At 66.3% G+C, this 55136-nt stretch carries 58 protein-coding genes, 1 tRNA gene and 1 pseudogene (2 of these 60 cut by a window edge); 23 read left to right on the forward strand and 37 right to left on the reverse strand.

What is annotated here, in order from left to right; translation table 11 throughout:
- On the forward strand, positions 1-296 hold the 3' portion of the coding sequence (locus ABD022_RS08370) for a YnfA family protein (RefSeq protein WP_343820857.1). 22 nt of this gene lie to the left of the window's left edge; 296 of the gene's 318 nt are visible here — the last part of the coding sequence; its start codon lies beyond the left edge, outside the window; its stop codon occupies positions 294-296.
- 30 nt (positions 297-326) lie between these two features.
- On the opposite strand, the gene ABD022_RS08375 is transcribed toward ABD022_RS08370, so the two are convergent.
- On the reverse strand, positions 327-911 hold the full coding sequence (locus ABD022_RS08375) for a class I SAM-dependent methyltransferase (protein ID WP_343820934.1): 585 nt from the start codon (positions 909-911) through the stop codon (positions 327-329).
- A 321-nt stretch (positions 912-1232) separates the two neighbouring features.
- Between ABD022_RS08375 and ABD022_RS14830 the strand changes: the two are divergent.
- Positions 1233-1349: pseudogene (locus ABD022_RS14830) on the forward strand (type III secretion system chaperone); the annotation flags it as partial.
- Between the two features lie 279 nt (positions 1350-1628).
- On the opposite strand, the gene ABD022_RS08385 reads toward ABD022_RS14830, so the two are convergent.
- The 3 genes from ABD022_RS08385 to ABD022_RS08395 all read right to left on the reverse strand — a co-directional run bounded on the left by ABD022_RS08385 (position 1629) and on the right by ABD022_RS08395 (position 3688).
- Positions 1629-2624 (reverse strand): serine hydrolase, encoded by a 996-nt coding sequence (locus tag ABD022_RS08385; RefSeq protein ID WP_343820860.1) that lies wholly within the window; start codon positions 2622-2624, stop codon positions 1629-1631.
- Positions 2625-2690: 66 nt separating this feature from the next.
- The gene (locus ABD022_RS08390) at positions 2691-3404 is read right to left on the reverse strand and encodes a DUF899 domain-containing protein (protein ID WP_343820861.1); all 714 of its coding nucleotides are present in this window, start codon (positions 3402-3404) and stop codon (positions 2691-2693) included.
- Complete coding sequence (locus ABD022_RS08395) at positions 3401-3688, reverse strand: hypothetical protein (protein WP_343820862.1); 288 nt, start codon at positions 3686-3688, stop codon at positions 3401-3403. Before ABD022_RS08395 ends, ABD022_RS08390 begins: the two co-directional genes overlap by 4 nt.
- Positions 3689-4001: 313 nt before the next feature.
- Between ABD022_RS08395 and ABD022_RS08400 the strand changes: the two genes are divergently transcribed.
- The 4 genes from ABD022_RS08400 to ABD022_RS08415 all read left to right on the forward strand — a co-directional run bounded on the left by ABD022_RS08400 (position 4002) and on the right by ABD022_RS08415 (position 8463).
- Positions 4002-4343 (forward strand): DUF2946 domain-containing protein, encoded by a 342-nt coding sequence (locus ABD022_RS08400; RefSeq protein ID WP_343820864.1) that lies wholly within the window; start codon positions 4002-4004, stop codon positions 4341-4343.
- A gap of 94 nt (positions 4344-4437) precedes the next feature.
- Positions 4438-6753: a TonB-dependent receptor gene (locus ABD022_RS08405; RefSeq protein ID WP_343820865.1), complete on the forward strand. Its 2316-nt coding sequence runs from the start codon at positions 4438-4440 to the stop codon at positions 6751-6753.
- 31 nt (positions 6754-6784) lie between these two features.
- Entirely contained in the window at positions 6785-8002 is a 1218-nt protein-coding gene (locus tag ABD022_RS08410; RefSeq protein WP_343820866.1) for a sialidase family protein, read from the forward strand.
- Positions 7999-8463 (forward strand): TlpA family protein disulfide reductase, encoded by a 465-nt coding sequence (locus ABD022_RS08415; protein WP_343820867.1) that lies wholly within the window; start codon positions 7999-8001, stop codon positions 8461-8463. Before ABD022_RS08410 ends, ABD022_RS08415 begins: the two co-directional genes overlap by 4 nt.
- Before the next feature lie 43 nt (positions 8464-8506).
- Here ABD022_RS08415 and ABD022_RS08420 read toward each other — a convergent pair whose 3' ends face one another.
- From ABD022_RS08420 to ABD022_RS08450, 7 genes are all read right to left on the reverse strand, one after another.
- The gene (locus ABD022_RS08420) at positions 8507-9139 is read right to left on the reverse strand and encodes an aspartate/glutamate racemase family protein (RefSeq protein ID WP_343820869.1); all 633 of its coding nucleotides are present in this window, start codon (positions 9137-9139) and stop codon (positions 8507-8509) included.
- A 16-nt stretch (positions 9140-9155) separates the two neighbouring features.
- Entirely contained in the window at positions 9156-9845 is a 690-nt protein-coding gene (gene pepE, locus ABD022_RS08425; protein WP_343820871.1) for a dipeptidase PepE, read from the reverse strand.
- An 11-nt stretch (positions 9846-9856) separates the two neighbouring features.
- Positions 9857-10561: an AroM family protein gene (locus ABD022_RS08430; protein WP_343820873.1), complete on the reverse strand. Its 705-nt coding sequence runs from the start codon at positions 10559-10561 to the stop codon at positions 9857-9859.
- Positions 10562-10577: 16 nt separating this feature from the next.
- A complete protein-coding gene (locus ABD022_RS08435; RefSeq protein WP_343820874.1) occupies positions 10578-11510 on the reverse strand; it encodes a DUF1177 domain-containing protein in 933 nt (310 codons plus the stop codon).
- Between the two features lie 31 nt (positions 11511-11541).
- Positions 11542-13146, reverse strand: a complete 1605-nt coding sequence (locus tag ABD022_RS08440; RefSeq protein WP_343820876.1) for an OPT/YSL family transporter — start codon at positions 13144-13146, stop codon at positions 11542-11544.
- Positions 13147-13204: 58 nt separating this feature from the next.
- Complete coding sequence (locus ABD022_RS08445; RefSeq protein WP_343820878.1) at positions 13205-13999, reverse strand: IclR family transcriptional regulator; 795 nt, start codon at positions 13997-13999, stop codon at positions 13205-13207.
- 148 nt (positions 14000-14147) lie between these two features.
- Entirely contained in the window at positions 14148-15050 is a 903-nt protein-coding gene (locus tag ABD022_RS08450; RefSeq protein ID WP_343820879.1) for a LysR family transcriptional regulator, read from the reverse strand.
- 58 nt (positions 15051-15108) lie between these two features.
- Between ABD022_RS08450 and ABD022_RS08455 the strand changes: the two genes are divergently transcribed.
- The 5 genes from ABD022_RS08455 to ABD022_RS08475 all read left to right on the forward strand — a co-directional run bounded on the left by ABD022_RS08455 (position 15109) and on the right by ABD022_RS08475 (position 20755).
- Positions 15109-16209 (forward strand): 4-oxalomesaconate tautomerase, encoded by a 1101-nt coding sequence (locus ABD022_RS08455; protein ID WP_343820881.1) that lies wholly within the window; start codon positions 15109-15111, stop codon positions 16207-16209.
- Positions 16210-16358: 149 nt separating this feature from the next.
- Positions 16359-17474, forward strand: coding sequence for an ABC transporter ATP-binding protein (locus ABD022_RS08460; RefSeq protein ID WP_343820883.1), 1116 nt, complete (start codon positions 16359-16361; stop codon positions 17472-17474).
- Positions 17471-19219, forward strand: a complete 1749-nt coding sequence (locus ABD022_RS08465) for an ABC transporter permease (RefSeq protein WP_343820884.1) — start codon at positions 17471-17473, stop codon at positions 19217-19219. The genes ABD022_RS08460 and ABD022_RS08465 overlap by 4 nt, the downstream gene beginning before the upstream one ends.
- Before the next feature lie 22 nt (positions 19220-19241).
- Positions 19242-20342, forward strand: coding sequence for an ABC transporter substrate-binding protein (locus ABD022_RS08470; RefSeq protein WP_343820885.1), 1101 nt, complete (start codon positions 19242-19244; stop codon positions 20340-20342).
- Positions 20343-20434: 92 nt separating this feature from the next.
- Positions 20435-20755, forward strand: a complete 321-nt coding sequence (locus ABD022_RS08475; RefSeq protein WP_343820886.1) for a type II toxin-antitoxin system RelE/ParE family toxin — start codon at positions 20435-20437, stop codon at positions 20753-20755.
- Here ABD022_RS08475 and ABD022_RS08480 read toward each other — a convergent pair.
- Positions 20672-20986 (reverse strand): hypothetical protein, encoded by a 315-nt coding sequence (locus tag ABD022_RS08480; protein ID WP_343820940.1) that lies wholly within the window; start codon positions 20984-20986, stop codon positions 20672-20674. The genes ABD022_RS08475 and ABD022_RS08480 overlap by 84 nt on opposite strands.
- On the opposite strand from ABD022_RS08480, the gene ABD022_RS08485 reads away from it, so the two are divergent.
- The 6 genes from ABD022_RS08485 to ABD022_RS08510 all read left to right on the forward strand — a co-directional run bounded on the left by ABD022_RS08485 (position 20985) and on the right by ABD022_RS08510 (position 25503).
- Complete coding sequence (locus tag ABD022_RS08485; protein WP_343820888.1) at positions 20985-21545, forward strand: glutamine amidotransferase-related protein; 561 nt, start codon at positions 20985-20987, stop codon at positions 21543-21545. The two genes, ABD022_RS08480 and ABD022_RS08485, sit on opposite strands and share 2 nt — an antisense overlap.
- A gap of 252 nt (positions 21546-21797) precedes the next feature.
- A complete protein-coding gene (locus ABD022_RS08490; RefSeq protein ID WP_343820890.1) occupies positions 21798-22193 on the forward strand; it encodes a VOC family protein in 396 nt (131 codons plus the stop codon).
- 49 nt (positions 22194-22242) lie between these two features.
- A complete protein-coding gene (locus ABD022_RS08495; RefSeq protein WP_343820891.1) occupies positions 22243-22839 on the forward strand; it encodes a tat (twin-arginine translocation) pathway signal sequence in 597 nt (198 codons plus the stop codon).
- Between the two features lie 73 nt (positions 22840-22912).
- Complete coding sequence (locus ABD022_RS08500; protein WP_343820893.1) at positions 22913-24481, forward strand: GMC family oxidoreductase; 1569 nt, start codon at positions 22913-22915, stop codon at positions 24479-24481.
- A gap of 20 nt (positions 24482-24501) precedes the next feature.
- A complete protein-coding gene (locus ABD022_RS08505; protein ID WP_425545210.1) occupies positions 24502-24894 on the forward strand; it encodes a ribbon-helix-helix domain-containing protein in 393 nt (130 codons plus the stop codon).
- A gap of 30 nt (positions 24895-24924) precedes the next feature.
- On the forward strand, positions 24925-25503 hold the full coding sequence (locus ABD022_RS08510; RefSeq protein ID WP_343820938.1) for a DJ-1/PfpI family protein: 579 nt from the start codon (positions 24925-24927) through the stop codon (positions 25501-25503).
- 212 nt (positions 25504-25715) lie between these two features.
- On the opposite strand, the gene ABD022_RS08515 is transcribed toward ABD022_RS08510, so the two are convergent.
- Positions 25716-25792, reverse strand: a tRNA-Pro gene (locus tag ABD022_RS08515).
- 204 nt (positions 25793-25996) lie between these two features.
- On the opposite strand from ABD022_RS08515, the gene ABD022_RS08520 reads away from it, so the two are divergent.
- Complete coding sequence (locus ABD022_RS08520) at positions 25997-26497, forward strand: MarR family transcriptional regulator (protein WP_343820895.1); 501 nt, start codon at positions 25997-25999, stop codon at positions 26495-26497.
- Between the two features lie 79 nt (positions 26498-26576).
- The gene (locus tag ABD022_RS08525) at positions 26577-28142 is read left to right on the forward strand and encodes a DHA2 family efflux MFS transporter permease subunit (protein WP_343820896.1); all 1566 of its coding nucleotides are present in this window, start codon (positions 26577-26579) and stop codon (positions 28140-28142) included.
- Positions 28143-28172: 30 nt separating this feature from the next.
- Here ABD022_RS08525 and ABD022_RS08530 read toward each other — a convergent pair whose 3' ends face one another.
- From ABD022_RS08530 to ABD022_RS08570, 9 genes are all read right to left on the reverse strand, one after another.
- Complete coding sequence (locus ABD022_RS08530) at positions 28173-30029, reverse strand: GGDEF domain-containing protein (protein ID WP_343820898.1); 1857 nt, start codon at positions 30027-30029, stop codon at positions 28173-28175.
- Positions 30030-30189: 160 nt separating this feature from the next.
- The gene (sufT, locus tag ABD022_RS08535; protein ID WP_325123954.1) at positions 30190-30747 is read right to left on the reverse strand and encodes a putative Fe-S cluster assembly protein SufT; all 558 of its coding nucleotides are present in this window, start codon (positions 30745-30747) and stop codon (positions 30190-30192) included.
- Between the two features lie 23 nt (positions 30748-30770).
- A complete protein-coding gene (gene sufU / locus ABD022_RS08540) occupies positions 30771-31223 on the reverse strand; it encodes a Fe-S cluster assembly sulfur transfer protein SufU (RefSeq protein ID WP_325123955.1) in 453 nt (150 codons plus the stop codon).
- A gap of 3 nt (positions 31224-31226) precedes the next feature.
- Positions 31227-32504: a cysteine desulfurase gene (locus ABD022_RS08545; protein ID WP_325123956.1), complete on the reverse strand. Its 1278-nt coding sequence runs from the start codon at positions 32502-32504 to the stop codon at positions 31227-31229.
- Positions 32501-33814 carry a Fe-S cluster assembly protein SufD gene (gene sufD, locus ABD022_RS08550; protein WP_325123957.1) on the reverse strand — a complete coding sequence of 438 codons (1314 nt, stop codon included), beginning with the start codon at positions 33812-33814 and terminating at the stop codon, positions 32501-32503. Before sufD ends, ABD022_RS08545 begins: the two co-directional genes overlap by 4 nt.
- Entirely contained in the window at positions 33811-34593 is a 783-nt protein-coding gene (sufC, locus tag ABD022_RS08555; protein WP_343820901.1) for a Fe-S cluster assembly ATPase SufC, read from the reverse strand. The genes sufD and sufC overlap by 4 nt, the downstream gene beginning before the upstream one ends.
- Before the next feature lie 11 nt (positions 34594-34604).
- Entirely contained in the window at positions 34605-36053 is a 1449-nt protein-coding gene (sufB, locus tag ABD022_RS08560) for a Fe-S cluster assembly protein SufB (RefSeq protein ID WP_325123959.1), read from the reverse strand.
- Entirely contained in the window at positions 36050-36562 is a 513-nt protein-coding gene (locus ABD022_RS08565; protein ID WP_325123960.1) for an SUF system Fe-S cluster assembly regulator, read from the reverse strand. Before ABD022_RS08565 ends, sufB begins: the two co-directional genes overlap by 4 nt.
- Before the next feature lie 58 nt (positions 36563-36620).
- Positions 36621-38414 carry an ABCB family ABC transporter ATP-binding protein/permease gene (locus ABD022_RS08570; RefSeq protein ID WP_325123961.1) on the reverse strand — a complete coding sequence of 598 codons (1794 nt, stop codon included), beginning with the start codon at positions 38412-38414 and terminating at the stop codon, positions 36621-36623.
- Between the two features lie 132 nt (positions 38415-38546).
- Here ABD022_RS08570 and ABD022_RS08575 point away from each other — a divergent pair, with 132 nt between their 5' ends.
- Positions 38547-39074: a sigma factor gene (locus tag ABD022_RS08575; protein ID WP_325123962.1), complete on the forward strand. Its 528-nt coding sequence runs from the start codon at positions 38547-38549 to the stop codon at positions 39072-39074.
- On the forward strand, positions 39071-39544 hold the full coding sequence (locus ABD022_RS08580) for a hypothetical protein (protein WP_325123964.1): 474 nt from the start codon (positions 39071-39073) through the stop codon (positions 39542-39544). Before ABD022_RS08575 ends, ABD022_RS08580 begins: the two co-directional genes overlap by 4 nt.
- 99 nt (positions 39545-39643) lie before the next feature.
- On the opposite strand, the gene ABD022_RS08585 is transcribed toward ABD022_RS08580, so the two are convergent.
- From ABD022_RS08585 to ABD022_RS08625, 9 genes are all read right to left on the reverse strand, one after another.
- On the reverse strand, positions 39644-40066 hold the full coding sequence (locus ABD022_RS08585; RefSeq protein WP_325123965.1) for a MerR family transcriptional regulator: 423 nt from the start codon (positions 40064-40066) through the stop codon (positions 39644-39646).
- Entirely contained in the window at positions 40063-40371 is a 309-nt protein-coding gene (locus ABD022_RS08590; protein ID WP_325123966.1) for an integration host factor subunit alpha, read from the reverse strand. Before ABD022_RS08590 ends, ABD022_RS08585 begins: the two co-directional genes overlap by 4 nt.
- Positions 40372-40383: 12 nt before the next feature.
- Positions 40384-42789: a phenylalanine--tRNA ligase subunit beta gene (pheT, locus tag ABD022_RS08595; protein WP_343820902.1), complete on the reverse strand. Its 2406-nt coding sequence runs from the start codon at positions 42787-42789 to the stop codon at positions 40384-40386.
- Positions 42790-42811: 22 nt separating this feature from the next.
- On the reverse strand, positions 42812-43834 hold the full coding sequence (gene pheS / locus ABD022_RS08600) for a phenylalanine--tRNA ligase subunit alpha (protein ID WP_325123968.1): 1023 nt from the start codon (positions 43832-43834) through the stop codon (positions 42812-42814).
- Positions 43835-43912: 78 nt separating this feature from the next.
- On the reverse strand, positions 43913-44272 hold the full coding sequence (gene rplT / locus ABD022_RS08605; protein ID WP_043682169.1) for a 50S ribosomal protein L20: 360 nt from the start codon (positions 44270-44272) through the stop codon (positions 43913-43915).
- A gap of 13 nt (positions 44273-44285) precedes the next feature.
- Positions 44286-44483, reverse strand: a complete 198-nt coding sequence (gene rpmI / locus ABD022_RS08610) for a 50S ribosomal protein L35 (RefSeq protein WP_043682165.1) — start codon at positions 44481-44483, stop codon at positions 44286-44288.
- Between the two features lie 263 nt (positions 44484-44746).
- On the reverse strand, positions 44747-44986 hold the full coding sequence (locus ABD022_RS08615; RefSeq protein WP_343820905.1) for an accessory factor UbiK family protein: 240 nt from the start codon (positions 44984-44986) through the stop codon (positions 44747-44749).
- Between the two features lie 77 nt (positions 44987-45063).
- Entirely contained in the window at positions 45064-46581 is a 1518-nt protein-coding gene (locus ABD022_RS08620; RefSeq protein WP_325123970.1) for a YifB family Mg chelatase-like AAA ATPase, read from the reverse strand.
- A 144-nt stretch (positions 46582-46725) separates the two neighbouring features.
- The gene (locus ABD022_RS08625) at positions 46726-47127 is read right to left on the reverse strand and encodes a hypothetical protein (protein ID WP_325123971.1); all 402 of its coding nucleotides are present in this window, start codon (positions 47125-47127) and stop codon (positions 46726-46728) included.
- A gap of 400 nt (positions 47128-47527) precedes the next feature.
- On the opposite strand from ABD022_RS08625, the gene ABD022_RS08630 reads away from it, so the two are divergent.
- Together ABD022_RS08630 and ABD022_RS08635 are read left to right on the forward strand one after the other, a co-directional pair.
- Entirely contained in the window at positions 47528-47866 is a 339-nt protein-coding gene (locus ABD022_RS08630) for a P-II family nitrogen regulator (RefSeq protein ID WP_325123972.1), read from the forward strand.
- A 23-nt stretch (positions 47867-47889) separates the two neighbouring features.
- Entirely contained in the window at positions 47890-49119 is a 1230-nt protein-coding gene (locus ABD022_RS08635; protein WP_325123973.1) for an ammonium transporter, read from the forward strand.
- On the opposite strand, the gene ABD022_RS08640 is transcribed toward ABD022_RS08635, so the two are convergent.
- From ABD022_RS08640 to infC, 6 genes are all read right to left on the reverse strand, one after another.
- Positions 49107-51179: a diguanylate cyclase domain-containing protein gene (locus tag ABD022_RS08640; RefSeq protein WP_325123974.1), complete on the reverse strand. Its 2073-nt coding sequence runs from the start codon at positions 51177-51179 to the stop codon at positions 49107-49109. The genes ABD022_RS08635 and ABD022_RS08640 overlap by 13 nt on opposite strands.
- Positions 51180-51317: 138 nt before the next feature.
- Entirely contained in the window at positions 51318-53072 is a 1755-nt protein-coding gene (gene ptsP, locus ABD022_RS08645) for a phosphoenolpyruvate--protein phosphotransferase (RefSeq protein ID WP_325123975.1), read from the reverse strand.
- A gap of 14 nt (positions 53073-53086) precedes the next feature.
- Positions 53087-53356 (reverse strand): HPr family phosphocarrier protein, encoded by a 270-nt coding sequence (locus tag ABD022_RS08650; RefSeq protein WP_325123976.1) that lies wholly within the window; start codon positions 53354-53356, stop codon positions 53087-53089.
- Positions 53357-53368: 12 nt separating this feature from the next.
- Positions 53369-53785 carry a PTS sugar transporter subunit IIA gene (locus ABD022_RS08655; protein ID WP_325123977.1) on the reverse strand — a complete coding sequence of 139 codons (417 nt, stop codon included), beginning with the start codon at positions 53783-53785 and terminating at the stop codon, positions 53369-53371.
- Positions 53782-54801 carry a glutathione synthase gene (gene gshB, locus ABD022_RS08660; protein ID WP_325123978.1) on the reverse strand — a complete coding sequence of 340 codons (1020 nt, stop codon included), beginning with the start codon at positions 54799-54801 and terminating at the stop codon, positions 53782-53784. Before gshB ends, ABD022_RS08655 begins: the two co-directional genes overlap by 4 nt.
- 139 nt (positions 54802-54940) lie before the next feature.
- Positions 54941-55136 carry the final stretch of a translation initiation factor IF-3 gene (gene infC / locus ABD022_RS08665; RefSeq protein ID WP_325123987.1) on the reverse strand. It continues 347 nt past the right edge of the window, so the window shows 196 of its 543 coding nt (coding positions 348-543); its start codon lies off the right edge, out of view; the stop codon is at positions 54941-54943.

A 55136-nucleotide genomic window follows, 5' to 3' on the forward strand; every position in this document is an offset into this window, starting at 1 on the left:
TCGTCACGGCGTGCGCCGAGATCGCGGGCTGCTACCTGCCGTGGCTCTGGCTGCGCCAGGGAGGCTCGGCCTGGCTACTGGTTCCCGCCGCGCTCAGCCTGGCGGCGTTCGCCTGGCTGCTGACCCTGCACGAGGCCGCCTCCGGCCGGGTCTACGCCGCCTACGGCGGGGTCTACATCGGCGTCGCCATCCTCTGGCTCTGGCTGGTCGACGGCGTGCGCCCCACCGCATGGGACATCGGCGGCGCCGCCGTCACGCTGGCCGGCATGGGACTGATCGCGTTCCAGCCGCGCTAACGGGCCGCGCCCGGGTAGACCCGGGTGCGGCTAGTCAGTCCGTTCCAGCGCGATCACCCGGGCGGGCGGCAGATTGGCCCAGACGACCGGATCGTCCCGCACCATGAAGCCTTCCGACAGCCCGGCGACGGGCAGGCCACGCAGCGCATAGGTGAACTGCACCAGCGTACAGCCCGGGCGCAGGAGCGTCCGGCACTGGTCGAGCACGGCGGACACGACGGCCGGGTCCAGGGAACGCAGCGGCAGGCTGGAAACGATGGCGTCGACCGGCCGTCCCGCCGCGCTTTCGTCCAGCACGTCCGACAGCCGGGCCGCGTCGCCCCGCAGGATAATCACCCCCGGAAACCGCCGGCGCAGATGCCGCACGAACGCCGGGGAACATTCCACCACCCGCAGACGATCCGCCGGCACCCCCCGGTCGAGCAGCGCCCGGGTCACCACGCCGGTGCCGGCGCCCAGCTCCACCACCAGGCCATCGCCCCGGGGATCGATCCGGGCCGCCATGCCGCGCGCCAGGTGTTCCGAACTGGGCCAGACGGCCCCGACTCCGGCCGGCGCGTCCAGGAGTTCGCGCAGGAACAGCCCCATCGGCGCCGCCCGGATCGCTCCGGCCATCCGGCGGGAGCCGGCCGCATACCGTAACCCGACGGCCCCGGCGGCCCGCAGGCCTTCGATCAAGGGCAGCAGCGCGACACCCGCGTTTTTCAGCATGGAGACCTCTTCCAGTTCCCGAGCGATGCCGGATAAGTTATCAGATGCCGGGTCCGGCCGGAGTATGCGTTCGTGACAGGAAGGACGCGGGATACGGGTGCGCAGGGAACATATCGCCCACATCCGTTACTCATCGTGCATCCCGGTCTGGAACCGCACCGGCGTCCCTTCCCACCCCTCGACCGGAGGAAACCCGGATGTCCAAGCAAAACCTGCAAACGCGCCGTGCTGCAACAGATCGCGGACGCCAACTTCTACCGGGTCGGCGCCGGCGGTGGCACCCTGTCGACCAATTCGCGCGAGGGCATGGTGTACCTGCAATTCCGCGAACCAACCGCACGGATGGACCAGGCCCGGCTCCAGGACCTGCTGCAGGCGCTCGCCAACAACGCCGAACGCTGGAGCGCCCGCGACTTCGTCCGCGCCCTGCTCGACGAATGCCTGGGCTTCCAGGGCTTCACCCCCGAACAGATGCGCGCCCTGATGGAGGTCAACCGCGAAGCCGGCCAGTTCGCGCTGGACATCACCGAAGGCGATCCGGCCAGGACCGCCCAGCAATGCCCGGGCATGCAGCGCCAGATCCGCGACGGGCTGGAGATCCTGCGGGGCGGCCGCGCCGCCCTATTTCGCCGCCATCCGGCTGTCCAGGACGCGCCGCAGGCGCACCGCGTCGCCGAAGCGCGAACCGCTCATCCCCTGCGCGTTGAGCAGCACCATGGCGAGATTGCGGCCGCCGAGCCGGACCATCATCACCAGGCAATCGCCGGCCTCGCGGGTGGTGCCGGTCTTGGAAGCCAGGATGTCCCAGCGGGGCCGGCCCACCAGCATGTTGGTGTTGCGGAACGTCCGCCCGTCGATGCTGTACTTGGCATCCGTGGTGAATTCCCCGATCAGCGGCTGCCGGGACGCCGCATGCACCAGCCTGGCCAGGTCCCGGGCCGTGGACACGTTTTCATTGGACAGGCCGATGGGCTCCACGAACCGGGAGTCGCCCATGCCCAGCGCGGCCGCCCGCGCGTTCATCGCCTCGACGAAGGCCGTCATGCCGCCCGGGTAGGTGCGCCCCAGGGCGTGCGCCGCGCTGTTCTCGGACGAGGCCAGCGCCAGATGCAGCAGATCGGCGCGGCTCAGGCGCGCGCCGGCCGCCAGGCGCGAAGGCAGCTCGCTGGGCACGTCGACGTCGCTGGCGTCGATGACGATCGTCTCGTCCATGGGCAGGCCGGCCTCGACCACCACCAGCGCCGTCATGAGCTTGACGAGGGAGGCGATCGGCCGCACGACGTCCGCGTCGCGCGCGAACAGGACCTCGGACGTGTCCATGTCCTGCACGAACGCCGTGGTGGACTTGAGCTTTTCGATTTCCCCGGCCGGATCGCGCGTGACCAGCGGCGCCTTGGCCACGGCATCGGGATCGAGCGGTTCCGGCGTCGCCCCCCAGCGCTGCACGGCGATGCGTCGGCCGTAGCCGTGCAGGCAGATCGGCAGGGAGGGCTGGGCGTTGCAGGGGTGGAAATTGGCGACCTGGGCGGACACGGAGGGCGGCCAGCCCGCGCCGACGGCCATGGCGAGGGCCGCCGCCATGCAGAAGAAGATCGCCCGCGCCCGTCGCCATGCCATGACCCCTCCGATCCGTCGGCGCGGCGCGAAGCCGTGCGACGACAAGACACACATTGAAGGGTTATCTTACTCTCCGACGGCCGATCGGTACTCGTCGTGCAGCCGGATCCAGCTCATGGTCCCGCTGGTTTCGTTCCGGCCCTTGGGTGCGAGATCGAGCCAGTTGAAGGCCCCCATCAGCAGTTCGGTGCCCCGGTGATAGGTCGAATAGCTGTGGAAGACATCGCCCGCCTCGTCCCTGGCGAAAAGGCTGACGCCGAACATGTCCGGGCTGTTGCGGATGGTCGTCAGGCCGTAGTTGTAGGCCGCGCGGCCGGCGGCGCGGTCCTCCTCGGTGAACGACACGCCGAAGTCGTAGTTGAAGTCGCCCTCGCCGGAGGACACCCACGTGAAGGTCCAGCCCATGCGCTTCCTGGCCGCCTCGATCTGCCGGACCGACGCGCGGGACACCGCCGCGAACGACAGGTCGGCGTGCTCGAAATGCCGTCGGGCCGCGTCGACGTGATCCATGGTGTACGAGCAGCCGGGGCACAGGTGGTCCGAGCCCGGGGTCAGCATGAAATGATAGATCGCGAGCTGGCCGCGGCCTTCGAACAAATCCCCCAGCGAACATTCGCCGCCGGGTCCCTGGAAGACGTAAGGCTTCTCGACCCGCTCCCAGGGCAGGCCGCGGCGCTCCACGCGAAGCGCGTCGAGCGCGTGGGTCATGGCGCGCTCCTTGGCGAACAGCGCCTTGCGGGCGGCCAGCCACGCTTCGTGCGAAACAACGGAATGGTTCATGGCATTCTCCTTCGGTCATCGGTCGGTGCGCGCCCCGCTGCGCGAGCCAGCCTCAACCAGGGCGGCAGATGGAAGAGGCTCATCAACAGGTACATCGTGGTCATGCCATCGAGCGGCGAAGCCCCCGGATCCGGCGCGCAGAACATCGCCGGGGAAGCATCGCGCATCGCGGCCACCGCCATGACCGCGAAGACGGGCGCGGCCGCGCAGGCAAGCCCATCGGCCGCGATGCGCGCCCACCGCTTCCATGGCTGCCGCGAGGCGGCGACTGAAGACATCGTCATTCGTGTGCCCCTTTCCGGTTGGCATGTCCCGGTCTCGCCGGACCGTACGGAAATCGTAGGACGGCGCGCATCAGGGGCGGGAGTAACAAATGTGGCGGGATTCGGAGATCGGGGTTTCCGATGGCGCCATCGCGGCCGGCATCCCGTGGGACAAGCGGGCGGCCAATTCTTGGAATGATTCTCAGTCGTGTATGATGCACGAGGTTTCAATCACGGTTTTTTCGACCTCAGAACCCTCCCGGCTTCCGCGACCATGACATCCGGACCTCGCACACGCTCGACCCGTCTGGCCGCCTGATTCGGCCTGCTCGCGATGTGCCTGCTCGTCGCCGCGCCGACCATCAGCTGGCTGGTCGGGACATCGGCGCGGGACGTGGCCGTGCCCGTCTGCCTCTCCGCCGATCAGGCGGCCCCGTCCGCGGCGGACTACCGCATCCAGGTCGGAGGACATCACGACGGCCCGGCCGATGCGCTGGACGCATGTGGATACTGCGGCCTGCTGGCCCACGACGCCACGCTGCCCGCCACGCCACCCGCCGCGCCGGCCGTGCTGCTGCTGGCGCTCGTCCTCCTGGCGGCTCCCCGGTGGATCCGCCACGTGCCGCTGGGCACATTCCCCGCGGGCCGCCCGCGCGATCCCCCGCACCTTTCCTGACATCCCCGGCCTTCGTGCCGGCGACCCCGTCCGCGCCCAGGCCTTGCGACAAGGCCCGGCGCAGCCATTCCTCCATCGTCAGGAAGAACACATCATGCATCCAGCCTTCAAACGGGAGGCCGCGTACGGCCCACGGCCGTGCGCCGCGATCCTGTGCGCCCTCGCATCCCTCGCGCTCGCCTCCGGGCCGGCCGAAGCCGAGCCGGAGGCGCCCGCCGCCCTGCCCGCCATCACGGTCACGGGCACAGCCGAACGCCCCGCCACCGATCCCGACATGCCCGCCAGCGTCGAATCCGTCACGCGCGAACAGTTCCGGAACTGGAACGTGATCAACAGCGAAGACACCCTGAAGTACCTGCCCAACCTGGACGTGCGCAAGCGCTTCATCGGGGACCAGAATTCGATCATCGCGGTGCGCGGCACCAGCAACACGCAAAGCGCCCGGGGGCTGGTCTATGCCGACGGACTGCTGCTGAGCAACCTGCTGGGCAACAGCTACTCGTTCCCGCCCCGCTGGTCCATGGTGTTCCCGGACGACATCGAACGCGTGGACGTCGCGTACGGCCCCTTTTCCGCGCTCTACCCGGGCAACGCCATGGGATCGACGGTGCTGATCACCACCCGGATGCCCACGCGGTTCGAAGCCCGCGCCAACGCGAAGGCGTTCACGCAGCACTTCGACCTGTTCGGCGTCGATCGGGATTTCGACGGTCACGAGATTTCCGCCACGATTGGCGACAAGGTCGGCCGCCTGTCGTATCTGCTGGGCGTCAACCGCCTGAAAAGCACCAGCCAGCCGATGCAGTTCGCCACCCTGGCGCAATCGGACAAACCCGCGACGGCAGGCGCCACGCCGGTGTCGGGCGCATCTTTCTACGACAACCAGACGGGCCAGCGCACCGCGGTCCTGGGGATGAGCGGAGAAGGCATCAAGCACACGACGCAGGACCAGTTCAAGCTCAGGCTGCAATACGACCTGACATCCGAACTGCAGGCCGGCGCGTCCGTGGCCTACTGGCACGAACGCTACACGAGCGATACCTCGACCTTCCTGAGGGACGAGAACGGCGACCCCGTCTACGCCGGCAAGGTGGCCATCGACGGACGCGAGTACGACATCCCCGCGTCGGCATTGGCGGCGAGCCGGGGGGAAAGCGACAACTGGCTCTACGGCCTGTCGCTGCGGACCACCCGGGCGAGCGGCTGGAACGCGGAGGTGAACGCCTCGGCCTTCGACGTGACGCGCAGCGTGGGGCGGCAGGCCAATGCCGGCGGCTCCTTCGACGGTCCGGGCACCATCACCTATGGCGACGGCACGGGCTGGAAGACCTTCGATCTCAAGGCCGGCTACACGCCCTCCGCGCAGGCCGGCCCGCGGGCCCATCGGCTGGCGCTGGGCTACCACTTCGATCGCTACGCCACCCGGAACGGCACATTCAATACGACGAACTGGCAAGGCGGCGCGGCCGGCGCGCTGAAGAATGCGTTCGAGGGCAGGACCAGCACGCAGGCGCTCTACATTCAGGACGGATGGCGGTTCCTGCCGCGCTGGAAACTCGTCTACGGCCTGCGCTACGAGGACTGGCGGGCCTACGGCGGTTCGCAGGCGTCCGGGGCCGCCCGGCTGTCGTATCCCGGGGCGTCCCGGCGCCATGTGTCGCCCAAGGCCTCGCTGTCGTTCGACGTGTCCGACGACCTGACGCTGCGCGCCTCGATCGGCCGGGCCTACCGCTTTCCGACCGTCGGCGAACTGTTCCAGGGCCAGATCAGCGGTTCGTCCATCGTCAACAACAACCCCGACCTGCGGGCGGAAAACGACCTGGGCAAGGAACTGTCGGCCGAATGGTGGCACTGGAACGGCGTCTTCCGGCTCTCCCTGTTCCAGGACGACGTGCGCGACGCCATCTTCCGCCAGACGGACACCACGGTCATCCCGAACGTCACCAATTTCCAGAACATCGACGAGGTGCGCACGCGCGGTGCCGAACTGGGCTACCAGGGGCGGGACGTCGGAATGGCGGGCCTGGACATCACCGCGAGCGTGGCCTACACCCGATCGAAGATCCTCGCCAACGCGTCCAACCCCGAATCCGTCGGCAAGTATTTCTACCGGATCCCGCTGTGGCGCGCCAAGCTGCTGGGCACGTACCGGTTCGGAGAGCGGGCGTCGGCGAGCGCGGGCGTGCGGTATTCCGGCCGGCAGTACAACACGCTGACCAACACGGACACCAACCCCGACGTCTACGGCGGCACCAGCACCTACACCGTCGCCGACCTGAAATTCACCTACAGGCCCAACCGGTTCAGCGAGGTGAGCGTGGGCGTGGACAACCTGTTCGACAAGCGCTATTTCGTCTACCACCCCTACCCAGGACGCACGCTCTACGTCCAGGCGGCGGTGCGGATGTGAAACATGCCTCATTTCACTGCAAGGAATCGACATGAACATGAATAAGTTGCCGCGGTTGCTGCTGCTCTTCCTGCTCCTGGCCCTCCCCTGGCGGGCGTTCTCCCATGCGGCCTCCATGCGGATGGATCATCGCCCGGGCGCCCACATGGCGCCGGTCATGGCCACCAGCGCGGCGTTCGGGCCGAAGGACCGGCTCTGGACGGTGTCGGCCGACGATGGCCGCCTGTCGGTGCGCCATTCCGACGACCTGGGCCGGACATTCAGCACGCCCGTCGTGATCGACGCTCCCGCCGGGTCGATTCTCACCATGGGCGAGGACAGGCCCACGATCGCCCTGGGACAACAAGGGGAGATCTACATCGCCTGGACCCGGTCGCTGCCCAGGCCGTACACGGGGCACATCCTGTTCTCCCGCTCGGTGGACGGAGGCCGGCACTTTTCGACACCCATCCGGGTGCACCGGGACGACGCCGAAATCACCCACCGCCTGGCATCCCTGGCGGTCGATGCCCAGGGACGCGTGCTGATCGCCTGGATAGACCGGCGCGACTTCGAGGCCGCCGGGTTGCGGAAAGAAGCCTACGCGGGCACAGCCGTCTACTACGCGCGGTCGGACGACGCGGGCGCCAGCTTCGGACCGGAACGCAAACTGGCCGACCACAGCTGCGATTGCTGCCGCATCGCCACTGCGCGCGCGCCGGACGGCGGGATCGGCGTGCTCTGGCGCTTCGAGGACGCGGACGATCTCCGGGACCACGCCTACGCGCTCGTTCGCGGCGAGTCCGTCACACAGCCCCCCGCCCGGGCGACCTTCACCGGGTGGCGGGTGAACGCGTGCCCCCACCAGGGCCCCGGCCTGGCCATCGCCGCCGACGGGACCCGCCACGCGGTCTGGTTCTCCGCCAGGGACGGCGACCCGACCCTCTGGTACGGACGGCTCAACCCGGGACAGCCGCCCGACGATCTGTTGGCCATCGCCCATGACGGCGCGGCGCACGCCGACGTGGCGGCGGCGGACGATCGGGTCTGGATCGTATGGAACCAGGCCGATGCCGAAGGCCTGAAGCTGATGGCGCGGCTCTCGTCCGACGCGGGCGCGCATTTCGGCGACGCCCGCGAACTCGCGCGCACCGCCACGGATGCCGGTTCGCCGCAACTGCTGCTCGACCGCGACGGCCACGCCTACGCCGCCTGGGACACGGCCGACGGTTTTCGCCTCGTCCCGATCGCTGGAGCCGTAGAACCATGAAAACGCTCATCCTGTCGCTGTCGATGCTGGTCGCCCTGCCCGCGGCCGCGGCGTCCCTGGAGCCCTTGACGGCCGGGGACATACCGGCCCTGCTCGAGCCGCCCGCGCGCGGCGTCCGCGTCATCGAACTGTGGGCGCTGTATTGCACCTACTGCGAGACCAACCTGCGGGCCGTCGCCGAACTGGGCGCGACCGGCGAGGACGTCCAGGCCGTGACGGTCAATACCGACCGGAACGTCCCCGAGGAAGCCATCCTGAAGCGCCTGCGTTCGGCGCGGGCGACCGGTGTCCCCGCGCGCGCCTACGCGGGCACGTCCGTCCAGCGACTCAACTACCTGATCGATCCGCACTGGGGCGGCGAACTGCCGTACACGGTGGTCATCCACGCGGACGGCACCCGACGAACGGCCAGCGGCACGCTGACCGAGGAACGGCTGAGGGCGCTGGCCGGCGGCCGCTGATTCAGGTCGCGGGTCGTCCGGCGCCTGCCGCCCGGCGCCGCGCTCACATCCTGATCGCGCTGGCGAACAGTCCGGCGGCCCGCACGGCGTCGATCGCCACGCAGTCCAGCTCGCGGCGGACGTCCGCGGCGAGGTCGATGGTCGTCAAGCCCGTGCATGAAAACACGATGACCCGGGCGCCTTCCTCATGCAGGCGCCGCGCGCAGTCCAGCGCGGCCCGCCGGCCATCCGCGGTCAGCAGGTCGGTGGTCCTGGTCACTCCCGACGGCCGTGCATAGGGCACGGACTCGCCCAGGACATGCCGGTAAGGCGCGGGGGCTTCCTCGCCGATGCCGATGACCGCGCAGGGCCTGTCCAGGAATCCGGCCACCCGCGCGGCCGCGCTGCCGGCCGAAATGACCGGGATGTCCACGGCCTCGCGCAACTGCGCCAGCCCCGGGTCCGCGGCACAGCTCAGGAACAGGCCCGCGCAGCCGCTTTGCCGCAGCCGCCGGCCCAGGCGCACGATCTTCGGGATCGCGAGCGCCTCGCTCTGTGCGTCGTAGATGCCATCCGGCTGATCGGGGATGCACTCCGTCACGGTGCGCAGTCCGTATTCCCGTTCCAGGATGCGGCCGTGCTCGAACAGCACCGCCTCGTCCTCCGTCGTCAGGACCCGGATGATTCCAAGCGTCATGGTCTTGCCTCCCGATTCAGATCCGTACCGGCCCGCCCGCCGGCACATCCCGCGCGTCCTCGCCATGCCTGAAGAGGCGGGCCGCGAACGGTCCGCCCAGATGAATGCCCGCATCGTCCACGCGCAGCCAGTCGCCTTCCGGCAGGCCGATGACGCGGGCGTCCGGATTGGCGGCCAGGAATTCCGCGAGACGCTGGTCGCGCGTCTCGCCCTGGTGGCCCGGCGGCAAGGCGTTGGTGTAGTGCGGATTGATCTGGAAATCGACCAGCCCCAATGCCTCGAACCCTTCGGGATCGACGATCGGCATGTCATTGGTGGTGCAGATGGAGGGGCACGCCAGATTGGCGCCCGCGCTCCAGCCGATGTACGGCTTGCCGCCGCGCACGTGCGCGCGCAAGGCCGCCAGCAGCCCGCGCCGGCGGCATTCGCGCAAGAGCTGGAACGTATTGCCCCCACCCACGATGATCAGTTCCGCCGCATCCAGGGCGTCGGCGCCAGCCGCATGGGCTCCGGTCAATTCGATGCCCAGCGGCTCGACGACCGCCCGCACTTTGGCGGTGTATTCGTCCCAGCTGAACGTGACGCCGGCGAAGGGCACGAAGCACGCGGTGCGCCGCGATCCCGCGGCCGCCCGGATCAAGTCGGACGCATGCGTCAGATAGCCCCCGTCAGGGGAACGCGAATTGCTCAGCAACAGTAATTCCATGGACATCCTTGTCAGGCAATCAGTTCCGACGTCAGCTTTGCGACGACGGCATTCGACAACAGGACCGGCAGGCCGCACGCCTGCCGTGCCGCCTGCTGGTGCGCGCGCACGAATCCCATGCAGTCCAGCACCAGGATTTCGGCGCCGCGGTCGCGCAGCGCCAGGGCGGCACGCGCCACGGCATCGGTGTCGCCACCGTACGGCAGGGCGACTTCGCACAGCGGCGGACGCGCCAGCACGGAAAATTTGCCCGCCTCGCTGACGGCCTGTTCGGCCAGCGGCACGATGACGCCCACCTGGCGCGGCCCCGCCAGCGCCGCGACCGCCGGCGGCACCAGGCGATCCGGCTCGATCAGCCAGGCGTGCGACAGCTTCAGGTCGTGGAACTCGCCCGTGCACAGCACGAGCACCGCGTCGCAGCCCCGGGCTTCGAGCTCGTCGAGCCTGGGCTGCATGGCCTGGCGCACCGCGGCCTTGTCGAGCGTGACGTGCGTGCCGTCGAGCAGGCGCGACACCAGCACCGGCTGGCCATCCCGGACGGCGAACCGCTGCGCGATCCGCCGCGGATCGAGTCCATCCAGCACGCCGGCATGGACGCAATCCGTGTCCGGAGGCAGGCAGGATTCCAGGATCGGCGTGATGTCCGGACGCGGCGCCTGGCCGATCGTCAGCGTGCCCAGCAAACGCCGCGGCGACTTCCCGGGATGACCGTTCATGACGTTTCCCCTCTTGCTACGCCTGGCGCTGCAGATGCGCCATGGAGCCATACAGCGACACCAGCCGGTCGTATTCGGCCTGATCGTGGAAGCGGCAGGTCCCCCGGCCGAATTCCTTGGCCACTTCCACCACGAACCGCACCACCGCCGCGATATCGGCTTCGTCGCTGGCGCCCGTGCCGCAGCCGGGCACGGCCGTCACGGTGGAAATCGCGACGCCCACCGTGGGCGCCTCGGTGGCGATGGAAGGCTGCAGGATGCTGTTGATGTGGTAGACATCGTTGCCATAGGGCGTGATGTCCTGCGTCGTGATCGGGAACGTGACGGCGGGCCGTCCGCTGGTCATCTCCATGATCCGTACCAGGTCTTCGGAGACACGCAGGATGTAGCCCTGCTTGACCGTGGGCGAGAGCGCGTAGCCTTTATGGTTCAGGATGCGATTGCCCTTGGTGGTGTCGATGGACAGCACGGCGTCCATGTCCGGCGTCACTTCATGGGCATTGAGCGTTTCGGTGTCCACCGGCGAATCCATGAAATCCACCGGCTGGTGCGGGCGCGTCGGCGCGTCGGCGCAAATGTGGGTGCTGATGATCACATCGCCCGGCAGCGCGTCGCCCTGCTCGGCCATGCCGGCGAGTTTCAACGCGGCGGCCACCGCGGCCACGGCGCCGTCCCCGTCCGACACCAGGCCGATGCGGGTGGGGCGCGCGCCCACGCCGCCCAGGCGGCCGACGATGCCCAGCGTGGGCGCCGCGCCGCCCTTCCGCTTGCCCTCCGTGCCCGGCACGACGATGCGGACGAAATCGGTCTTGCCGCGAGGCCCCTGGATGGTTTCCATCGACGCCCGGACCGACCGGTCATGCGGGGCCAGCAGGTCCAGGACGGTCTTGCCGGTTGCGTACGCGCTATCGAGCGCCTCGAATGCCTTCAGCGTATGCGACAAACTCATTGTGCTTCCTTGCTATGACGAAATGGAGGATTCATCGGGTCTTGGCCTGATACTGGAAGATGGAATGGAAGAAGCCGTAGATGGCATCGCCCGCGATCGCCCCGGCGGCGAACACTTCCATCGTGTTCTGGATCTTGTCACCCCAGATCCGCAGCACCAGCAGGCGCAGGCCGATGCCGATCAGCACCGCCCACCCGGCCAGAGGACTGAAAATGAGCAGACCCGTGGACAGCAGCACCCCGATCTGGCGCTTCGGCCCGCCCAGCCACTGGACGATCGCCCCCGGAATGGCCCACATGGCCAGGTGCATGCCCACGTCGCCGGAAATGCCGGCCTTGATGGTCGCGGCATACACACGCGCCACCGGCGGCACCAGCCCGCTGGCGAAATAGCTCTGGAACGACACGTACACGATGGGAATGGCCACGACGAAGGCGATCATCGCGCAGATCAGCTGCTGGCGGCGCCCCTGCAGTTCGAACCGGGGATCGGCATTGTTGCCGCGCAGGATGAAGCCGGCCTTCAGGTCGTACCCCATGTCGGCGAAAGCCGGGCCGGTGGCGGCCGCGAAGCCGCACAGCATGGTCAGGCCCAGCGGGGGAAAGCCGATCAGCATGCCGACCAGCAGGGTGATCAGGGCCACGGCGAAGGCAGGAAACCAGCCCGAGTGCATGGCGGCGATGCCCACGATCAACTCGTGCGCCAGCGCGGCAAACGCGGCGTACACGACGAAGGCGGCCAGCATCGGCCAGGACAGCTCGGCATGGATGCCGCTGCCGAACGCGATCAGGGCGGCCAGAACGATGTACGCAACGGCGCCGAACTGCATGGCGGAACGGACCCGATCCGCGCTGTCGGGCGGCGTCGCGTCCTTCGGGTCGGCGGCCCGGGGATCCGGGACGGACTTCTTGCGATGATGGCGTATCTGCGCGATCACCTGGACGAGCGCCACCAGCCCGGCGCCGATCATCAATCCATGCGGAATGTACAGGGCGTTGATGTCCACCCCCAGGACGGGATTGGAATATCCCCGGATCAGCAGCCCGGCCCCGAACATCGTCAAAGCCCAGATATTGCCCAGGAAAGCAATGCCGAAAGCCGACATCGGCACGTGCAGCCAGGCCCCGATCACCCCCACGCCGATGCCCACGCCCAGCACCTTGGCCTGCTTGCCTCCGCTGTCGCCCGCCTTGATGGCCTCGGCCGCGGCGACCCCGGGCGGCCAGGCCCCTGTCGCCGGAAACACCCGGGTGTCGAACAGGCGATACAGCATGAAACCATCCAGCAGCATCGCCAGGCCGACCCCGATGAACATGGGCAGGATCAGGTCGGGGCGCCCCATCAGGTAGGGAATGGCGATCGGCAGCAACAGGCTGTTGGCCGCGCCGAACGTGGCCGACGAAATGGCCGTCTGCGCCAGGTTCTGCACATGCACGTCGCGGAACTGGCGCAGCAGGCTCAAGGGCACCCGCGCCAATATCATGGCCGCCAGGGCGCCGATGATGGACGTGTTCGGCGTGACGCCCAGGGTCGTGAGCAGCTGGATGCCGATGATGGCGCCGAATATGCTCAGCAGCACGACGAACACGAAGGTGCTGCCCTGGAAGGTGCTTGGATGATTCTGGGGAGTGTTCATGGGGATCTCTCGGACTGTCTTCATTCGGATCCGGACGGGCATCCGGCACCGGAACCCGTCATCGGCTCCAGAACGGATCGCCGATGGCGCGGCCGATCTTGCGCGCCCGGTCGGCCAGGCCGCGAGCCAGGGCCTCGGCATCCACGGGCGGGATTTGCCTGGAGGGAAAGCTCAGGCAGAACGCCATGGTTTCCTTGCCGAGCGGATCGGCCACCGCGCAGCTGACCGAACCCACACCGGGCAGGGCCTCGTCTTGCGCGACGGCCCAGCCATCGCGGCGGACTTGCTCCAGGCGATTGCGCAGGCTGGCCAGATCCCGCGGGGAACTGGGCGCGGCCCTGGCCACCAGCTGGTCGAAGTGGCTGGCGACGGTGTCGTCGTCCAGGCGCGCCAGCAATGCGCGCCCGGTCGAGGTGGCGATGGCGGCGGACTTGTGGCCGGGCCACGTCACCACCTGCAGCGGATGGCTGCCACGATGCACGCGCAGCACAACGACGCTTGCGCCGGGCTGGTCGAGCACGGAGATATATCCCGTATGGCCGCTTTCCCCCACCAGGTTCTCCAGTTCCTGTTCCATCCGCGCCAGCAGCGGGGTCGTCGCACGGACCTGATGCGCGACTTCGAGCAGCAGCAAGGCGGGCCGATACAGCAAGGAGTCGGCGCAGCGTTCCAGCATGCCGCATTCCAGCATCTGCCTGAGCAGGCGCGACGCCGAGCTTTTCGGCAAGGACAGGCCCTCGGCCACGTCGGTCACCGACAGATCGCGCTCGGCGCTGGCGAACAGACGGAACACATTGGCGGCGCTGATCAGGACGGTCATGTCGATGGTGGTTTGATTTGAGTAGAGTTCCATATTTTGGAACTTAGTGCCATTTATTGGCAATGGATAGATTCTACCCAATGATGCGGTCAGTCTTGCCTAGGAATAACCCTGATGGATGGCGCGCTGCTGCGGCGGTATCGGGCGGCATTCGCGCGCTCGCCCGAAACAAGCCTTTGACCTAGCGACGCAGGGCCTCGCTCTTGATCAGGTCGTACAGCACGCGCGCTGTGGGCGACAGGTCATCATTCTTGCGATACAAAAGCCCCAGGGTGCGGGAGACTTCGGGCTCGATCAGGGCGATCCCCTTGTGCGTCGACTGGTTTTCCGCCGACAAGGCAAGCTTGGGCACGGCAGCCACTCCCAGGCCGACTTCGACCAGCCCCAGCAGCGAAGACACGTGGGCCACCTCGAAAAAGCTGGTCGGCCGCTCTTTCAGGCTGGCCAGCACCGAATCCAGCAGAACCCGATTGCCGCTGTTCTTGCCCACCGTGATGAAGCGTTCACCGACCAATTCCCGCCACCGGATCTGGCGCCGCCTGGCGAATCGGTGGTTGGCGGGAACCGCCAGGACGAAGCGCTCGCTGAGAATGGGTTCGAAATGCAGGTCTGTTTCCTGGGTCCCGATGAAGTTCACGCCGAAATCGGCGCGGAAATTCAAGACGTCGTTCAACACCGTATTGGCGCCCTCGTCCAGGATCTGCACGCGGATCTTCGGGTAGAGCTGCGTGAAGGTCTTGATGACGCTGGGCAGGAAGTAATAGGCCACCGACGGCACGCAGGCCACCGTGACGACGCCGCGATAGTGGGCAGCCAAGTCTTCGATGCCCAGCACCCCTTGTTCCAGTTCGTCCAGCGCCCGGCGCGCCCTGTCCAGGAACGCGCGGCCGACGTTGGTCAGTTCGACACGCCGCGTGCTGCGATCAAACAATCTGGCGCTCAGCAGCATCTCCAGTTTTTCAATGCGGCGACTGAGCGCGGGTGGAGAAATGCTCAGGAAATCAGCAGCTTCTCGAAACGACAGCTTGTCCGCCACCGCGACGAAAGCCTGCAGTTCCTGCAAGTCGAAATTGATGCGTGCCATGCAACTATGATTTCTAAAATTGCAATCCACTGACTAGCGATTTCCACATAATACCCCCATGGAAACGTCAATACCTTGTGTCGTGCTTCGCGGGGGAACCTCCAGGGGCCTGTATTTCCGGGCGGAAGACCTGCCCGCCGACCGCGCGCAGCGCGATCGCGCCCTGCTGCAGATCATGGGCTCGCCGCACGTGCTTCAGGTCAATGGCCTGGGGGGCGGCAATTCCCTGACCAGCAAGGTCGCCATCATTTCACGATCCTCTCGACCGGGCTGCGACGTGGATTACCTGTTCGCGCAGATCGGCATCGAACAGGCCATTGTCGACACCCGCCCAAATTGCGGCAACCTGTTGTCCGGTGTCGGCCCTTACGCCATCGAAGAGGGGTTGGTGGCCGCCCAGGACGGCGTCACCCGGGTCCGCATCTACAACGTCAACGCCAGGACCGTCGTCGAAGCAGAAGTCCTGACGCCCCGAGGCCGCCCGGCGTATGAAGGCGAAGCGCACATCGACGGCGTGCCCGGCACAGGTTCCCCGATCATCCTGAACTTTCTGGACGTCCAGGGCGGCAGCACCGGAACCCTGTTTCCGACCGGCTCGCGCATCGATATGATCGACGGCCTCGCGGCCACCTGCATCGACGTCGCCATCCCGGTCATGATTCTCGACGCCCGCGCCCTGGGGCTGTCCGGCAACGAGACGCCGGATATCCTGGATGCGAACAAAGACCTGATGGACCGCATCGAGACCCTGCGGCTGGAAGCCGGACGGCGCATGGGGCTGGGGGACGTCACTCACAGCGTCGTGCCCAAACCCATCCTGGCCAGCCCGGCAGGTCCCCAGGCGATCCAGTCCCGCTATCTGACGCCGCATCGCTGCCACAAGGCCCATGCGGTGACAGGGGCGATCTCGCTGGCCAGCTGTTTCGCCATTCCGGGCACCGTCCCCTATGGCATGTGCGAAGACCACCAGGACGACAGCCGCGTCTGCGTCCTGCACCCCGCGGGCCATATCGACATTGCCCTGGACATCCGGCAGGAAGGCGAAGCCATCCGGATCGCGCGGGCCGGCGTCATCCGGACCGCGCGCAAAATCATGAAAGGCATGGTCTTCATTCATGACACCCACACGCTCGATGCATACTTTCCCGAGCCGTGCTGAGCCCGGACGACATCCAATCAACAGGGAGACAAACATGAGACACACCTTCTTCGCAACGACGGCAGGCGTGCCGAATCGCGCCGCCCCCGCATCACGAACCGACACAGGACTGCACCGAGGCCTGTTCGGCCACCACAGGTAAGGTCGCCATGAAGATTGAAATTCAACAACTGAAGCTGCAATACGGGAAATTCACGGCTCTGCACGAATTCAACCTGCAGATCCAGGACGGGGAATCCATCGTCTTGCTGGGGCAATCAGGTTGCGGCAAGACCAGCGCCATGCGATGCGTCGCCGGCCTGGAACGCCCGACATCGGGCCGGATCATCATCGGCGAAAACACTGTTTTCGACGGTGCTGCAGGGATCAACACCCCGCCAAACAAGCGCAACGTGGGCATGGTGTTCCAGTCCTACGCCATCTGGCCGCACATGACGGTCTTTGAGAACGTCGCCTATTCCCTGGTCACCCGGAAAATCTCCAAGGCGGACATCCGCAAGCAGGTCATGGCGGCGCTGACGACGGTCGGTTTGCAGGCCTTTGCGGAACGAGGCGCCAGCCTGCTGAGCGGCGGGCAGATGCAGCGGGTGGCCCTGGCGCGCAGCCTGGTCATGCAACCCGGCGCTTTGCTGCTCGATGAGCCCCTGTCCAATCTGGATGCCAGGCTGCGCGACCGCCTGCGCGTCGAGCTGCGCGAACTGCAGCTGCGACTGGGCCTGACCTGCATCTACGTGACGCATGACCAAAACGAAGCATTCGCCCTGGCGGACCGCATCGCCATCATGCAGGGCGGGCGGATCGTGCAAATCGACACGCCGCAAAACATCTACGCCAACCCGATCACATCACAGATCGCCGACTTCCTGGGCGTCTCCAATGTCTTCCCCTGCGAGGTCAAGAAAATCAACGCGGATCACCACGTCGCGGAACTCTCCGACCACGCGCTGACCGTGCATTCCAGCCTCATCCCGCCCTCGACGACGGGCGCCACGAGCCTGTGCGTCCGGCCGGAGAGCTTTCGCATCCAGGCCGCCGATCCGCGGGCGCCAGCTCCGGGCGAAACCGCCAACCGCTGGCCTGGGAAAATCGTGGTCGCCAGTTTCCAGGGCGGATATGTCCAGTACGCCATCCAGTTGGATCAAGGCCCCGAGATCAGCGCCGCACAGCTAACCGCCGAAGGCCCTGTGCTGAACAGCGGGGACCGCGTCCACGTCAGCCTGGACCCATGCGCCGCGCAAATCCTGCCCTCGGAGCTCCCCGCATGAAAGCCGCCAACCTGCTGCGTGGCTACTGGCGCGACCACGCCCCTGTCGCAGGGATCAGCGCCATCCTCTTCGTCCTGTGCCTGATCCCGGTGATCCTGGTTGTCTTCGCGTCGCTCTCGACCACGGTGCCCCGCCCCGGCGCCTCGACCCTGGGAAGCCTGACACTCGACAACTTCACCTCTCTGATGACGCCGAATGCGGCCAACGCCTTCGTGAATTCGCTGAGCGTCGGCCTGGGCGCCGCCATCATCGCGCTGCTGATCGGCGGCTCGCTGGCGTTCCTGTGCGCCCGTACCGATGCGCCCGGCAAACGCTTCATCTTCTTCGTCGGCATCTCTCCCATGTTCATCCCCGCGCTGGTGGGGGCGCTGGCCTGGTCCTTCCTGGCATCGCCCTCCAGCGGCTTTCTGAACGTGGCCCTGAGGAACCTGGGGCTGGATTTCGCCGTGAACATCTACAGCCTGGGCGGGCTGATCTTCGTCCTGGGCATCTATTACGCACCTTACGGCTTCCTGCTGATGCGCAGTTCCTTTGTACTGATGAGCGGCGACCTGGAAGAAGCCGCCGCCGTCCACGGCGCGTCATTCGGCCGGACCCTGAGGACCATCACGCTGCCGCTGGTGCTGCCCGCGCTGCTGGGCGCGGGCATCCTAGTGTTCGCGCTGGCCATGCAGAACTTTCCGGCGGCGCAGGTGGTCGGGATGCCGGGACGCGTCGATACCCTGCCCACGTTCATCTATCGCCTGATGAGCACGACGCCGGCGCAGAGCAATCAGGCGGCGGCGGTCTCCGTCATCCTGACCATCGGCCTGCTGATCTTCACCGTGCTGCAGCAGCGGGTGGTCAGCCGGCGCAAGTTCACCACGGTCACCGGCAAGGGCGCTATTTCCCGCCAGGTGCCCCTGGGCGGCTTCAAGTGGCTGATCATGGGCTACGTCCTGGTCTATTTCCTGATCTCGATCGCACTGCCCATGCTCGCGCTGCTGGTGACCGCCATGCAGGAGTCTCCCTTCTTCAGCACGATCGCGCAGCTGATACAGCCCGGCGCACTGTCCCTGGGCAGGCTGTGGACCACGCTGCAGTCCTTGGATTTCCACGTCGGCCTGCGCAACAGCATCATCGTGTCGGTACTGGCTGCGGGCTTTGGCACCCTGCTCAGCTTCCTGGCCTCCTATATCCGGCACCGCTCGATCTCCGGATGCCGCGGACTCATCGACTTCATCGCCATGACACCCCTGGCCATTCCATCCATCGTCATGGGCATGGGCTTGCTGTGGACCTGGCTGCTCATCCCCATCCCGGTCTACGGCACGGTGTGGGTGCTGGTGATCGCCTGCATCGCCGTATTCTTTCCCCAGGGCTACCAGGGCATTTCGGCGTCCATCCTGCAGATCGGCAACGACCTGGAGGACAGCGCCGTGCTGCTGGGGGCCCGCCGCGCACGCGCCGTCCGGACCATTACGGTGCCCCTGATGAGCGTCGGCATCACATCGACCTTCCTGCTGTTCCTGATGATGTCGATGCGGGAGTTGAGCGCCGTCATCTTCCTCTTCACGTCCGACACGCGCATCTTGTCGATCATGGTTTTTGAAAATTTCGAGAACGGCCAGATCCAGGCCGCCGCCGCCGTCAGCGTGTATTACTGCGTTGTGATCGCCTGCATCGCCATCCTGGGGCAGGTGCTGGGCTCGATGGAGAAACGCCGTAACGCAAGCCAACACCAACCACACAGCCTGGCAAGCTGAACCCTATCCAAGGAGACTCCGCATGGCCCCCTTCACATCCGCCAAAAAACGCTTCGCCACGAAGGCGATCTCAGCCGCCCTGATCCTGTCCGCCTACGCCGTTATGGCGCACGGAGCGACACCCGCAGCGGGCGGCGCACTGGTCATCGAGGGCGAAACCATCGCCGACAGCGCCACGTACCAGCAGGCCAGGCAGGAAACCCTGCGCCTGTACACGGGGTACGTGCAATCCGCCGAGAAAATCCTGATCGACCGCTTCACGAAAGACACCGGCATCAAGATCAGCATGATCCGCCTGACGCCCAACCAACTGGCCGAACGCGTACTGTCCGAGCAAGGCGCCGGCAAACTGGGGGCGGACGTTATCCGCACCTCCGATTATCCAATCGCGCAAGCGATGCAAAGAGCTGGAGTCTGGCAAAAATACCTGCCCCCCATCATCGCCGACATCCCCGAACTCAGCCTGGACCAGGGCCTGTTCAACCTGACCTTCGACTCGGTCTACAGCATTGGCTACAACACTCAACTGGTCGACAAAGCGTCCGCGCCCACATCCTGGGCGGACATGGTCAGCGGAAAATGGAAAAACAAGATCGGCATCGTACAAGGCGGATCTGGCGGCAGCACCGCGGCCCTGAACCGATTCATGCTGTCGAAGCTGGGCGAGGACTATTTCAAGAAATATGCAAGCCAGGATCCGGTGATCTATAACTCGCTCGGGCAGGAAGCCATCGCCCTGGCCAGGGGCGAGGTCGCGGTCGGCACCGTCAAGGTCAGCGACATCGGCGTGCTGGCCACCAAGGACAAGGCGCCGCTCATGTTCGTCGTCCCCACCGAAGGCGTGGCCGTCTACGATTACTACCTGGGCATGACCAGTTCCGCCAAGAACGTGGCCGCGGCGAAAGTCTTCATCAACTACAACCTGTCCAAGCGCGGCCAGGAAGTATTCTCGAAACTGGGCGAATACCCCGCGCGTGCCGACGTGGCATCGCCCACCGTGCTGGGCGTGACCCTGCCGCCCATCAAATCCGCGCAATACTTCCGCATGAGCACCGAGGATTCCATGAAGTATTCCAAGGATGATCTGGCGAAATGGAACACGGATTTCAACTTCACGAAATGAAAATGCACTGAAAGCCGCCAGTCCGTGATATTGACGGGCGATTCCTGAACTCGTCGCGTTTTGGTCTGAGCCATGAAATCTCCAGATCGTGCGTGGCCAAGATACAGATCCGAGTCCAGGCGGCGGCCTCCTACCGGCTCAACGAGATCTACCGCTATACGAGGGATCATTGGGGACCGCAGCAGGCTGACCGCTATATCACTGGCTTGTTCGAGGCTTTTGACGGAATCGAGAGTCGACGGACACTGTCACGCCCCATCCCCGCCGAATCCGACATCGACGGTCACTTCTTCCGCGACAAGCCGCACTTCGTCTATTGGCGCCGGCTGTCAAACAACGACATCGGTATCGTGACGATACTTCACACCCGAATGCATCGGATTGACCGATTCAGAGAAGATTTTGGTCTGTAACACCGTCGTGCCCAGGAAGGCCACCACCAGGCATTGATGCCCGGCATCGTCCAAACCGGAGGCGACAGTCGATTGGCTGACGTTCATGCATCCGACACCTTCGCCGGCGCGATTTAGACTCTCAGCGGGGCGCTCCCTGCAGGGCGATTGAACGGCCGCAGCGGAAACGGCCGCGGAGACCGGGCCCTGCCCCCTTCCCCGGATCGCCCAGCGGATTTCAAGGAAAATCATGAAGGTCCATTTCGTCGTGCATGAGTCGTTCGAGGCGCCTGGCGCCTACGAAACCTGGGTCAGGGAACGTGGATTCGAGGCCGGCCATTCCCGCGTCCACGACCATGAACCGCTGCCGCGGTCCATCGACGACATCGATCTGCTGGTGGTGATGGGCGGCCCGCAATCGCCGTCCACCACCCGGGAGGAATGCCCGCACTTTGACGCCGCCGCCGAATGCGCCCTGATCGCCCGATGCGTCGACGGCGGGAAGGCCGTCGTCGGGGTCTGCCTCGGGGCGCAACTGCTCGGCGAAGCGCTCGGCGCCCGGTGCGAGCACAGCCCGGAAAGGGAGATCGGCAAGTTCCCGATCATGCTGACACCCGAGGGAAAGGCGCCCGAAGTGATCGAACGGCTGATCACCGCTCCCGGGCGCGAACCGGAGACATTCGCCGCGCGCCGGTTCGTGCAGCCGCCCGAGGTCCTGCGCGCCCATGACTACGGCGCCATGAACCAGAGGCTGTATGGCTTCCCCGACCGGTTCGTGGAGGCCTACGCCGACAGGCGCGGCCAGCGCTGAATACAGCCGGGGCCGGGCGGGCGATCTCCTGGGCGGCCACGCCAGTCGTGGGATTGGACATCGGTTTTCAATACGAAATCAAGCCTGGCCATAGGAAACCACGCCTGGTCATAGGCTGAACCAACGCAGCAACGTGTCGCCCACCCCTTGCCGACCCGGCGGAAACCCGCCCGAATGTAGCATCCGGCTGTTACCCCTCCATACGCCGTGCTCGCATAATTGGACACAACGAGCACAAGCAAGGAGCAGGATGTGGCCAGGCTCATCCATCTCATGATCCGGGTGCGGGATCTGCGGCGGTCCATCGATTTCTATCGGGATGCGTTCGGGTTCCAGGAGACCCACCGGCTTGACTTTCCCTCCTTCACCCTGGTCTACCTCCGCAACGACGCCAGCCCGGTCGAGATCGAACTGACGCTGAACAAGGGCCGGGATTCGCCCTACGAGCACGGCGACGCATACGGCCACGTGGCTTTCGCCGTGGCGGACCTTGCCGCCACCCACGCCTCTTTCAGCCAATCTGGATACCAGCCGACGGCCATCAAGCGGCTCGAACGGGACGGCGAGACGCTGGCCTCGTTTTTCTTCCTGGAGGATCCGGACGGCTACAAGATCGAGGTCCTGCAGGAAGGCGGACATTACCGATGAGAACCAGCCGGGACAGCCTCACCCGGCGACATCATTTCAGGAGACGAGCATGAAAGAAGAAACCATCGATCGGCCGCCGGAGTCCACCATCTCCCGCATCCGGCGCGGATCGCGCCGCGAGTTCCTTAAGGGAACCATCGTCCTGGCCGGCACCCTGTCCGCCGGCACGCTGCTGGCGGCGCTGGCGCCTTCCAGAACCTGGGCGCTCGAAGCCCAGGTGCTCGACAAGGACCAGGCCCGGGACCTGCTGCTGATGGCCAGGCGCCTGTATCCGCACGACGACCTGCCGGACGCGGTCTACGCCCTGCTGGTCAAAGACATCGACACAGCCTGCCGCGACGCGGCGGTCCGCGATCTGGTGCGATCGGGCATCGCATCGCTGAACCGCGCCGCCGGCGGAAACTGGGCCTCGGCCCCTACGCAGCGACAACTCGCGATACTCGAAGCCATGCGGACGGACCCGTTCTTCCAGAAAATCCGCGGCCAATGCGTGACTTCGATCTACGACAACCAGATGGCCTACAAGCACTTCGGCTACGAGGGTGAGACCTGGTCCAAGGGCGGCTACATCAAGCGTGGCTTCAACGACCTGACCTGGCTGCCCGATCCACCCGCCTCCGCAAGCCCGCCTCCCTTCGACGCCTGAAGACGGCGCGGGACCGCAAAACGCGCATCCGCGGGATAGCGTCTTTCGAGAAAAACATCGGCAGGAGACAATCATGGCCAAGTACGACTACAAGGACGACAGCGTGGTCGTCATCATCGGTTCGGGAGCCGGCGGCGGCACGCTGGCGAACGAGTTGTGCCAGAAGGGCATCCATGTGGTGGTGCTGGAAGCCGGCGGGCGTGAAAGCCCGGAAAGCTTCATCCAGGACGAATGGAAGTCGTTCGGCCAGCTCGCCTGGCTCGACAAGCGCACGACATCCGGCTCGTGGCGCGTCGCCCGGGACTTTCCCAACCTGCCCGCCTGGATCTGCAAGACGGTGGGCGGCACGACGACCCACTGGGCGGGGGCCTCGCTGCGCTTCCAGGAACATGAATTCAAAGCCAGGACGACCTATGGCGACCTGCCGGGCAGCAACCTGCTGGACTGGCCCATCAGCCTGGCCGAAATGGAGCCCTACTACGCGCGCGCCGAGGCCAAAATGGGCGTCACACGGACCAACGGCATCCCGGGACTGCCCGGCAACAACAATTTCAAGATCATGTACGCCGGCGCCACCAGGCTCGGCTACAAGGAAGTCAGCACCGGGCACATGGCCATCAACAGCGTGGCCCGCGACGGACGGGCACCCTGTATCCAGCAAGGCTTCTGTTTCCAGGGCTGCAAGGCGGCGGCCAAGTGGTCGACCCTGTATACCGAAATCCCCAGGGCGGAAGCCACCGGCCGGCTCGATCTGCGGGTCCGGTGCCAGGCGGCACGCATCGAGCACGACCGCCGGGGCAAGGCCAGCGCCGTCGTCTATTTCGATCAGGACGGCAAGGAACGGCGGCAGGCGGCACGCGCCGTCTGCGTGGCCGGCAATTCGATCGAAACCCCGCGCCTGCTGCTGCTTTCGGAATCCGCCAAGTTCAAGCACGGCCTGGCGAACAGTTCCGGACAGGTCGGGCGAAACTACATGCGCCATACGACCGGGTCGGTGTATGCTGTTTTCGACAAGCCGGTGCATATGTACAGAGGCACGACGATGGCCGGCATTGTCCAGGACGAAGCAAAGCACGATCCCGCGCGCGGATTCTCCGGGGGCTACGAGCTCGAAACGATCAGTCTCGGCCTCCCCTTCTACGCCGCGTTCCTGGATCCGGGCGCCTGGGGCGCGAACTTCACCTCCTTCATGGACGACTATGCCAGGACGGCGGGCTTGTGGATCGTGGGCGAGGACCTGCCCCAGGAAACCAACCGCATCACCTTGAACGCCGAGGTCAAGGACCAGTTCGGGTTGCCGGTGGCCAACGTGCACTACGACGACCACCCCAACGACCAGGCCATGCGCGATCATGCGTTCAAGCGCAGCTCGGCGCTCTACGAGGCGGCGGGAGCGCGGCGCACCTTCCATACGCCGCCTTACCCCTCGACGCACAACCTGGGCACCTGCCGCATGAGCCACAAGGCCGACGACGGCGTCTGCGACAGGCACGGCCGCGCGCACGACGTGCCGAACCTGTTCATCTCGGACGGCAGCCAGTTCACGTCGAGCGCGGCCGAGAATCCGACCCTGACGATCGTGTCGCTGGCAATCCGGCAGGCCGAGACGATCACGGACCTCATGTCGCGCAAGGAACTCTGAGGCGGCAGGAGGAATTTCAGATGGGAGGCGCCATGTGCCATATCTATTCCAACACCGATCCGATCCAGTACGAATCCCGGAACCGATCGGTGCGCATCGCCAAGGTCGTGACCAGCATCAAGCTCGAAAACCTGTTCTGGGACACGCTGTCTCAGCTTGCGCACGACGAGGGGATGACGACCAACCAGTTGATCGCGAAGCTGTACGACGAGGCCTACGCATGCAGGAACGAGGTGTCGAACTTCACTTCCTTCCTGCGGGTGACCTGTATGCGTTATTCCGAGCTCAGGGGCCAGTCGATGCGGGACGCCAGGAGCGTGCTCGACCGGACCGTGCGGCATGCGGCCCCGGCGGCGGCGCGCGCCCTGGAAGGCCGTTGCGATGCGGGAAACGAACCATCCCTGAGGCTATAGCCATAGCCCGACCTTTCCCAGGAGACCATGATGGCCAAGAAACTGCTGATGCTGGTCGGCGATTACGCCGAAGACTATGAAACCATGGTGCCGTTCCAGGCCCTGCAGGCGGTCGGACACACCGTGCATGCCGTGTGCCCGGACAAGAAGTCCGGCGAGGCGATCGCCACCGCGATCCACGACTTCGAGGGCGCGCAGACCTATGGCGAAAAACGCGGCCACAATTTCACCCTGAACGCCGATTTCGACCAGGTCGATCCGCAAGCCTACGACGCACTGGTCATCGTCGGCGGACGAGCGCCCGAATACCTGCGCATGAACGACAAGGTGCTGGACGTCGTGCGCAGCTTCGACCGGGCCGGCAAGCCCATCGCCTCGATCTGCCACGGGGCACAGCTCCTGGCGGCGGCGGGCGTGCTGAAGGGGCGCACCTGCTCGGCCTACCCGGCATGCGCCCCCGAGGTCCGCCTGGCCGGCGGCACCTACGCCGAAATCGGCATCGACCAGGCCCATACCGACGGCAACCTGGTCACCGCGCCGGCCTGGCCCGCGCATCCCGCCTGGCTGGCGCAGTTCCTGACGGTGCTCGGGACCCGGATCGCACATTGAGGGGCGGCGCCGCGACGCATTCGGCAAACACGGCAGGAGCCGCCCCGATCACGGTCGATCGCTTGTCGATCAGTTGCCGGACCGTTTCTGACCGACGCCCGAAGTACTGAATCTTCACAACCAGTCGGTCGGCTACCCCTTGCATGGGGTGCAAGGGGTAGCCGGAAACGACAAGGGCCCGCAGAGAAAACTCTGCAGGCCCTTGATAATGCTGGTCGGGACGGCGGGATTCGAACTCGCGACCCCTTGCACCCCATGCAAGTGCGCTACCAGGCTGCGCTACGCCCCGAAAGAATGTGATTCTAGCACAGATTTCTCCCCGTGCTGACTCGCAGCCCTGTCCAATATCAGATGAGTCTGAAGGGGGCTTGGTGATTCCAACATCAGATGAGTCTGGAGCTTTGGCCGCAGGTCGCCCATCACCACGAGCGACCGGATCGACGACCGGACCCATTGAAGCCCGGCCGCCTATCTAGTAACCTCGGTTACTATCATGTCCGACCCCTCCTCCTTCGACGCCTTCGAGCAGGCCATGCAAGGCCTGTCGCACCGCCTGTCCTCGCGCGGGACGATGCGCGAGGCCGTGATCGCGCGCCTTTTCCAGCACACCGGCGCACGCCTGAACGATTACCTGGATGCTCCATTCAAGCCGCATGGCCTGAACGCGACGTCATGGACATCCCTGGTGGTGATCTACGCCAGCAAGGACCGCCGGCTCAAGCCCTCGGAACTGAGCGTGTTCATGAACTCGTCGCGGATGAACAGCACGCGGGTGGCGCGGCAGCTTGAACGGCACGGCCTGACCCGGCGCGTCGCCGACCAGACGGACGGCCGCCAGCTGTTCCTCGAAATCACGCGCAAAGGCATCGCTTTCGTGGAGAACCAGCTTCCTTTACGGCGACGGCACCTCGAGCAGGCGTTCGATGGCTTCGCCCCGGAAGAAGTGGATCAATTGCAGCGCCTGCTGCGCAAGCTGTTGACCAATCTCGAATAGACGCCTTCCCAGAAAAACCAACCTACACACACCTTTTTTCGCGAAAGTAGTAACCCAAGTTATTACATCGACCTCCCCTATGACCACGGACTCGAAGTCCCGGCGCCCTGACGCCGACCACGCCGCACGGCCCATGATCACCGCGTCGATCATGCTGGCCACCATCATGCAGACGCTGGACAGCACCATCGCCAACGTCGCCCTGCCGCACATGGCCGGCGGATTGTCGGCCTCGCAGGACCAGATCACCTGGGTGCTGACCTCTTACATCGTCGCGGCGGCCATCGCCACCCCGGTCACGGGCTGGGTATCGGGCCGATTCGGGCGCAAGACCGTCTTCCTGGCGTCCATCGCCGGCTTCACGATCAGTTCGCTGCTGTGCGGCATGGCCGGCAATCTGCCGGAGATCGTCGTGGCGCGTCTGCTGCAAGGGGTGTTCGGCGCCGCCCTGGTGCCCTTGTCGCAGGCCATCATGCTGGACATCAACCCGCCGGAACGGCACGCCCGCGCCATGGCCCTCTGGGGCATGGGCGTGATGCTGGGACCGATCCTGGGGCCGACCCTGGGGGGCTGGCTGACCGACAACGAGAGCTGGCGCTGGGTGTTCCTGATCAACCTCCCGCTGGGCGCGCTGGCGCTGATCGGCGTCTATCGTTTCGTCGGCGAGACCCGGGCTTCCACGCCGTCCCGATTCGACTGGTTCGGCTTCTCCATGCTCGCCGTGGCCATCGGCATGCTGCAACTGCTGCTCGACCGCGGCGAGCAGGCGGACTGGTTCGAATCCATCGAGATCCGCCTGGAGGCGGTCTGCGCGATCGTCGCCTGTACTTTTTTCGTGCTGCACACGGCCACCGACGGCGACGAATCCTTCTTCAACAAGGCGCTGCTGAAAGACCGCAACTTCGTCACCGGCCTGGCCTTTTATTTTTTGCTGGGCCTGCTGCTGTACGCCACGCGCGCGCTGCTGCCGTCGATGCTCGAGACGCTGCTGGGCTACCCCGTGACGACGACGGGGCTCGTCACGGCGCCGACAGGCATCGGCACCATGGTTGCCATGCTGTTCGCCGGCCGGCTGGTCGGGCGCATCGACAGCCGCCTGATCGTCGCGCTGGGATTCGGCCTGACGGCGTCATCGCTGTGGAGCATGTCATGCTACACACCGCAAATCACGACATGGGACGTGGCCTGGCCGGGATTCGTGCAGGGGCTGGGCCTGGGGTTCACCTCGGTGCCGCTGATCACCATGACCTTTTCCACCCTGGCCAGGCGCCTCAGGCCCGAAGGCACGGCCATTTACAGCCTGTCGCGCAACATCGGCAGCAGCATCGGCATTTCCGTCATGCAGACCCTGATGGTGCGCAACACGGTCATCATGCACAGCTCGCTCGCCGCCCAGATCACGCCGAAGGCGCTGCAGGCCGGCTCTGTGGCCGCGGCGCTGGCCGGCGGCCCGGGCGCGATGGCGGGGCTGAACGAAGTGCTGAACACCCAGGCGTCGTTCATCGCCTACCTGGACGATTTCAGGCTGATGTTCTGGATGACCCTGTTCGCCATCCCCTGCCTGTGGCTCATGCGCACGCGCGAGGGCGAGCGGGAACCGCCGGGTCTCGAAGAGGAAGCGGAGACGGCCCCGATGCTGGAGTAGCCGGCACGCGCAGTTCCGGCCGATGCACGTTCAGGCCGCGTGCGACGCGGACAGCGGCCTGGGCCGGCGGCGCTCGATGTACAGGCAGGGCCCGACGTGCTTCTTCGCCTGGGCCTTGGCCTCGCTGGCCGCCTGGGCAATCTGGTGGCGCGACTGATAGGCACCGGGCTCGACCAGCACGGCGCCCAGCGACAGGCTCGGCGGGTCGTAGTGCCGCAGGCGCCCCTGGCGGTCCTCGGCCTCGTAGCCGGCGGATGCCTTCCGCCCCATTCCGTCCAGCAGCCGGATCATGCCCCGGGAAAATTCCTCCAGGATGGACTCGCACCGCGCCTGCCAGTCCGGGCTGCGGAACAGCAGGATGAAGTCATCTCCGCCGATATGGCCCAGGAAGTCCCGGCCGGCATCGGCATGCGCGGACAGGACCCGGCCCAGCAGCTGGATCGCATCGTCGCCGCAACGGTAGCCGAATACGTCATTGAAGGGCTTGAAGTGGTCCAGGTCGGCGTGGCAGACCACGAACGGCCGGCCGTCGGCCAGCAGGCGCTGGATCCGCCGGTCGGTGGGCACGTTGCCCGGCAGCTGGGTCAGGGGATTGGCGTGCTGGGCGGCGCGCAGCTGCAGGCGGTTGAGCGTCTGCAAGAGATCCTGACTGGAGCCGATGCCCAGGTACCGCCCCCGGCCCGTGATGATGAAATCGGTGGCCAGGCGATGGCCCTCGGCCTCGGCCAGCCAGCGGCTGAGGGTCATCAGCGGCGTATGCATGTCCACGATCAGCGGCGCGGCATCCATGAACAGTCGGCAGGGCTTGGGGCCGTACAGCTCGCGCTGGTACGGCAGAGAAAACCGTTCGATCAGGCCGGCACGGGTCATGACGCCGACCGGCACGCCCTCGTCCACCACGGGGATGGTATGCAGTTCCGGCTGCTGGCGAAACAACCCGAACACCGCTTCGTTGGGCATGGAGGAAGACACGCACGTCACACGGCGCAGCAACTGCAGCGCCCGGCCCTCCGCGCCATCATGGCCCGGATCGGATTCCAGGCCGTCATGCCGGTCGGCGACCCGGCGCTCCGCCAGCCGGGCGGTCAGCTCGGACCAGCGGGTCCGGGCAGGCTCGGCCGTGGGGCGCTCGATGTAATAGCCCTGGACGCAGGTCACGCCCAGGTCGGCCACGCAGGCCAGCTCATCCAGCGACTCGACGCCCTCGGTGACGACGACGGCGCCGGCAACGGCTGCGATATCGCATACCGAGCGCAGGACCTGCTGGCGCAGCAGATCGTCGTGGATGCCTGTGGTGAAGACCTTGTCGGTCTTGATGAATTCGGGACGCAGGTCCAGCCAGCGCCCCAGGTTGGAAAAACCGGACCCCAGGTCGTCGATGGCGAACTGGACGCCCCGCGCACGCAGCCGGGTCACGACAGGGGCCAGATCGGACCAGAACTCGCCCTGCCCCTGCTCGGTGATCTCGATCACCAGGCGCCTGGGATCCAGTCCGCATCCTGCCAGCAACGCAGTCAGATCCAGCGATCCTTCGTCTGCGTGCCGCAGGGCCATCGGGCTGATGTTCAGGAACAGGCGGCCCGGCAGCGCCAGCGCCGCGAAACGCTGGACCACCACCCTGCAGCATCTGTGCTCTACCTGGATGTCCAGTCCGCAAGCCCGCGCCGCCTCGAACAGGCGATCCGGCGCGCGCAGCGGGCTTCCCTGCGGTCCCCGGATGAGGCCCTCGTATCCGAGCAATGCGCCTTCCCGCATCCGCAGGATGGGCTGGAAGACGGCCCCCAGTTCGCCCCGGAGCAACAACGCTGCCGCATCGTCCGGTCTCCCGGGACGGGCCGCGTCGAATATCGGCGGTTCATACACTTCGGGGGCCGGAAGCGAAGACATGGTGTGTGCAGCAAGGTGAAGTGCCGCTACTTTAACTGCGATTCATGGCGTGGACATGACACCGCGTGCGGCTGCGCTGCGAAAAATCAACAACCCCGGCCAATGGCCGGGGTACGGACTGCGCCACCCTGCCCCGCATGCCCGGCCGGGCGGCAGGGCTTCAGAGCAGGCCGAGCTGCAAGCGCGCCGGCTCGCTGATCATTTCCCGGCTCCAGGGCGGATCCCAGACCAGGTCGACCGTGGCTTCGTCCACCCCTTCGATGTTGAGCAGCTTGTTGCGGGCCTCGTCGGCGATCATGGTGCCCATGCCGCACCCGGCGGCCGTCAGGGTCATCTTGACCTCGATGCGGAACCGGTCCTGGACACTGGCGGGCACGACCTTGCATTCGTACACCAGCCCCAGATTGACGATGTCCACGGGAATCTCGGGATCGTAGCAAGTGGACAGCATCGCCCAGGCGGCCTCTTCGACGGATTCGGCCGTCGCGGGCCCCTGGTGGACGTGCTTGACTTCCTCGATCGGCTCGAAACCCAGGGCGTCGCCATCCTTGCCCTCGATGCGGTAGAGGTTGCCCTCGACCATGACGGTATAGGTGCCGCCCAGCTGCTGGGTGATGACGGCCTCGCAGCCGGCCTCGATGGTGACGGGCGAGCCGTAGGGCACTGTGACCGCCGGGCAGTCCCGGTTGACGATCACTTCCTGACGATTGAAGCTCATGATGTTACCTTTGGTTCATCGCATTATTCGGTGACGGCCGTATCGCTCGCCTGGGTGATGGCGTTGTGCAGGGTATGCCAGGCCAGCGTCGCGCATTTCACCCGCGACGGGAATTCGCGCACGCCCGACAGGACTTCGAGTTTGCCCAGATCGCAATCCGGGTGGGCCTCGGTCAGCATGGCGTGGATATTGCGAAACAGCGCCTCGACCTGCTCGACCGGCTGGCCGCGCACGGCCTCGGTCATCAACGAAGCGGATGCCGTGGAAATGGCGCAACCGTGGCCGATGAAGCTGACTTCCTGGACGATGCCGTCGCTGACGCGGGCATATACCGTCAGCTGGTCGCCGCACAACGGGTTATGCCCGTCGGCGCGATGCGATGCATCGTCCATCGCATGGAAATTGCGCGGCTTGCGGTTGTGGTCGAAGATGACTTCCTGGTACAGGTCGCGCAGTCCGTCGTCGTTGTCCCTCATCGGCTACACCCCAAACAGTTTCTGTGCCTTGCGCACGCCCGCCACCAGGGCGTCGATGTCGCGCCCGTCGTTGTACAGGGCGAAAGACGCGCGCGCCGTGCCGGGGATGCCGAAGTGCGACATCAGGGGCATGGCGCAATGGTGGCCGGCCCGAATGGCCACGCCTTCGGTGTCCAGGATCGTGCCCAGGTCATGCGGATGGATGCCGTCCACCAGGAACGACAGGATGCCCGCCTTGTGGCGGGCCGTGCCGATCAGGCGCACGCCCGGCAGTTCCCGCATGCGTTCGGTGGCGTCGTCCAGCAGCGCGGCCTCGTGGGCGGCAATGCGGTCCAGCCCGATGGACAGGACATAGTCGATGGCGGCGCCAAGCGCGATCGAACCGCCGATGTTCGGCGTGCCGGCCTCGAAGCGCTGCGGGCCGGATGCCCAGGTGCTGCCTTCGAAGCTGACCGTGCGGATCATGTCGCCGCCACCCTGCCAGGGCGGCAGGCTGGCCAGGATCGAGCCGCGGACATAGAGGGCACCGATACCGGTGGGTCCGTAGAGCTTGTGACCGGAAAAAGCGTAGAAGTCGCAATCCAGGGCCTGCACATCCACGGGGGCGTGTGCCACGGCCTGGGCGCCGTCGACCAATACCAGGGCGCCGGCTTCATGCGCCAGGCGCACCAGATCGGCCACGGGATTGACCGTGCCCAGGGCGTTGGACACGTGCGCCAGGCCCACCAGGCGTGTGCGCGGATTCAGCTGGGCGCGGAAATCGTCCAGGTCCAGTTCGCCCGTGTCGGTGATGCGTGCGTGGCGCAGCACGGCACCGGTGCGCTCGCACAACAGCTGCCAGGGCACGATGTTGGAGTGATGCTCCATGCCCGTGACCAGGATCTCGTCGCCCGGCTGCAGGGACTGGCCCCAGGTCTGGGCCACCAGGTTGATGGACTCTGTGGTGCCCCGGGTGAAGATCACATCCTGGCTGTCGGGCGTGTTCAGCAGCGTGCCGACGCGCTCGCGGGCCTGCTCGTACAGGTCGGTGGCATGCTGGGACAGCCAGTGCACGCCACGGTGGATATTGGCATTGGACTGCTCGTAGAACGCTTCCATCGCCTGGATGACGGCGCGCGGCTTCTGCGTCGTGGCGCCGTTGTCCAGGTAGGACAGGCGCCGCTTGCGTACCGGACGCGCCAGGATCGGGAAATCGGCCGCCCAGGGCGATGCCAGTCGGCCTTCCGGGATGGAATCGGCGGCGAGCCGGGCGCTTTGCTGCGTGGTGAGCGGGGCATTCATGCGGCTTCCTCCAGGGCGGCGCCGCCCGGCAGCAGGGCGCGCACTGCACGCTCCACCCGGCGGCGCAGCGGGTCGGACTCGATGCGCACGACGCTGGCGGCGGCGAAAGCGTAGATCAGGATGTCGCGCGCGTGCGCTTCGTCCAGACCGCGCGAACGCAGGTAGAACAGGCTGTCTTCGTCGATCTGGCCCACCGTTGCGCCATGGGCGCACTTCACGTCGTCGGCGTAGATCTCCAGCTCGGGTCGGGCATCGGACTTGGCCAGCCGCGACAGCAGCAGGCTGTCGTTGCGCTGGATGGCGTCGGTGCCGTCGGCGCCGGGCGCAACCAGGATGCGGCCGCTGAAGACGCCGTGCGAGGCGTCTGCCATGATGCCGCGGTAGGACTCGTGGCTGACGCAGCGCGGTTTTTCATGGCCGATCAGGGTGTGGTGATCGACGTGGCGGCGCTGGTCGACGTAGTACAGGCCGTTCAGCAGCGTCTCGCAGCGTTCGTCGGCGAAATGCGTCGCGATGTCGTGACGCGCCAGCCGCGCGCCCAGGGACACCGAGTGCGAAGCAAAGTACGAGCCGCGCCCCTGGGTGGCATCGATTTCGCCCAGGTGCCAGGCCTGGTCGGATTCCTGCTGCAATTTCACATGGGTGATGCGCGCATCCTGGTCCAGCCGCAGGCGCGTGGCCGCATGGCGGAAATTGGCCGCCCCGGGGACGCCCACGTAGTGCTCGACGACCGTGGCCTGGGCGCCTGCATCGGCCTGGATCAGGTGGCGCAGGAAGTGCGCCGCGCGCGGCGAGGCTGCGGCGCAAACCAGATGGATGGGCTGCTCGAGCGCGACACCGCGCCCCAGCCGGACCCAGGCGCCGTCGCTGGCTAGGGCCAGATTCAGGGCGCTGGTGCTGTGGCCCTCGGCCGCATCGCCGTAGGCGGCGCGGATGGCCTCGGCGTGTTCCGCCCAGGCCTGCGAAAGCGGCAGGACGGTGGCACCGGCCGGCAATGCGCCGATGTCGGACAAGGCCGCATCGAATCCGCCATCGACGAACACCAGCCAGTGACCCGGCTCGGAAGCCTTCAGCGCGCCGATCTGGTCGGCCACGGACTGGGCGTCGCCGTCGTCGAAGGCGGCAGCGGCCAGCGGCGCCAGCGAAGTATGGCGCCAGGCCTCGATGCGGGGCGTGGGCCACCCCTCGCTCATGAAGCGGTCCAGAGCCCTGCGGCGCTCGCCGGCAAGCCAGGGAACCCCTGCGCCGGGCAGGCTGCCGGCGCGCCGGCCGAACGTGTCGGCCCAGGATTGCAGGTCTGGTGCGCTCATGCGGCAGCCCCCCGGGCAGCGGGCTTGGCGGCAGGCGCGGCGCCTTCGATCCAGCCATAGCCCTTTTCTTCCAGTTCCAGGGCAAGCTCGCGGCCGCCGGAGCGCACGATCCGGCCCTGGGCCAGCACGTGCACATAGTCGGGCACGATGTAGTCCAGCAGGCGCTGGTAGTGCGTGATGACGATCATGGAGCGTTCGGGCGAACGCAGACGATTGACGCCGTCGGCCACCGTCTTCAGGGCATCGATGTCCAGGCCCGAGTCGGTCTCGTCCAGGATGGCCAGTTTGGGCTCGAGCAGTGCCATCTGCAGCACTTCGTTGCGCTTTTTCTCGCCCCCGGAAAAGCCTTCGTTGACCGAACGATAGAGGAATTCATCGCGCATGCCCACGAGCTTCATCTCGGCCTTGGCCTTCTTGACGAAATCCATGGCGTCCAGTTCGGGCAGGCTGCGCTCGCGCCGCATGGCATTGACTGCCGCGCGCATGAAATAGGCGTTGGATACGCCCGGAATCTCGATCGGATACTGGAAAGCCAGGAAGATGCCTGCGCGGGCACGTTCCTCGACGCTCAGCTCCAGCAGGTCGCGGCCTTCGAATTCGATGGAGCCGGACGTGACGTTATAGGCTTCGCGGCCGGTCAGCACCTGCGACAGCGTGCTCTTGCCGGCCCCGTTGGGGCCCATGATGGCATGGACCTCGCCCGGCTTGACTTCCAGGCTCAGGCCCTTGAGGATTTCCTTGTCCTCGATCGAGGCGTGCAGATTGTCGATTTTCAGCATGAGAGGGCTCCTTAACCTACGCTGCCTTCCAGGCTCACGCCGAGCAGGTTCTGTGCTTCGACGGCGAACTCCATGGGCAATTCCTTGAAGACTTCCTTGCAGAAGCCGTTGACGATCATCGATACCGCGTCTTCGGCCGACAGGCCGCGCTGCATGGCGTAGAACAGCTGGTCCTCGGCAATGCGCGAGGCCGTGGCCTCGTGTTCGACATTGGCGCTGGGATGCTGGACTTCCATGGTGGGGAATGTGTGCGCGGCGCACTTGCTGCCGATCAGCAGGGAGTCGCACTGCGTGTAGTTGCGTGCGTTCTCGGCCTTGGGCGTCATGCGCACCAGGCTGCGGAAGGTATTGCTGCCGTGGCCCGCGGAGATCCCCTTGGAAATGATGGTGCTGCGCGTGTTGCGCCCCATGTGGATCATCTTGGTGCCGGTGTCGGCCTGCTGGCGATGGTTGGACAGCGCCACGGAATAGAATTCGCCGGTGGAGTCGTCGCCGCGCAGGATCACGCTGGGGTATTTCCAGGTGATGGCCGACCCGGTTTCCACCTGGGTCCAGGAAATCCGCGAACGGGGCCCGCGGCAGTCGCCGCGCTTGGTGACGAAGTTGTAGATGCCGCCCACGCCGTTCTCGTCGCCCGGATACCAGTTCTGCACCGTGGAATACTTGATCTTGGCATCGTCCAGCGCAACGAGTTCGACCACGGCGGCGTGCAGCTGGTTCTCGTCACGCATGGGCGCCGTACAGCCTTCCAGGTAGCTGACGCTGGCGCCTTCGTCGGCGATGATCAGGGTCCGCTCGAACTGACCGGTGTCGGCGTTGTTGATGCGGAAATAGGTGGACAGTTCCATCGGGCATTTCACGCCCTTGGGAATGTAGACGAAGGAACCGTCGGAGAACACGGCAGAATTCAGCGCCGCGTAGAAATTGTCGCCGGGCGGCACGACCGAGCCCATGTACTTCTGCACCAGTTCCGGATGCGAGCGCACGGCCTCGGAGAACGAACAGAAGATGATGCCGACGTCGGCCAGCTGCTTGCGGAAAGTGGTGGCCACGGACACCGAATCGAACACCGCGTCCACCGCCACGCCGGCGAGCTTGGCGCGCTCGTGCAGCGGCACGCCCAGCTTTTCGTACGTGCGCAGCAGTTCGGGATCGACCTCGTCCAGGCTCTTGGGGCCGTCCTTCTTGGACTTGGGCGCCGAGTAATAGCTGATGTCCTGGAAATCGGGATCCGGATAGTGGACCTTGGCCCACCTGGGCAGGGCCATCTTGAGCCATTCGCGGTAGGCCTTCAGGCGCCACTCGAGCATGAACTCGGGTTCGCGCTTGATGGCGGACAGGCGGCGAATCACATCCTCGTCGAGCCCCTTGGGGAAGGTCTCGGATTCGATCTGCGTGACGAAGCCGGCCTCGTAGTCGCGGTCGAGAAAGGAATCGAGCTTGTCGTTGACAGTACTCATTTGGACAGACTCCAGTTCGTGATGTTCGGTACGGCCCGGCGCGTGCCGGGTTCGGGCGCGGGGACCAAAACTGCGGACGTGGGCGCGGCGGGAGCGCCGGGGCCCTCGCCGTCGAGCATGTCGGCGACGGTGACGGATTCCAGCGTGCGGCGCACGATTCGGTTGATGCGCTGCCAGTGCGAGCGGATATGGCAGGCGCCCTCGACGCTGCAGGCGCCCGGCAGCGCCGTGCATTCGGTCAGGCCGAAGGGCTGCTCTTCAAGGGCGTCGATGATCTCGGCGACGTTGATCAGGGTGGCGTCGCGGCCCAGGCGGTAGCCGCCGTGGGCGCCGCGGGTGCTGGCAACCAGGTCGCGCTGGGCGAGGAGTTTCAGGACCTTGCTGACGACGGGCTGGCCCAGACCCAGTTCACCTGCCAGTTCGGCTGCACTGCAGACATGCGCCGGACGGGAAGCCATGTGCGTGAGCACGAGGATTCCGTAGTCGACGATCTTGCTGATCCGCAGCATCAAAGGGTCCGTGGACGAGGTTTGAAAACCAAATAGTACCTCTTTGGTACGATATAGGTCAAACCCTAATGTCGTCCGCAGGCCGGGATTGTTGCAAATGCCACATGCGGGCGTAGCGCCCGTCCAGTGCAAGGAGTTCCGCGTGGGTGCCTTGTTCCACCACCCGGCCCGATTCCATCACCAGAATGTGATCGGCATGGACGATCGTCGACAGCCGGTGCGCGATGATGAGCGTGGTGCGCCCCCGGGCGATGCGTTCCAGCTGCGACTGAATGGCGCGCTCGGTTCGCGTGTCAAGGGCGCTGGTGGCTTCGTCGAAGACCAGGATCGGAGGCGACTTGAGCAGCGCGCGGGCGATTGCCACGCGTTGCTTCTCGCCGCCGGACAATTTTAACCCGCGTTCGCCCACCGGGGTGTCGTAGCCCTGAGGCAGCGAGACAATGAAATCGTGGATGTGCGCGGCACGGGCTGCCTGCTCGATATCGTCCTGCGTGGCATCGGGGCGGCCGTAGGCAATGTTGTAGCCGATACTGTCATTGAACAGCACCGTGTCCTGCGGCACGATACCGATATGGGCGCGCAGGCTGTCCTGGGTATAGTCGCGGATGTCGCGGCCATTCACCCGCACACTGCCTCCGGTGGGGTCGTAGAACCGGAACAGCAGGCGTGACAGCGTCGATTTTCCGGCCCCCGAGGCGCCGACGACCGCCAGCGACCCGCCCGCCGGCACGCTGAAGCTGACCTGGTGCAGGATCGTGCGATCCGGCTGATAGGCGAAATCCACGGCGTCGAATTCCAGGCTGGCCCGGTCCGTCCGCAGCGCCACGGCTCCGGGGCGATCGGCCACTTCCTGGCGGTTGCCCAGCAAGTCGAACATGCGTTCCATGTCGGCCAGGGCATGCTTGATCTCGCGGTAGACGAAGCCCAGGAAATTCAGCGGCGCGTACAGCTGGGTGAGGTAGGCCGACACCAGCACCACATCGCCCACGGTCATATGGCCCTGCACCACGCCGCGTGCCGACTGCCACAGCAGCGCGGTCATGCCCACCGTGATGATGGCGCCCTGCCCCATGTTCAGCAGATTCAGCGAGACCTGGTTGCGCACGGCCGAATCCACCCAGCGCGTCATGTCGGCATCATAGCGGCGGCTCTCGTAATCCTCGTTGCCGAAATACTTGACCGTCTCGTAGTTCAGCAGGGCATCGACCGCCCGGCCGTTGGCCTGACTGTCCAGGGTATTCATGGTGCGGCGGTACACCATGCGGCGTTCCGTCACCTTCAGCGTGAAGAGCACGTAGGCGGCGATGGTGCCCAGGGTCAGCGCGGCGAAGATCCAGTCGTAGCGCCAGAGCAGCACGCCCGTGACCATGGCGATCTCCAGCAGCGTGGGCACGATGTTGAAGACCATGAAATTGAGCAGGAAGCCGATGCCCTTGGTCCCGCGCTCGATATCGCGCGTCAGCCCGCCGGTGCGCCGGCCCATGTGGAAGCGCAGCGAAAGCGACAGCAGGTGGCGAAAGACCTGGCTTGCAACCCGCTGGATGGCGCCCTGGGTCACGCGGGCGAACAGGGCATCGCGCAGTTCGCCGAATACCGAAGTGGCCAGGCGGGACAGGCCATAGCCCAGCAGCGCGGCCAGCGGCACGGCCAGCAGCGTCGGCGCCAGGCCCAGCGCATCGACGATGTCCTTGAGCCAGACCGGCGTGGCGACGTTGGCGACCTTGGCGACGACCAGGCAGATGAAGGCGAGCGTGACACGGCCGCGAAAGGCCCAGACATACGGCCACAGGGTCTTCAGTGTGAGCCAGTCGTCGCGCCGCGCGGGTGCGGGGCCGGTGTGAGAAAAGCGCATGGAAACATCCGGAAATCAGGCGGGCGGCGAACGGCTGGGAGCTCGTCGGCGGGTACGCATACAATAATGCCATCCCCGGCGGATGCGCCCCTTGGCGGCGCATCCCGAGACCAGGCGAACGGGAAAGATTGTATGACTGTTTCGGTTTTCGATTACGAGGCGGAATTGAGCGCCTGCGCTGCGGGCGACCGCTCCGCCTTCCTGGCGCTGTATCGCCACGAATCCCCCGCCATGCGAGCCCTGGCGCTGGCCATGCTGGACGACTCCGATGCGGCCGACGCGGTGCTGCACGAAACCTTCGTCCTGATCTGGCGCAACGCGGCCGGCTACAGCCCGGCCATCGGCACTGCGCGCGCCTGGATCTACAGCATCCTGCGCTACCGCGCGGCGGCGCACGCGCGGCAGATGCGCGCCGAAGGCCGCCACCCGGCGGAAGACACCCCCCTGCCCCAGCTCGCGCTGCCCGCCGACGCACCCGCCGGCACGGTGGCCGGCGCCCTGGCATCCCTGCCCGCTCCGCAGCTCGACGCATTGCTGCAGGCCTATCTGCACGGCGGCGATCCGGCGCGCATCGCGGCCCGCCTGGACCGGACCGAACCCGACATCGAGGCTTCACTGAACGCCGCCCTGGCGCATATCGACAAGGCCGTGTGCGCATGAAACCGAACTACCCATCCTTTTCCGACGACGAAATCGCACGCTACGTGCTGGGCCTGGACATGCCCGATCGCGTGGCGGAAATCCAGTCGCGCCTTGCCCACGACGACGCGGCTGCCGCACGCGCCCTGAAATGGGAAGCCTATTTCCTGGGAATCGTCGACGCCCTGCCCGCCCAGCCTCCGTCCGACGCCGTGCTGGACCGGATCCGCCAGAGCCTGGGCATGGAACTCGAAGACGCCCCCATCATGGGGGAAATCCGCCCACCCGTCGCCGAGCCGGCGCCCGTATCGGCGGACGGATCGGCGAGCCGGCGGGCACGGCGCCGTCCACGGCTGCGGCGCGGCCGCGTGGCCATGGCGATCGGCGGCGTCGCGGCGCTGTGCCTGGTGGCCCTGCTGCTGTGGATCAGCCTGCGCCCGACGCCCGCCGGCACGATCGTGCAGCATCCCGTTCTACTGGAAAGCCGCTGATACGGCATCCCGGCAGCGCAAAAAGCGAAACTCCGGCCACGGGCCGGAGTTTTCGCATTGCGGGCGGGGAAACGGAACAGCCCCGGCCAAACCACCCGATCAAAGGTCGAGCAGCCCCGCTGCCTGGTGCGCCTGTCGATTGCTGTCCAGGGCCTGGGCCAGGCGATCCCGGGCCGCCAGCAGGTCGGCGCGCAGGGCCTGAAGCTCGGCGCCGCTCAGGCGCACGGCCGCATCCTGGTCGTGCGGCGCATCGCTGTTGTCGCCCAGGCGGTTGCGCGCCCCGGCGATGGTGAACCCCTGTTCGTAGAGCAGGTCCCGGATGCGGCGTACCAGCAGGACTTCGTGGTGCTGGTAGTAGCGCCGGTTGCCCCGCCGCTTGACGGGCTTGAGCTGGACGAATTCCTGTTCCCAGTAGCGCAGGATATGCGGCTTGACGCCGCACAGTTCGGAGACTTCGCCGATGGTGAAGTAGCGCTTGGCGGGGATCGGCGGCAGCGCGGCCGAGGACGGGGCGGACGTCATGCGGCGTCTCCGTTGGTGCCCACGCCATCCTTGAGCTTCTGGCTGGCGTGGAACGTGACCACCCTGCGCGCGGCGATGGGAATGACTTCGCCGGTCTTGGGGTTGCGGCCGGGACGCGGCGGCTTGTTGCGCACCTGGAAGCTGCCGAAGCCCGACAGCTTGACTTCGGTGCCCTGGACCAGGGCATCGCGGATCTCGGAGAAGAACGTATCCACGATGTCCTTGGCTTCGCGCTTGTTCAGGCCCACGCGCTCGAACAGCAGCTCGGCCAGGTGGGCTTTGGTGAGCGTCCGATCCGTATTCACCGGCGATTTCTCCTATGAACGCAGGCGTGCGCCATGCTTCTGGGCCAGGGCGTCGAGCAGGCTCTGCACGCAATGTTCGACCTGACGGTCTTCCAGCGTCGCGTCGCGGCCCTGGAGCCAGATGCGCAACGCCAGGCTGCGTTGCTGTGCGGTCACGGCTTCGCGCCAGATATCGAACAGTTTAATGTCTTTGACCACGGACAGGGCGTCTTCGGCCGCAATCCTCTGACGCAGTGTATCAAGCAGCGACTGCCACGGCACGTCCGCATCCACCCAGATCGCCAGATCGCGCACCGCCACGGGCTGCCGGGACAGCTCGCGCGGCTGCGGGAAGATACGTTCTGATACGGCTTCGGCATCGATCTCGAAGACTACGGGGGCATGCGCCAGATCCAGCGCCTGAGCCCAGCGGGGATGGACTTCACCCAGCCAGCCTATCGCGCGGCCGTCCAGGATCAGCCGCGCGCTGCGCCCCGGGTGCAGCGCCGGATGCGCCGCGGCCTCGCAACGCAGGTCGGCGGCGCGCGCACCCAGCAGGGTCTCCAGGTCGCGCTTGACGTCGAAGAAATCCACCGGGCGGACCGGTTCGCCCCATTGCTCCGCCAGGGCGGGTCCCCAGGCCGCGGCGGCCAGGTGCGTGGGCTGGGCCACACCCGCCACGGACAGACCGCCGTCTGCCACGGAAGCGTCGCGGGCGAACACCCTGCCCAGTTCGAAGACCCGCACGCGCGTCTGGCGGTGCTTGGCATTGTGGGCGATATTGGCCAGCAGCCCGCCGATCAGGCTGGAGCGCATGACCGCCAGCTGGCTGGCGATCGGATTGAGCAGCCGGATGGGGTCGTCATTGCCGCAATAGTCGCGTTCCCACGCTTCCTCGACGAAGGAGAAGTTGATGACTTCCTGGTAGTCCCGGGCCGCCAGCGAGGCGCGCAATGCGTGCGGGCCGTACTGCGTCTCGGGCACTGCCCGCATGACGGCCGGCGCCACCGGCGGGCGGTCGGGAATGCGGTCGAAGCCGTGGATGCGGGCCACTTCCTCGATCAGATCTTCCTCGATCTCCAGATCGAAGCGCGCGGCCGGCGGCGTGACCACGAATTCGTCGCCCTGCCGCTCGAAGGCGAAGCCCAGGCGCGTGAAGACGGCGCCCACGGCCTCGGCATCCAGCGGAATCCCCAGCACGCGCGCACAGCGCGCCAGCCGCATGCGCACCGGCTCGCGGGCGGGCAGCCTGACGACCTGGTCGTCCAGCGGACCGGCCTGGCCGCCGCAGACTTCCAGGATCAGGGCCGTCATCAGATCAAGGTGTTCGGGGATGGTGGCGAAATCGACCCCCCGCTCGAAACGGTGCCCGGCCTCGGAATTGAGCTTGTAGCGGCGCGGACGGCCCATGATGGCCTCCGGCCACCAGAAGGCGGCTTCCAGGTAGACGTCGGTCGTGTCCAGGGTGACGGCCGAAGCCTGCCCGCCCATGATCCCGGCCAGGCTTTCGAGCGACCCGCCAGCCTCGATGACGCCCACGTCGGACGCCAGTTCGACGGTCTGGCCGTTGAGCAGCTCCAGTTGCTCGCCTTCCCGCGCCCAGCGCACCGTCAGGCCGCCCTGGATCCGCTGGAGATCGAAGACATGGGTGGGCCGCCCGAGTTCCAGCATGATGTAGTTGGAAATGTCCACCAGCGCCGATACGGGCCGTTGGCCGGCGCGCTCCAGGCGCGACTTGATCCAGTCCGGCGTGGCGGCACGCGCATTGACGCCGCGGACGATGCGTCCGGCAAAGCGGCCGCACAGGTCCGGCGCCTGCACGGCGACAGGCAGGCGGTCATCGATGGTGACGGGCACCGTGGGCGCTTGCGGCGCGCGCAGCGCGCAGCCGGTGAGTGCCGCGACTTCGCGCGCCACCCCCAGGATGGAAAGGCAGTCCGCCCGGTTGGGCGTCAGCTTCAGGGTGTAGATCGTGTCGTCCAGATCCAGCGCCTGCCGCAGGTCCTGGCCCGGCGTCAGGCCGGAGGACAGCTCGAGCAGACCGGCGTGATCCTGGGACAGGCCCAGTTCGCGCGCCGAGCACAGCATGCCGTGCGATTCGACGCCGCGCATCTTGACGGGACCGATGCGCAGGCCGCCCGGCAGCTCAGCGCCGATGCGCGCCAGGGGCACCACCAGCCCGGCCGCGGCGTTGGGCGCGCCGCAGACGATCTGCAGCGGTCTGCCCGAACCGTCATCGACGCTGCAGACACGCAGCTTGTCCGCATTGGGGTGAGGCTCGACCGCGTCGATGCGCGCCACCACCACGCCGGAAAACGGCGGTGCATAGGTTTCCGCGTCCTCGACCTCGAGGCCGGCCATGGTCAGCCGATGGGCGAGTTCCTGGCCGTCGATGTCGGGATCGGCCCAGGCGCGCAGCCATGATTCGGGAAATTGCATGGTTCGGATTCCGTGTCGCTGACTAGTCGTTGAACTGGCGCAGGAAGCGCAGGTCGCCTTCGAAGAACTGGCGCAGGTCGTCCACGCCGTAGCGCAGCATGGTCAGGCGCTCCAGCCCCGAGCCGAAGGCGAAGCCGATGTAGCGCTCCGGATCCAGCCCGAAATTGCGTACGACCTGGGGATGCACCTGGCCGGAGCCGGAGATTTCCAGCCAGCGTCCCTGATTGGGGCCCGAGGTGAACATCATGTCGATCTCGGCCGACGGCTCGGTGAACGGGAAGAATGACGGCCGGAAGCGCAGGGTCAGGTCGTCGGTCTCGAAGAAGGCGCGCAGGAAATTCGTGTAGACACCCTTCAGGTCGGCGAAGGAGATGTCCTCGGCGATCCACAGGCCCTCGACCTGATGGAACATGGGCGAGTGGGTGGCGTCGCTGTCGACGCGGTAGGTACGCCCGGGCGCGATGACTTTGATGGGCGGCTTGTTCATGCGCGCGTAGCGCACCTGCATGGGGCTGGTATGGGTGCGCAGCACCAGCGGCAGCCCGCCGGCATCCTTCATGTCGACGTAGAACGTGTCCTGCATGGAACGCGCCGGATGGTTTTCCGGGTTGTTCAGTGCGGTGAAATTGGTCCAGTCGTTTTCGATCTCGGGGCCGTCGGCCACGTCGAAACCGATCGAACGGAAGATCTGCTCGACGCGCTGCCAGGTGCGGATCACCGGGTGGATGCCGCCCGCGCCGCGTCCCCTGCCGGGCAGGGTGACGTCGATGGTCTCGGCCGCCAGGCGCTGGTCCAGCACGGCCTGGGCCAATTCGGCCCGCCGCGCGTTCAGCAGCGACTCGACCTGCTGCTTGGCTTGGTTGATCTGCGCGCCGCGCGTGCGCTTTTCCTCGCCCTGCAGGGTTGCGAGGCCCTTGAGCAGCGCAGTCAGCGACCCCTGCTTGCCCAGGAAGGCGGCTTTTTCGTTTTCCAGCGTGGCGGCATCCCCGGCCTGGGCGAAGCGTTCACGGGCCTGGGCAATCAGTTCGTCGAGCGATGAGTCCATGGTGCATTCCAAAACGCAAACGGAGCCCGATGGAGCTCCGTTTGCGATGATACAGAATCGAAAACGAAACTGTGTCGGTCAGGCGGCCAGCGCGGATTTCGCCTGGGCCACGACAGCGGCAAACCCTGCCTTGTCATGCACGGCCATGTCGGCGAGGACCTTGCGGTCGAGTTCGATCGAGGCCTTCTTCAGGCCGGCGATGAAGACGCTGTAGGTCACGCCCAGTTCGCGGCAGCCCGCGTTGATGCGGGTGATCCACAGGGCGCGGAAGGTGCGCTTTTTATTGCGGCGGTCGCGATAGGCATACTGGCCGGCACGCATGACCGCCTGCTTGGCGATCCGGAATACGTTGCCGCGGCGGCCGCGGTAACCCTTGGCGGCCTTGATGACTTTTTTATGGCGTGCACGAGCGGTGACGCCGCGTTTGACGCGAGGCATGTGTAATCTCCGATCAGGCGAAAGGCAGCATCGCCTTCACGGAGGCGACGTTCGTTTCATGGACGGCAGCCGAACCGCGCAGCTGGCGTTTGTTCTTCGTGGTTTTCTTGGTCAGGATGTGACGCTTGAAAGCCTGGCCGCGCTTGATGGAACCACTGCCGCGCACCTTGAAGCGCTTGGAAGCGCCTTTTTTGCTCTTCATCTTGGGCATGACGATACTCTGTTGGCTTGGCAAACCCAGGTGACCCGGGATCCGGGCGCTTGTCAGACCTGGCATTCGCAATCATTCGGATCCGGCATGCGCAACCTGCATGCGCGAATCCCGCTTCTTCCTTGCTTGCCCCGTGCCGTTCTGCCGGGCCGCCCCTGCAAACCGGGAAAGGCATCCAGCCAAAAAGGCGATCCCTCGGGCGAAGCAAACCCGAAAGAAATTGGGAAAAGCCCTTGATTATAGGGCGATTTGCAGGGGTTTGTCTATTCGCCCCCTTGTTCCAGGGCCTGGACACGGGCCTCCAGGGATTCGATGCGCTCGAGCGCACGGGCCAGCAGATCGGCCTGGATGTCGAATTCTTCCCGGGTGACCAGGTCCATGCGGGCAAATGCCTGGGCCATGAAGGCCTTCATGTTGCGCTCGATATCGGCTGCCGGGGTCTTGGCCAGCAATTCGGACATGTTCTTCTGGAAATCGTCGAACAATTGATTGGGGGCGATCATCGCTGCCTCCTGGGATGGGCAAGGAAAACCATCATTCTACCCGCCCCGGCCGGTCGCTCCGGGACCGCGTCCCGAACCTACGCGGCGCCGCCGGGACGGTACTGGATCGCCTGGCCGACATGCCCGGCCTCGACCCGGTCGGCGCCGTCCAGGTCGGCCAGTGTCCGTGCCACCCGCAGGGTCCGCCGCGTGGCGCGGGCCGACCAGCCCCAGGCCGACGCGGCACGCGCCAGCAACGCCCGCCCATCGGCATCCGGATTGCCGTGGCCATCCAGGGCCGCGCCGTCCAGATCGGCATTCAGGCACCCCTGGCGCGAGAATTGCCGCTGCCGGGCGTCCACCACCCGCGCCCGGACTTGCGCCGAAGGCTCGCCGGGTGGGGCCTCCAGCCACGCGGCTTCCACGCCCAGGCTGACGTGCAGATCGATGCGGTCCAGCAGCGGCCCGGAGATCCGCGCCCGATAGCGCGCAATGACATCGCTGGAGCAGGCGCATTCCCGGCGGGGGTGAGGATGCCCGTGCCAGCCGCACGGACAGGGGTTCATGGCGGCCACGAGCTGGAAGCGGGCGGGAAAAGTGCAGCTGCCGGCGGCCCGGGCGACCGTGACGATGCCTGTCTCCAGCGGTTCGCGCAGGGCCTCCAGGGCCCGGCGGTCGAATTCGGGCAGTTCGTCCAGAAACAGCACGCCGTGATGGGCCAGGCTGATTTCCCCGGGCCTGGGATGGGCTCCCCCACCCACCAGGGCCGGCATGGATGCCCCGTGATGGGGCGCCCTGAACGGCGGCACCCGGGACAGTGACGGCCGGGACCGCGCCAACCCATGCACGGCGGCGACTTCCAGGGCCTGCTCGGAACTCAGGGGGGGCAACAGGCCGGGCAGCCGATGCGCCAGCATGCTCTTGCCGACACCGGGACAGCCGCTGAGCAGCAAACCGTGCCCGCCTGCGGCAGCCAGCTCCAGGGCGACCCGCGCCGCCGCCTGCCCATGGACATCGGACAGGCATGGCACGGGGGCTTCGTCCCGAGGGTCGTCATGAACCGGCACGGCGGCGGGCAATTCTGCCCTGCCGGCGAAATGCGCAACGACTTCATCCAGCCCCGCCGCAGCCAGAACCCTCAGACCAGGCACCCGGGCAGCGACACCTGCCGACGCCGGCGCCATGATGAGCGAAGCCTGCGGATCGCCCCGGGCCACCGAAAGCGCAATCGCCAGCGCGGCATCCGCCGGCAGAATGGCGCCCGTCAGCGACAGCTCGCCCACCAGCACGTAATGCCGCACGTCGGGCACTCCGCCGCCGGCATCGGCGATCTGACCCGACGCCAGCAGGACCCCCAGGGCAATCGGCAGGTCGAAGCGGCCGGAATCCTTGGGCAGGTCGGCGGGTGCCAGATTGGCGGTGATGCGGCCCGCCGGGAACTCGAAGCCGCTGCTCAGCAGAGCCGAACGCACCCGCTCGCGGCTCTCGCGCACGCCCGCACCCGGCAGGCCGACGATGGAAAAAGAAGGCAGGCCGCCGCCCACGTGGACTTCGACCTGCACGGGCCGGACCTGCAACCCGAACAGGGCCCGGCCGGATAGAACGGCAAGCGACATCGGCTCCTCCCGCGTCATCCCCTGCGCCACTATAAGAGCGGCATGCGGATCGGGGGGAGCGGGCGTGACGGAACTGTCCCGCCCAGCCGCGCCTGCCCGGCGCGCCGCCCGGTCCACCGGGCCGGCACGCCGGAACGGCAGCCCTTACTTCGAGCTGCTGCTGGAATTGCCGACTGCGCCCTGGATGGCCGCATCGGCCTTGGCCGCGCCTTCCTTCACGGACTCGCGGGCGCTGTTGGCCGCATCGCCGGCCTTTTCGGCCAGTTCACCCGCTTTTTCGGACACGGCCTGGCCGGCTTCGGCCATCTTGTCCTTGGCTGTTTCAGTGGATTCCTTGATCTTGTCCTGCATGGACTGCTGATCGGCCGGCGCGCTCTGCTGTTCCTGCGGAGCGGGCGCGATGGGAGGCACGGGAGCCGGCGTGGGCGCCGTCGAAGGCGCGGGAGCCGCCGGAGGCGGCGCAGAAGCGTCATCGCTCTTGGAGCAAGCACCCAGCAGGCTCAGCGATGCCACCATGGCGGCCAGAGTCAGCGTTTTACGCGTCATGTTCATGATCTTCCCTATACAAAATTCCGCTGTCATTGAAGTGGCGGATCATCTTCGAGGACCGGTCTGTTACAACCGGCTTGGTTACAATTCTAGCGGCCCTGGATCAGGGGTAAACCCTGACTTGTAATGACTGATGTCCAGCAACACCGCCATGCCGGACAGCCCGCCAGAGCCGCCTTCCCAGGAAAAAACCGACCGGATCACCCGGCCCGCGCCCACATTCCGCATCAACAACTGGACACAAAGGCACCGTTTCGGGGCATGCCTGCACCTGCGTAGTGCAGACTCTCCGCCATGCCCTTTCACGCTGCACTGCGCCGCTACGCTCCCACTCCGCCCGAAAATTGGCATGCCTTTTGCTTGAACCCTGATGCAAGGACACTGCAAAGGAGCTTTCATGAAACTCGTCACCGCACTCATCAAGCCTTTCAAACTGGAGGAGGCTCATGCAGCGCTGGAGGCTGCCGGCATCCAGGGCATGACGGTCACCGAAGCCAAGGGATTCGGCCGGCAGAAAGGACACACCGAACTCTATCGGGGCGCGGAGTACCAGGTCGATTTCCTGCCCAAGCTGCAGGTCCAGGTCGCGGTCCCGGATTCACTGGTCGAAATGACGGTGGAATGCCTGTGCCAGTCGGCCCGGACAGGCAAGATCGGCGACGGCAAGATCTTCGTCACCCCCCTCGAGCACGTCGTGCGGATCCGCACGGGCGAAACCGGCGAAGCCGCCCTCTGACCCTACTGGAAAAGGAGTACCTGATGGACAAGAGCGATCTGGTCTGGACCATGATCTCGACCCTGCTGGTCTGGCTGATGTGCATGCCGGGACTGGCGCTGTTCTACGGCGGCCTGGCACGCAAGCGCCACGCGTTATCCGTCATGACCCAGACGCTGGGCGTCTGCGCACTGGTCGTGGTGCTGTGGTTCTTCTACGGCTATTCCCTGGTCTTCACCGAGGGTTTTGGCGGCCTGGGCGGATGGTCCCGTCTCGGCCTGGCTGGCCTGTACCAGGGTGGTGACGCGGCACCGCTACCCTTGCTGGGCACGATCCCCGAGCTGCTGTTCGCCCTCTTCCAGGCAACATTCGCTGCCATCACCTGCGGGCTGATCACCGGCAGCATGGCGGAGCGCACCCGCTTCGGCGCCGCGCTGGCCTTTGCCGGCCTGTGGTTCACGCTGGGCTACATGCCGATTGCACACATGGTCTGGGCCGGAGACGGCTGGCTGCACCTGCGCGGCGCACTGGACTTCGCCGGCGGCACCGTGGTTCACATCAGTGCGGGCGCGGCCGGCCTGATCGGCGCGCGGTGGGTCGGCCCACGGCTGGGATACGGCCGTGAAGCCATGCTGCCCCACAGCCTGCCGCTGAACCTGACCGGCGCCGCCCTGCTGTGGGTGGGCTGGTTCGGCTTCAATGGCGGCTCGGCGCTGGCTGCCAACGAGCAGGCCGTCCTGGCCGTGGCCAATACCCTGCTGGCCGCCGCCTGCGGCGTACTGGCCTGGGCGCTGGCGGAGCGGGTGCTGAAGGGACGGGCCTCGCTGCTGGGCGCGGCCTCGGGCGCCATCGCCGGACTCGTGGGCATCACGCCCGCCGCCGGCCTGGTCTCACCGGGCGCGGCGCTGGTCATCGGTACGCTCGCGTCCTGGGCCGCACTCTGGGGCGTGAGCGGCCTGAAGCGGCGCCTGGGTATCGACGACGCCTTCGATGTCTTCGGCATCCATGCCGTGGGCGGCATCGTCGGCGCCATCCTGACGGGCGTGTTCTATTCAGCCGACCTCGGCGGCCCCGGCCCGGCGGGCATGGACGCCCTGCTGCTTCAGACCTGGCTGCAGATCGAGGCCGTGCTGGTCAGTCTGGTCTGGGCTTCCGTCAGCGCCGCAATCTGCGCCTGGCTGGTCGACCGCCTGCTGGGACTGCGAATCGCGGCCGACGAGGAACGCCAGGGTCTGGATTCCGCCGAGCACGGCGAAACGGCCTACCCGGACTGAGTCCTGGAACGCACGACGGCCGGGCTTCGCATCCCGGCCTCGTAGATACGGCACTGGTTGCGGCCATGCTCCTTGGCCGCATACATGGCAAGATCGGCGGCGCGCAGCAACTCGCTGGCGTCGCCGCCGTCGCAGGGATAGAAGGCCACCCCCATGCTGGCGGAAACCTGCGCGACGCTGTCGCCCAGCACATAGGGCTGAGACAGGGCTTCCAGCACCTTGTGACACAAGGGAAGGACATCGTTCGGATCCCCGATGTCCCGGACGATGAGCGTGAACTCATCGCCGCCCAGCCGGGCCACCATGTCCGAATTGCGCACGCATTCGCTCAGCCGGCGGGCCACCAGCCGCAGCAGTTGGTCGCCCGCCTCGTGGCCCAGCGTATCGTTGACTTCCTTGAAAAGATCCAGGTCCAGGAACGCCAGGGCAAAGGGCAATCCGCCACCCCGGCTGTGCTCGATGCTGCGTCGCAGGTTTTCCTGGAACATCTGCCGATTGGGCAGCTGGGTCAGGTGATCGTAGTGTGCCTGATGCCAGATCGTCGCTTCGCGCCGACGCTTCTCGGTCACGTCGGAGAACAGGCCGATGCGGCAATTGACGCTGCCATCTTCGTTGTAGGACGTATTGATCGACAGGCGTTCGACGTATTCTTCTCCCGATTTGCGCCGGTTGTGGATATCGCCGTTCCAGCGGCCGGTCTCATGCAGCTGGGCCCACATTGCCTGGTAGAAGGCCTGGTCGTGGCGACCTGAACTGAGCACGGCCATGGTGCGTCCGACCACTTCCTCGGCGCTGTAGCCAGTCACCGCCGTGAAGGCCGGGTTGATGTCCTGGATGACGCCGTCGGCATCGGTCACCACCATGGCCTCGCTGGTGTGGGCATAGACCAGGGCGGCCCGCCGCGCGGAAGCCTCGGCACGCCTGCGCTCGGTGATGTCGAACATGATGCCGATCAGGGCCGGGCGGCCGTGCAGATACATCCTCGAGCCGAAGATTTCCAGTTCGATCGGATCGCCATCGCGGCGCCGCGCCACGCATTCGTAGCGCATTCCGGTCGTATGCCCGGCCAGACGTTCCTGCAATCGGGTACGAACCACCTCGTAAGCAGGGCCGACAAACACCTGTTTGAAGGGCAGTCCGCCAGCCAGTTCATCGCGGGGATACCCCAGGATTTCCGCCAGCCGCTCATTGGCGTGTATGAAGCGCAGGTTTTCGTCAGCCATGTAGATGCCTGCGACCGTATTGTCGGACAGACCCTCGAACATGGCCTGTGACTCGGCCAGCGCGGCGTGTTTTTTCTGGATGTCTGCAAGCAACTGCTCGATGTGCGCTGCGGAATCGTTCAACACCTGGCCCAACTCGCCCAGCTCGTCACCGGGCGGCAACGCGGAGCGGGCGGAATAATCGCCTGCTGCCAGGGCACTGCACTGGTCCACCAGTTCGCGAATGGGCCGCAGGATGCGGCGGAAGACCACCCAGCCCGCCAGCGCCAGCAGCACGAGGTCGAGCGCGAACAAGGCATAGGCGCCATAGAGCGTCTTTTGCTGGACCGCCCTGGCCTGAACGACCAGGCCGTCCATGAGCGCCTCGGTGCGCGCCAGCAGATCCGCGCCGTTTCGCGCCATTTCGGCCACGGCGGAACGGTCGCCTGCCGGCGCCTCCGCCAGTGCGCCGACGGCAACACCATAGCGCTTCCAGGCCAGGCCGACTTCGCGCAACTGCGGCGAGAGCACAGCCGGCACCGGGACGATATCCAGATCGAATACGCGGCCGCCACGGCGCAACGCCTCGTATGCCGCTTCGAACGAAGATGGCAGGTCTTCCTGGATGGCATCCAGCAGTTCGAGGTCGGGATGCCGGTGCGCCATCAGGGCCTGCAGGCCGATGCGCTGGCTCAGCATGCGCATCTTGCCGGCGACGTTCAATGTGGCCGCCATGCCGTCGCTTTCCCGCAGGAGGAACTGGACGATGGACACGTTGCCGACGGCCAGCAGTACAACCAGTACGAAGGCTAGCGAGGCCTTCTGCCTCAGGGTGCGGGGGATGGAGTCGAGTCGCAAGAAGAGGCCTGGAAATATCGGGGTCGGGAACCGGGGTATTACCTATGGGCGATTCTACCAACGAACCAGCAAACCAGGAATCGGCTCGAGCACCAGGCGTTGCGGACGCGGCTGCACCGCGACAGCCAGGTGCCTCGTTCAGGCGTCCAGCGTGGACAGATCGATGCGTTCGGCCCGGTTCAGCGCCGATGCGACCTTGACCCGCAGGGCGTTGGAATGCGCCTTGCGGATTTCCTTCTTCACGTCCAGCAACTGCTGCGGGTGCATGGAAAACCCGGTCAGGCCCAGGCCCAGCAGCATTCGCGTCACGCGCACATCGCCGGCCATCTCGCCGCAGATCGACACGGGCTTGCCCAGCCGTTCGCCGATATTGATGGTGTGCGCGATCAAGCGCAGCACGGCCGGATGCATCGGATCATACAGGGCGGCAACGTCGGTATCCCCCCGGTCGATCGCCAGCACGTACTGGATCAGGTCGTTGGTTCCGATCGACAGGAAATCCAGTGCCTCCGCGAAGGGCTCGATCGCGATGGCCATGGCCGGGATCTCGACCATGGCACCCACTTGCACGTCGGTATTGTGGGGCACTCCCTGGGCACGCAGTTCTTCCGCGGCCCGCGCCAGGGCGCGGCGGGCAGCATGGATTTCGTGCATGTGCGAGATCATGGGAAACAGCACCCGGATCGACCCGTGCGCGGCAGCCCGCAACAGCGCCCGCAGCTGCGTGTTGAACATCTCGGGATTGGCCAGACAGTAACGGATCGCCCGCAGGCCCAGGGCCGGATTGGTGGCCACGGTTGCCTCGCCATCGAGCGTCTTGTCGGCGCCGATGTCCAAGGTGCGGATGGTGACCGGCCTGCCCGCCATGGTGCGCACGACCGAGGCATAGGCCTCGTACTGCTCGTCCTCGCCCGGCAGGTCGGGCCTTCCCATGAACAGGAATTCGCTGCGGAACAGCCCGATGCCTTCGGCGCCGGCCGCCAGCGCATCGGCGGCCTCGTCGGGCAGTTCGATATTGGCTTCCATCCGGATCTGGATGCCGTCGAGCGTCACGGCCGGCGCAAAGCGCAGCGCCTTGAGTTCGTCGCGTTCGCGCAGGAAGGCCGCCTGCCGTTCCTGGTATTCCCGCAGCACGGCGTCCGAGGGATTGACCAGGACCAGCCCGTTCAGCCCGTCGACGATCAGCCGATCGCCATCGCGAACCAGCGTGCGCACCGACCCCATGCCGACCACGGCGGGCACGTTCATGCTGCGCGCCACGATGGCCGTGTGCGAAGTGGTGCCGCCCAGGTCCGTCAGAAAGGCGCCGAAGCGGCCGCCGCGCAGGCGCATCATGTCGGCTGGCGAGATGTCGCGCGCCACCACGATCAGACTGCCATCGGCAGCCACGACATCCAGATTCGGCAGCCAATGCATGGATCCGGACAGCACGCGCAGGACGCGTTCGATCACCTGGCGCACATCGCCGCTGCGTTCGCGCAGGTAGGCGTCCTCCATCATGGAGAACTGTTCCACCAGGATCTGACCCTGGGCCGTCAGGGCCCATTCGGCGTTGTACCGGCGCTCCTCGATCAGCTGGCAGACGGACTGGACCAGCATGGGATCCTGCAGCAGCATGGCATGGACCGACAGGAGCACGCCCAGCTCGCGCGGCGCGTCGGCGGGCAGATCGGCGGCCATCTGGCTCAGGTCGCGCACGGTTTCATCCACCGCCCGCGTGAAGCGCTGCTGTTCGGTCTCGATGTCTTCGTCGGCGATGCGATAGTGGGCGACCTCGAGCGAAGCCGCGCTCATGACCACGGCCCGCCCGATGGCATAGCCGCGCACCACGCCCTGGCCATACAGGCACAGGGTGGAAGAAATCGCGGATGTAGCGGGTTCCGGCGGATTCATGCGGGTGTCGGGGGCTATTCGGCTTCCCCGAAACGGCTTTCGAACAGGGCACGGATATCGGCCAGCGCCTGGGCCTCGTCCTCGCCCTGGGCATCGACCCGGACAGTGACACCCAGGCCTGCGGCCAGCATCATCACGCCCATGATGCTCTTGGCATTGACGCGCTGCGCTCCCCGCGAAATGAAGATGTCGCAGCGGTAGCGACCGGCGAGCTGGGTCAGCTTGGCCGCCGCGCGCGCATGCAGTCCCAGCTTGTTCGAAATCACCAGGTCGATGGAGGGCATGGGCACGGGCTCCTAGCAGTCACACGGGGGTTCCGCATTCACGATACCGCGCAGCGCCCCCTGGCGCACGCGTTCGCTGAGAGATTCGGGGTTTTCCTGCTGGTCTGTCAAGGCCTTGAGCACCATGCAGGCATTGGTTCCGGTCAACAAATGCGCCACATAGCCGTCGTCCAGCGCCTGTCGCAGGGCCTGGGCGGCAATGTTGAAGGGCGTGGCTCCATACAGGTCGCACAGGATCAGGATGGGTTCGGCAGGGCCGCGCACACGCATCCATTCCAGGATGCGCCCGGTCTGGGCGGCGGGCTCGGCGTCGGGCGCGACGTCGAAGACCGTCAGGTCGGGCACCCGGCCCAGCACGTGCCGGGCGCAGGCCTCGAAGGCGGCGCCCAGAGGCTCATGCATGACCAGGGCGATACGGGTGGTATTCATGAACGGCCACCTGCCTGCTGTCCGGCAGCGCCGGCAGCGGGCATCCCACCGGGCCCTGCTTCGCTCACGGCCTGGACCAGGGCCTGCACGAAGCGGCCGGCCACGTCGAAGCCGGTCTGCTCGGTGATTTCCACGAAGCACGTGGGGCTCGTGACATTGATTTCGGTGATGTAGTCGCCGATCACGTCCAGGCCGATCAACAGCAGGCCGCGTCCGGCCAGCCGCTCGCCCACGGCCCGCGCCAGTTCGAGGTCGCGTTCCGACAGGGGCTGGGCCCGGCCGCGGCCGCCGGCGGCCAGGTTGCCGCGGGTTTCGCCCTGCAGCGGAACACGCGCCAGGGCGAACGGCACCGGCTCGCCGCCGATGATCAGGATGCGCTTGTCGCCATCGCGGATTTCCGGGATATAGCGCTGCGCCATGATGGTTTGCCTGCCCATCCCGGTCAGGGATTCCAGGATGGAGCCCAGGTTCGGTTCGTCGGTCCTCAGGCGGAAAATGCCGCTGCCGCCCATGCCGTCCAGGGGCTTGACGATGACATCGCCATGCAGCGCATGGAAGGCGCGCAATCGCGCCATGTCGCTGCTGACCAGCGTGGGAGCCGTGTATTGCGCGAATTCGGTGATGGCGAGCTTTTCCGGATGATTGCGGATCGCCGAACCGGCATTGAACACCCGCGCCCCCTGGGCCGCCGCATAGTCGAACAGGTGCGTCGCATAGACGTACTCCATGTCGAAGGGCGGATCCTTTCTCATCAGCACCGCATCGAAGTCGGCCAGCGCACATTCGCGCGGCTCGGCATCCTGCGTCCACCAGTCGTGGCCATGCCAGTCGGGATCGGCGCGCAGGCGCATGCCGGTGGCGGAAACCCGCACGCGGCCTTCCAGGACGTACAGATCGCCCATCGTGGCGAAGCTGAAGTCGTGCCCCTGTGCTGCCAGGCTGCGCATGATGGCGACGGAGGAATCCTTCCAGGCCTTCAGGGCGGGCAGCGGATCGATGACGAACAGAAAATGCATGAATGCCTCGGGTGTCCTGCTTGGCTAATTCGGTGATTCCAGCCGCAGCCTTGCCTGGCCGCGTGCAAGCGGCCCGGATCCGGCAGGCACGGAACAGCCCGCAGGGACCATTCCGCGCACAGTCTCAGAGCGGGTACGGTCAGGCTACATCGCCCTGCTTGCCGGTTTTCTTGCGGGGCGCCAGCACCATCACCATCTGGCGGCCTTCGAGCTTGGGCATGGCCTCGACCAGGACCAATTCGCCCAGATCGTCGCGCACTCGTTCGAGTACGCGCATACCGAGTTCCTGGTGAGCCATCTCGCGGCCGCGAAAACGCAGCGTGACCTTTGCCTTG

This window comes from Castellaniella daejeonensis, from assembly GCF_039523555.1.
GTDB classification, from domain to species: domain Bacteria; phylum Pseudomonadota; class Gammaproteobacteria; order Burkholderiales; family Burkholderiaceae_B; genus Castellaniella; species Castellaniella daejeonensis.

What these genes read in the sequence shown, in the direction of transcription:
- ptsP (WP_325123975.1), bottom strand. Translation starts at nt 53,072, where the DNA reads ATGAATCCGCCGGAACCCGCTACATCCGCGATTTCTTCCACCCTGTGC.
- ABD022_RS08440 (WP_343820876.1), bottom strand. Translation starts at nt 13,146, where the DNA reads ATGAACACTCCCCAGAATCATCCAAGCACCTTCCAGGGCAGCACCTTC.
- pepE (WP_343820871.1), bottom strand. Translation starts at nt 9,845, where the DNA reads ATGGAATTACTGTTGCTGAGCAATTCGCGTTCCCCTGACGGGGGCTAT.
- ABD022_RS08570 (WP_325123961.1), bottom strand. Translation starts at nt 38,414, where the DNA reads ATGCGCTTTTCTCACACCGGCCCCGCACCCGCGCGGCGCGACGACTGG.
- ABD022_RS08655 (WP_325123977.1), bottom strand. Translation starts at nt 53,785, where the DNA reads ATGAATACCACCCGTATCGCCCTGGTCATGCATGAGCCTCTGGGCGCC.
- sufB (WP_325123959.1), bottom strand. Translation starts at nt 36,053, where the DNA reads ATGAGTACTGTCAACGACAAGCTCGATTCCTTTCTCGACCGCGACTAC.
- ABD022_RS08480 (WP_343820940.1), bottom strand. Translation starts at nt 20,986, where the DNA reads ATGATTTTCCTTGAAATCCGCTGGGCGATCCGGGGAAGGGGGCAGGGC.
- ABD022_RS08580 (WP_325123964.1), top strand. Translation starts at nt 39,071, where the DNA reads ATGAAACCGAACTACCCATCCTTTTCCGACGACGAAATCGCACGCTAC.
- pheS (WP_325123968.1), bottom strand. Translation starts at nt 43,834, where the DNA reads ATGGACTCATCGCTCGACGAACTGATTGCCCAGGCCCGTGAACGCTTC.
- ABD022_RS08650 (WP_325123976.1), bottom strand. Translation starts at nt 53,356, where the DNA reads ATGCCCTCCATCGACCTGGTGATTTCGAACAAGCTGGGACTGCATGCG.
- ABD022_RS08420 (WP_343820869.1), bottom strand. Translation starts at nt 9,139, where the DNA reads ATGACGCTTGGAATCATCCGGGTCCTGACGACGGAGGACGAGGCGGTG.
- gshB (WP_325123978.1), bottom strand. Translation starts at nt 54,801, where the DNA reads ATGCATTTTCTGTTCGTCATCGATCCGCTGCCCGCCCTGAAGGCCTGG.
- ABD022_RS08450 (WP_343820879.1), bottom strand. Translation starts at nt 15,050, where the DNA reads ATGGCACGCATCAATTTCGACTTGCAGGAACTGCAGGCTTTCGTCGCG.
- ABD022_RS08495 (WP_343820891.1), top strand. Translation starts at nt 22,243, where the DNA reads ATGAAAGAAGAAACCATCGATCGGCCGCCGGAGTCCACCATCTCCCGC.
- ABD022_RS08455 (WP_343820881.1), top strand. Translation starts at nt 15,109, where the DNA reads ATGGAAACGTCAATACCTTGTGTCGTGCTTCGCGGGGGAACCTCCAGG.
- ABD022_RS08390 (WP_343820861.1), bottom strand. Translation starts at nt 3,404, where the DNA reads ATGAACCATTCCGTTGTTTCGCACGAAGCGTGGCTGGCCGCCCGCAAG.
- ABD022_RS08615 (WP_343820905.1), bottom strand. Translation starts at nt 44,986, where the DNA reads ATGATCGCCCCCAATCAATTGTTCGACGATTTCCAGAAGAACATGTCC.
- ABD022_RS08545 (WP_325123956.1), bottom strand. Translation starts at nt 32,504, where the DNA reads ATGAATGCCCCGCTCACCACGCAGCAAAGCGCCCGGCTCGCCGCCGAT.
- ABD022_RS08445 (WP_343820878.1), bottom strand. Translation starts at nt 13,999, where the DNA reads ATGGAACTCTACTCAAATCAAACCACCATCGACATGACCGTCCTGATC.
- ABD022_RS08410 (WP_343820866.1), top strand. Translation starts at nt 6,785, where the DNA reads ATGAACATGAATAAGTTGCCGCGGTTGCTGCTGCTCTTCCTGCTCCTG.
- sufD (WP_325123957.1), bottom strand. Translation starts at nt 33,814, where the DNA reads ATGAGCGCACCAGACCTGCAATCCTGGGCCGACACGTTCGGCCGGCGC.
- ABD022_RS08470 (WP_343820885.1), top strand. Translation starts at nt 19,242, where the DNA reads ATGGCCCCCTTCACATCCGCCAAAAAACGCTTCGCCACGAAGGCGATC.
- ABD022_RS08525 (WP_343820896.1), top strand. Translation starts at nt 26,577, where the DNA reads ATGACCACGGACTCGAAGTCCCGGCGCCCTGACGCCGACCACGCCGCA.
- ABD022_RS08635 (WP_325123973.1), top strand. Translation starts at nt 47,890, where the DNA reads ATGGACAAGAGCGATCTGGTCTGGACCATGATCTCGACCCTGCTGGTC.
- ABD022_RS08375 (WP_343820934.1), bottom strand. Translation starts at nt 911, where the DNA reads ATGGCCGGAGCGATCCGGGCGGCGCCGATGGGGCTGTTCCTGCGCGAA.
- ABD022_RS08435 (WP_343820874.1), bottom strand. Translation starts at nt 11,510, where the DNA reads ATGAGTTTGTCGCATACGCTGAAGGCATTCGAGGCGCTCGATAGCGCG.
- ABD022_RS08395 (WP_343820862.1), bottom strand. Translation starts at nt 3,688, where the DNA reads ATGACGATGTCTTCAGTCGCCGCCTCGCGGCAGCCATGGAAGCGGTGG.
- ABD022_RS08485 (WP_343820888.1), top strand. Translation starts at nt 20,985, where the DNA reads ATGAAGGTCCATTTCGTCGTGCATGAGTCGTTCGAGGCGCCTGGCGCC.
- rplT (WP_043682169.1), bottom strand. Translation starts at nt 44,272, where the DNA reads ATGCCTCGCGTCAAACGCGGCGTCACCGCTCGTGCACGCCATAAAAAA.
- sufC (WP_343820901.1), bottom strand. Translation starts at nt 34,593, where the DNA reads ATGCTGAAAATCGACAATCTGCACGCCTCGATCGAGGACAAGGAAATC.
- ABD022_RS08630 (WP_325123972.1), top strand. Translation starts at nt 47,528, where the DNA reads ATGAAACTCGTCACCGCACTCATCAAGCCTTTCAAACTGGAGGAGGCT.
- ABD022_RS08575 (WP_325123962.1), top strand. Translation starts at nt 38,547, where the DNA reads ATGACTGTTTCGGTTTTCGATTACGAGGCGGAATTGAGCGCCTGCGCT.
- ABD022_RS08565 (WP_325123960.1), bottom strand. Translation starts at nt 36,562, where the DNA reads ATGCTGCGGATCAGCAAGATCGTCGACTACGGAATCCTCGTGCTCACG.
- ABD022_RS08385 (WP_343820860.1), bottom strand. Translation starts at nt 2,624, where the DNA reads ATGGCATGGCGACGGGCGCGGGCGATCTTCTTCTGCATGGCGGCGGCC.
- ABD022_RS08405 (WP_343820865.1), top strand. Translation starts at nt 4,438, where the DNA reads ATGCATCCAGCCTTCAAACGGGAGGCCGCGTACGGCCCACGGCCGTGC.
- pheT (WP_343820902.1), bottom strand. Translation starts at nt 42,789, where the DNA reads ATGCAATTTCCCGAATCATGGCTGCGCGCCTGGGCCGATCCCGACATC.
- ABD022_RS08415 (WP_343820867.1), top strand. Translation starts at nt 7,999, where the DNA reads ATGAAAACGCTCATCCTGTCGCTGTCGATGCTGGTCGCCCTGCCCGCG.
- sufU (WP_325123955.1), bottom strand. Translation starts at nt 31,223, where the DNA reads ATGAGGGACAACGACGACGGACTGCGCGACCTGTACCAGGAAGTCATC.
- ABD022_RS08430 (WP_343820873.1), bottom strand. Translation starts at nt 10,561, where the DNA reads ATGAACGGTCATCCCGGGAAGTCGCCGCGGCGTTTGCTGGGCACGCTG.
- ABD022_RS08530 (WP_343820898.1), bottom strand. Translation starts at nt 30,029, where the DNA reads ATGTCTTCGCTTCCGGCCCCCGAAGTGTATGAACCGCCGATATTCGAC.
- ABD022_RS08500 (WP_343820893.1), top strand. Translation starts at nt 22,913, where the DNA reads ATGGCCAAGTACGACTACAAGGACGACAGCGTGGTCGTCATCATCGGT.
- ABD022_RS08585 (WP_325123965.1), bottom strand. Translation starts at nt 40,066, where the DNA reads ATGACGTCCGCCCCGTCCTCGGCCGCGCTGCCGCCGATCCCCGCCAAG.
- ABD022_RS08460 (WP_343820883.1), top strand. Translation starts at nt 16,359, where the DNA reads ATGAAGATTGAAATTCAACAACTGAAGCTGCAATACGGGAAATTCACG.
- ABD022_RS08625 (WP_325123971.1), bottom strand. Translation starts at nt 47,127, where the DNA reads ATGACGCGTAAAACGCTGACTCTGGCCGCCATGGTGGCATCGCTGAGC.
- ABD022_RS08505 (WP_425545210.1), top strand. Translation starts at nt 24,502, where the DNA reads ATGGGAGGCGCCATGTGCCATATCTATTCCAACACCGATCCGATCCAG.
- ABD022_RS08510 (WP_343820938.1), top strand. Translation starts at nt 24,925, where the DNA reads ATGGCCAAGAAACTGCTGATGCTGGTCGGCGATTACGCCGAAGACTAT.
- ABD022_RS08400 (WP_343820864.1), top strand. Translation starts at nt 4,002, where the DNA reads ATGTGCCTGCTCGTCGCCGCGCCGACCATCAGCTGGCTGGTCGGGACA.
- ABD022_RS08620 (WP_325123970.1), bottom strand. Translation starts at nt 46,581, where the DNA reads ATGTCGCTTGCCGTTCTATCCGGCCGGGCCCTGTTCGGGTTGCAGGTC.
- rpmI (WP_043682165.1), bottom strand. Translation starts at nt 44,483, where the DNA reads ATGCCCAAGATGAAGAGCAAAAAAGGCGCTTCCAAGCGCTTCAAGGTG.
- ABD022_RS08465 (WP_343820884.1), top strand. Translation starts at nt 17,471, where the DNA reads ATGAAAGCCGCCAACCTGCTGCGTGGCTACTGGCGCGACCACGCCCCT.
- ABD022_RS08520 (WP_343820895.1), top strand. Translation starts at nt 25,997, where the DNA reads ATGTCCGACCCCTCCTCCTTCGACGCCTTCGAGCAGGCCATGCAAGGC.
- sufT (WP_325123954.1), bottom strand. Translation starts at nt 30,747, where the DNA reads ATGAGCTTCAATCGTCAGGAAGTGATCGTCAACCGGGACTGCCCGGCG.